We start from the raw sequence: 40,615 nt of genomic DNA, 5'->3' as shown, positions 1-40,615 counted from the left end.
AGGACCCGGTCCGTCTGGACCGGGTCCTGTGCTTTGCAGGGCCCGATCCACCTGGACGTGACATGCGTCACACCGCACTACCTGAAGACTCGGCCGATCGCATCGACACCAAGCGGTTTGGACCGATTCCACCAGTGCGGCGCCGGATGGTGACCCGAGATGTGGGCGCCCTCCGGACGCCCGGGCGGGGCCCGGCGGCCGATACGCCACCGGCAATACCCGCCCGTAGCTCACGATCAGGTCGATAGGTTACTCACTGCCCTTTTTGCGGCCAGTGAGGCAGGAGGGATCCTCCTGCGGCAGAACAAGGAGTCTCATTGAACACCCGAGTCACGCGCATCGTGCTCCCCCTCGGTGGCGCCATCGCCGCCAGTGGCATGATCGCCGCGTCCCTCACCACCTCCGCCACCGCCGCGGCGCCGGCCGCCGACGGCATGGCGACCTCCAAGGCGGCCGCGCAGAGCACCGTCAAGTACTGGGCCGCGTCGAACGGCAAGGCGCTGAAGGCCGCCACCCGGTACGGCGAGGACGCCGCCACCCGCAGCAAGATCAAGCTGGGCGGTGGCGACGCTGAGCCGGACGGCAAGTCCGGCCAGGTCGCGCCGATCGGCCAGGAGAAGATCACCCCGACCCGGGCGCGGAACGTCAACCTGCCGCGCACCCTCGGCAAGGTGTTCTTCCGGCTGGGCGGCAAGCACTACTTCTGCTCGGCGTCGTCGATCCAGTCGAAGTACCGCAACCTGGTCGCCACTGCGGGCCACTGCGTCTACGACACCGACTCCAACCGGGACACCCTGGACCGGTGGGTCTTCATCCCCTCCTACTACCAGGGCAAGACGCCGTACGGCATCTACGTCGGCAAGACCGCGTACACGCACTTCGACTTCGCCAACTTCGAGGACTTCGACCGCGACTACGCGTTCGTCACCGTATACGACGGCATCATGCCGGGCAGCTGGAAGGACACCGGCCGGCTCGGCGACAACGTCGGCGGCCAGGGCTTCGCCTGGAACCAGCGCATCGGCCAGTCGGTCCACGCGTTCGGCTACCCGGCGGCGCCGCACCCCGACGGCGACAAGCCCTTCACCGGCCAGACGCCGAAGCTCTGCTACGGCAAGACCTACGCGGCGGCCGCGGTCGCCGACTTCAAGGCCGAAGAGCAGATCGCGATCAAGTGCAGCATGACCCCGGGCGCCTCCGGCGGCCCGTGGATCGCGCAGTACAGCAGCAGCAAGCGGCTCGGTTACATCAACGGTGTGACCAGCCTGGTGGGCGACCGGGACGGCAACGACCGGTACGACTTCGCCACCTCGCCGTACTTCGACAGCGAGACCTACTCGATCTACAAGCAGGCCGCCAACGCGTGGTCCGGCAAGATCGGCAGGTGATCGCCCCACGCCGCAGGGCGTGACGGCGTGACGGGGGCCCGGCTTCGGCCGGGCCCTTCCCGTTTCCGGACACCCGGGCCGGCCTCGCCGCCCGCCCTGATCAATGCCCTGCTGGCGGCCGCCGGTGCGGACGGGGCCGGATCACTCGGCTGGATCGTCCCTTGCTGGGCCGGTCAGGCGGCCGGGGCCAGCTCGTCGGCCCGGCGGACCAGCGCGGCCACCTCGGCGTGGTCGCGCAGCGGCGCCAGCCGGCGGCGCAGGTCGGCGACGTAGGAGCGGGTGCGCACCGACTGCAGGCCGGCGGCCAGGTCGAGCGCCGCGCCGCCGGCCGTGCAGGCCGGTTCGACCTCCCCGCACAGCACGTGTCCCGAGGCGAGCAGCGACAGGTTGAACATCCGCCCGCGGACGTACCGGCCGTCCATCCGCAGCGACTTGTGCGCGTAGCGGACCGCCCGAGGACCGTCACCGAGGTCGCGGAAGCAGTGCGCGTACTTGGCGGCCAGGTAGGCCTCGTCGAAGTAGCGGATCCACTCCGGCTCCTCCCCCGGCCGGCGCCGGTCGAAGGCGAGATCGGCCTGGTGCAGCGCTGCCGCGCAGGCGGTGCCGTCGCCGAGCGCGGCGTGCGCGTGCGCCTGCAACACGTGCGACTCGGCCAGCAGCGCCGGGACGTCCACCTCGCGGGCCGCGACCTGCACCGCGCGGGCCAGGTCGAGGCCGTGCCGCGGCCGGCCGACGTAGATGGCCTGGTGTGCCAGCCCGGCGAGGATCTCGCCGCCGAGGCCCTGGTCGCCCGCGCCGCGCGCCAGGCTGAGCGCCTGCAGCAGGTAGCGCTGCGCCAGCCCGTGCTGCTCCAGGTCGTAGGCCATCCAGCCGGCCACCCGGGTGGCCTCGGCGGCGGCCGCGGCCAGGTCGCGCCCGGTGGCCTCGTCGTAGTGGCCGTCCTTGAGCAGCGGGGTGACCGTCGAATCGAGGTACTTCACCACCGCCGACCGCACCCGGCCGCCGCCGAAGCGGTTGTCGAGGTCGCCGAACGAGCGGGTGACCTCGCGGATGGCGGTGACGTCGGCGGCGCCGACCCGGCGCGGTCCGGTGGCGCTCGGCGCGGCGGCCGGCGGCGCGGTCAGCCAGCCCAGCGCGCCCGCCGAGCCGGCGCCGACGGCGAAGGTGGAATCGAGCAGGAACCGGCGCCGTTCCATGTCCGCTCTCCATAATGCTGTCACGGTCTCGATGCCCTCCCGCCACGAGTGGCTGAATAGTTGGCCGAGGTCGAGGGGCGTGGCTCCCCCCGCCATGCCGAGGTCCTCCGTGCCGAGCCGCCGGCCGAGCCTGGCGGCGAAGATCTCCGCGAGCAGCGCCGGCACCGGTTCGCGCGGTTGCTGGCCGCCCAGCCAGCGCAGCACCGAGCTGTGGTCGTACCTCAGCCCGGTGAGGCCGCGGGCCGCGCCGAGGTCGTTCAGCCGGCGGGCCAGGCCCTTGTGCGAGAAGCCGGCCTCAGCGAGGAGGAGGCGCAGGTGGTGGTTGGGCTCGCGTCGCATCGCGTTTCCTTCACGAGCAGTAGGTGGATCGTGATCAGGCTCCGGCCGCCGCAAGCCCCCCTCGCACACACACGCCCTTCGTGCACACCCTTGCCCGGCAGGTGACGGAGGGTTTTTGTTATAGCACGTTGCGTTACCAGGGCGCGGGCATTCCCGGACTTGACCTTCAGGGAGCGGCAGGAGATGACCAGGGACCGGTTGTACGACTGGGACGTCTACACGGGGCGGGAGCCGGGCCGGTGGAGCGCGCGCGGCGTGACCGACGACGAGTGCCGGGCGGCCGACCGGATCAGCACGGCGTTCGCGGCGCTGCCGCATGGCACCTGCGCGTGGGCGGAGATCACCCGGGTGCGGCTGGATCCGGCGTGCCTGGCCCCCCGGGAGCGCGTGGCCGGTGAGCGCCGGGCCGCCGTGCGGCTGTGGGACGGCTGCGTCATCTGGTCGCTGCCGCGCCGGCTGTCCCGGACGTCGTCGCGGCATCCGCCGGGCGTCCGGACGCGGCTCGCCCACCGGCACCCGGCCTGAGCCGGGCATGCGGCGGCCGGCGCGCGGCACCGGGTGCGGTGCCGGACGCCGGCCGGGGCGGATGGGGCGGCGGCGGGTGGGTCAGCGGCGGGCGACGCCGTCCTGGCGGGCCTGCTCGGCGACGGCGGCGGTGACCGCGGGGGCGACCCGGGGGTCGAACGGGCTGGGGATCACGTAGTCGGCGGACAGGTCGTCCCCGACCACCGCGGCCAGGGCCTCGGCGGCGGCGACCTTCATGTTCTCGGTGATGGTGGTGGCGCGGACGTCCAGCGCGCCGCGGAAGACGCCGGGGAAGGCCAGCACGTTGTTGATCTGGTTGGGGAAGTCGGAGCGCCCGGTGGCGACCACCCGGGCGTACCGGCGGGCCACGTCGGGGAGGATCTCCGGGGTGGGGTTGGACAGCGCGAACACGATCGAGTCGCGGGCCATGCCGGCCACCGCGCTCTCCGGCAGCGTCGAGCCCGACAGGCCGACGAAGACGTCCGCGCCGGCCAGCGCCTCCTCGGTGGAGCCGGTGAAGCCGGCCCGGTTGGTCCGCCGGGCGAGCGCCTCCTTGTACGGGTTCAGCCCGTCGCGGCCCTGGTAGATGACGCCCTTGGAGTCGGAGACCGCGACGTCGCCGATGCCGGCGTTGATCAGCATGTTGGTGACGGCCACCCCGGAGGCGCCGGCCCCGGCGACCACCGCGCGCAGCTCGCCGAGCGGCCGGCCGGTCAGCCGGGCGGCGTTGGTCAGCGCGGCGGTGACGACGATCGCGGTGCCGTGCTGGTCGTCGTGGAAGACCGGGATGTCGAGCAGGTCGCGCAGGCGGTCCTCGACCTCGAAGCAGCGGGGGGCGCTGATGTCCTCCAGGTTGATGCCGCCGAAGGACGGGGCGAGCCGGGCGACCGTCTCGACCAGGGCGTCGACGTCGGTGCAGTCCAGGCAGATCGGCACCGCGTCGACCTCGGCGAACTGCTTGAACAGCAGGGCCTTGCCCTCCATGACCGGCATGGCGGCCGCCGGGCCGATGTCGCCGAGGCCGAGGACGGCGGTGCCGTCGGAGACCACGGCCACCACGCCGCCGGCCCAGGTGTAGTCGTTGGCGAGGTCCGGCTGCTCGGCGATGGCGGTGCACACCCGGGCGACGCCCGGGGTGTAGGCCAGCGACAGGTCACCGGCGTCGCGCACCGGGACGGTCGAGCGGACCTCGAGCTTTCCCCCGCGGTGCATGGCGAACACCGGATCGAGATCGAGGGATTCGAGAGAAGCGGAGAACGGCGTGACTGCCACAGCGACCCCTGTGTCGTAAGGACGGTTTCCTTCGGTGGACGCCGCAGGCGAACGAAGGCCCAGGCTTCGGTAGCCGCCCGGCGGCCGTCGCCGTCGACGGTCGTCTCTTGAGGGGGTACGGGGGTCACCCGTTGCTCGATTGTGCCACATGTCGAGACGCCGGCCGTTGTCGCTTCTCCCACAGTTGTGTGGGATTTTGTCGAGCACTGGACGCGATCACGTGGACAGATCACGATATTTCCCCCTCTTCATGACATACCCGCGGGCCGTTCGCCGGATACCCCCACTCCTCCCTTACCGGTGTCCCCGGGTACCCGAGAAGCGGACGCCGTCGCGCGGGCACCGCCGGGGGCAGTGGCGCCCGGCGGTGCCCGCCGGCCGGACGCGGCTTTCCGGGCGGCACCACGGTGCCGTGGGATACTCGAGGACCCGTCTGGAACAGGTGGAACCCCACGTGGACCTCGCCTCGTACGCCGAGCTGGCGGTGCTCCTGGTCAACAGCGACGATCCCCTCGACTCGCTGGAGGGCGCCCGGCGCCTGCTGGCCGCGGCCGGCCGCGGCCGGCTCGCCGAGCGGCTCACCCGCGCTGACCTGCGGGCGCTGCGCGAGCTGCGGCAGGAGCTGGCCGCCGTCTTCGCCACCGCCGCCCGGGCCCACGAGCGGGAGGCGGTCGAGCGGCTGAACCTGCTGCTGGCCGCCCACCCGGTGCGCCCGCAGATCTCCGCGCACGACGGGCAGCCCTGGCACCTGCACCTCACCGAGGGCGACCGGCCGGCCGCCGAGTACGCCGCGGCCGCGGTGATGGGGCTCGCCGCGCTGGTCACCGAGCTCGGCGTCGACCGGCTCGGCGAATGCCGGGCGACGCCCTGCGGCCGGGTCTACCTGGACACCTCCTCCAACCGGTCCCGCCGCTACTGCTCCGAGCGGTGCGCGAGCCGGGCGAACGTGGCGGCCTACCGGGCCCGCCGCCGCGAGGTGGGCGGGCGGGCCTGACCCGCGTCAGCGGGGGCGCAGCGGCCGGCGGGCCGGCCAGTAGCGCAGCACCACCCGGCCGATCACCAGCTCGTCCGGCACCGCGCCGAAGTCCCAGCTGTCCCGGCGCCCCGGCGCCCGCTGGTTGTCGCTCTCCAGCCACCAGCCGGGCCCGTCCCGCCAGGCGGCCCGCTTCACGATCATCCGGTGCGGATCGTCCGGCAGCCGGGCCAGCACCAGGTCGCCCGGGCGCACCGCGGCGCCGCGGCGCACGACGAGCCAGTCGCCCGGGCACAGCGCCGGCCGCATCGAGTCACCTTCGACGCGGACCCTCATCGATCACATCCCCCGCTTCGTCCAGGAATCAAGGCGAGTAAGTTGGGAACCGGATAGTGCTGTCCGACAATGACTTCAAGGAAGGACACCGATGTTCGCACGACTGCTGCGGCCCGGCCATGTCGCCTCCGCACACTGCGACCTTCCCTGCGGGATCTACGATCCGGCACAGGCGCGCATCGAGGCGGAGTCCGTCAAGGCCATCATGCAGAAGTACGCCGACAACGACGACCCCGTCTTCCGCACGCGTGCGCTCATCATCAAGGAGCAGCGCGCCGAGCTGGTCAAGCACCACCTCTGGGTGCTGTGGACGGACTACTTCAAGCCGCCGCACCTGGAGCAGTACCCCCAGCTGCACCAGCTGTTCTGGGAGGCCACCAAGCTGGCCGGCGCGGCCGGCGGCAAGGGCACCGTCGACGGGTCCAAGGCCGACGAGCTGCTCGCCAAGATCGAGGAAATTTCCAAGATCTTCTGGGAGACCAAGGCCGCCTGAGGCCGGCGCCCAGGTTCTGGCCCCGTGCCGTCGCGGACGCGCGCGGGGCCAGTGGCTTGCCCGGCGGCCGGGGTTTCACCAGGCGGTCCGGGCTCGGCGGCCCGGGCGGCGACCCGGCCGTCCGGACGCCGCGGCCGGGCCGGCACCGACCGGGAAACCGGCCGCATTCCCGCAAGATCATGACTATCGGCGCGTCCCAGTCCTCCACCAGGGGACACGGGACGGTAAGTTGCTAGACAGCGGCTCTGTGCGAGGAGGAACGTGACCGACGAGACGGCGACGCGTGGCCAGGACATCTCCGGCGGCATCGCGGGCATCCGCGACGCGGTGACCGTGCGGCTGCCCGCCGCGAGCGCCTACCTTTCCGTGCTGCGCACGGCCACCGCCGGCCTGGCGGCACGACTCGACTTCACCCTCGACGACATCGAGGATCTGCGGATCGCGGTCGACGAGGCGTGCGCCATGCTGCTGGGCTTCGCCGTGCCCGGCACCGACCTGATCGCCGAGTTCGAGCTGACCGGCCAGGAGATGATCGTCCGGGTGGAGGTGAGCACGGTGGGCCAGGCCGAGCCCAAGCGCGACGACTTCGCGTGGATGGTGCTGACCGCGCTCGCCGACGACGTTGACGCCGAGACCGGCGTCCCGGACCGGATGGGCATCGTGCTGCGCAAGCGCCGGGGCGCGGCGAGGCTGCCGTGACGGAGAAGACCCGCCCTGTGACCGAGAGCGACAGCCCCGCCGCCGTGCCCGACCGGGTGCGGGCCCGCGGGCTGTTCGGCGAGCTCGCCGGGCTGCCGATCGACGACCCGCGGCGTCAGCGCATCCGCGACGAGCTGGTCGAGCTGCACCTGCCCCTGGTGGAGTACCTGGCCCGGCGCTTCCGCAACCGGGGCGAGTGGCTGGACGACCTCACCCAGGTCGCCACCATCGGGCTGATCAAGTCGATCGACCGCTTCGACCTGGCCCGGGGCGTGGAGTTCTCCACCTACGCCACGCCCACCATCGTGGGCGAGATCAAGCGCCACTTCCGGGACAAGGGCTGGGCGGTCCGGGTGCCGCGCCGGCTGCAGGAGCTGAAACTCTCGCTGACCAAGGCGATCAGCGAGCTGTCCCAGCGGCAGGGCCGGGCGCCCACCGTCGCCGAGCTCGCCGAGCACCTGCAGATGAGCGAGGAAGAGGTCCTGGAGGGCCTGGAGTCGGCGAACGCCTACTCCACGGTGTCCCTGGACGCCCCGGACTCCGGGGACGACGACGCCCCCGCGGTGTCGGACTCGCTCGGCATCGTCGACGAGTCGCTGGAGGGCGTGGAGTACCGCGAGTCGCTGAAGCCGCTGCTGGAGCGGCTGCCGCCCCGCGAGAAGCGCATCCTGCTGCTGCGGTTCTTCGGCAACATGACCCAGTCGCAGATCGCCACCGAGCTCGGCATCTCCCAGATGCACGTCTCCCGGCTGCTCGCGCGGACGCTGACCCAGCTGCGCGAGGGCCTCACCGCCGAAGACTGACCTGAAGGCCGTCCCGCCCGACCGGCGGGTCACTCACCGATCATCGCCCGGGTGCTGGGCGGCGCCAGCAGCGCCACCAGCCCGGCGACCGCCAGCACCGCCAGCGGCACGCCGGCCGCGTGCTGCCCGGACTGCACCAGCGACACCGCCACCGGCAGCGCGAAGATCTGGGTGACCACGCCCGGGGCACGACTCCAGCGCGCCGCGTGCAGCACGCCCCAGGCCACCCACAGCAGCGCGGCCCCGGCGACCAGGCCGAAGGCGGCCACCCCGATGGCGGTGTTCAGGTCCGCCGGCCGGCCGGTGACCGTCTCCACCCCGACGTAGCCGCCGAGCGCCAGCGCGACGGCGCCCTCGGCCGCGAGCACGGCGGCCGCGACGATCAGGGTCACCGGACGGTTCGACATAACCGAAGACCCTACTGGACCGGGGTCGCGGCCCGGCGACCGGCGGCGACCCGCGTCCGGTGGTGCCCGCCCGTGGATACCCTGGCGGAATGCGGGCACTCCTCCTGGTCAACCCCAAGGCCACGACGACGAACCGGCGGACCAGAGAGGTGCTGATCCGCGCGCTCGGCGCCGCCGTCGAGCTGTCGGTGGAGGAGACCGGCTACCGCGGGCACGCCGCCGAGCTGGCCGGGGCCGCGCGGGTGAACGGATTCGACGTGGTGGCCGTCCTCGGCGGCGACGGCACGGTGAACGAGGCGGTGAACGGCCTGGCCGGCGCTCCGCCCGGTCCGGGCGGGAGGCACCCGGCGGGGGACGGCAAGGCTGCGCCGCGTACGGGCGGGCAGGGCACGGCCGCGGTAAGCACGGATGGCGGCGGCGCGAACGGGGACGGCGCGAACAGGGACGGCACGGGCGGGGACGGCACGGGTGGGGACGGCACGGGCGGGAGCGGGGGGGACGGGGACCGGCGGCCGGCGCTGATCGTCATCCCCGGCGGCAGCGCCAATGTGTTCGCCCGGTCGCTCGGCCTGCCGAACGACCCGGTGGAGGCGACCGGCGTGGTGCTGGAGGCCCTGCGCGAGGGGCGGCGCCGCACGATCGGCCTCGGGGTGGCGAGCTGGTCGGACGGCGGTGCCGGGGAGGCGGGCGGCGAGCGCTACTTCACCTTCTGCGCGGGCCTGGGGTACGACGCCGAGGTGGTGCGGGCGGTGGAGGGGCTGCGGGCCGCGGGTTACCGGGCCTCGCCCGCGCGGTACGTCGGCACCGCGGTGCGCCACTTCTTCATCACCGACCGGCGGCATCCGGCGCTGCGGCTGGAGCGGCCGCACCACCCGCCGGTGGACGGCATCTTCCTGGCCATCGTCTGCAACACCGCACCGTGGACGTATGTGGGGAACCGCCCGGTCCATCCGACGCCGCGGGCGGGCTTCGACACCCGGCTGGACCTGCTCGGGCTGCGCCGGATGGGCCTGCCCTGGGTGCTGGACCTGGTGCGGCAGATGATGGCCGCGCGGGAGGGGCCGCCGCGGGGCCGCCACCTGCTGCACACGCACGACGAGGCGGAGTTCACCCTGGCGGCCGGGCGTCCGGTGGCGTTCCAGCTGGACGGCGATTATTTGGGCGAGCGGGAGCGGGTGACATTCCGGTCCGTCCCTTCCGCATTACAAGTTCTGCTCTAAAACCTCACAAGCCGTCACAGTGTGATGCATATGACAGCCAAATCCGGCAAAACGTTCCGTCAAAGGTCTTGCGTGACCTGGGCATGCACTGAAAAGCTCACTACGACGTCGGAACGTAGGACGTTTGCGGAGCGCCACCACGCTCCATACATCGTCCACGGCCACCGCCACACTCCTGGACCCCCACCCGTACGGTCCGGGCGAACTTTGCTCTAGTTAGTGAAAGAGTTCACAAACATCCGTCACCCGGACGGAGCCCGCCGGCTCCACCTACGAAGGAGTGGAACGCATGGACTGGCGCCACCGCGCTGCCTGCCGTGACGTGGACCCCGAGCTGTTCTTCCCGATCGGCAACACCGGCCCCGCGCTCATGCAGATCGAAGAGGCCAAGCAGGTATGCCGCGCCTGCCCGGTCAGCGAACCGTGCCTGAAGTGGGCCCTGGAGTCCGGTCAGGACGCCGGCGTGTGGGGCGGCCTGAACGAGGACGAGCGCCGCGCTCTCAAGCGCCGCGCCGCCCGTACCCGCGCCCGCGCGAGCGTCTGACCCGCCCGGCCCGCATCCCGACGACCGCGTCACCCGGTCCCGCCCTCCCGTGGCGGCACGGGCAACCACGCCCGGCATCGCCCCAGCGCGACGGCCGGGCGTCGTCGTCCCCGGCCCGGCCGCCCGCCGGGGAGCCGATCACATCGGCGCCACCGGGATGGCCAGCGACACCTCGGTGCCGCCGCCCTGCCGCGGCCGCACCGCCAGCCGCCCGGACAGCTCGCCGACCACCAGGGTCCGGACGATCTGCAGGCCCAGGCTCGTGGACGCCTCCAGGTCGAACCCCTCGGGCAACCCCTGCCCGTCGTCGGCCACGATCACGTCCAGCCGTTCCCCGGTGCGCGAGACGATCACCTTGATGGTGCCGCTGCCGTAGGCGAAGCCGTGCTGCAGGGCGTTCTGCAGCAACTCGGTGAGCACCATGGCGACCGGGGTGGCGATCATCGCCGGCAGCATGCCGAAGCTGCCCACCCGGCGCGGCACCACGTCCACCGCCGACACCTCGCCGGTCATCGCGATCACCCGGTCGGCGATGTCGTCGAAGTCGACGATCTCCTCGGGCGTGTGGGACAGGGTCTCGTGCACGATGGCGATCGAACCGACCCGGCGCACCGCCTCCTCCAGCGCCTCCCGGCCCTCGGGCACCTGCAGCCGGCGGGCCTGCAGCCGCAGCAGCGCCGCCACCGTCTGCAGGTTGTTCTTCACCCGGTGGTGGATCTCCCGGATGGTGGCGTCCTTGGTCATCAGCTCGCGCTCGCGGCGGCGCAGCTCGGTGACGTCCCGGATCAGCACCAGGGCGCCGATCCGGCCACCGCCGACGATGAGCGGGATGGCGCGCAGCTGCACGACGTTGGCGCCCGCCTCCACCTCGGTCTCCCGGGGCTTGCGCCCGCTGGCCACCAGGATCAGGTCCTCGTTGATGGGCTCGCCGGAGTAGCACAGCGCCGCGGTGGTCTTGCCCAGGTCGGAGCCCACCAGGTCGGCGTGCAGGCCGAGCCGGCGGTAGGCCGACAGGGCGTTCGGCGAGGCGTAGGTGACCCGGCCGGCCCGGTCCAGCCGCAGCAGGCCGTCGCCCACCCGCGGCGAGCGGACCAGGATCGGGCCGTCCTCGGGGAACGGGAACCGCCCCTCGGCGACCATCTGCGCCAGGTCGGAGGCGCTTTGCAGGTAGGTCAGCTCCAGCCGGGACGGGGTGCGGGCCGAGGACAGGTTGGTGGAGCGCTGGATAACCGCCACGTAGTGGTCGTCGCGCCGCACCGGGATGGTCTCCTCGCGCACCGGCACGCCGCTGGACCAGTCCGGATCGCCCTCGCGGCAGATGCGGTGCTCGCGCCAGGCGGTGTCCAGCAGCGGCCGCTCCCCGGCCGCCACGATGGTGCCCACCACGTCGTCGTGGTAGACCGTAGGCCCGGTGGTCGGGCGCATCTGCGCGACGGCCACCCAGCCCGGCTCCTCGCGCAGCGGGATCCACAGGATCAGGTCGGCGAACGACAGGTCCGCCAGCAGCTGCCAGTCGGAGACCAGCGATTGCATCCACTCCAGATCGGCGGGATCGAGGGTGGTGTGGCGGGTCACCAGGTCGCTAAGAGTCGGCACGAGTGCATAATGCGTTGTCATCCGGCCCGGACGCGAATCGGCGCGGTCGCGGCCGGGAAGATCGGTGATATGGAGACGATGGGGACCGACCCCCTTGCCCGGCTGCGCGACGCCGCGGCCCAGCGGGAGCGCGCCGGGCTGCGCCGCGCCCTGCGCCCCCGCACCCCCGACCACGACGGCCTGATCGACCTGGCCTCCAACGACTACCTCGGCCTGTCCAGGGACGAGCGGCTGGTCGCCGCGGCCGTCCGGGCCACCCGGGAATGGGGCACCGGCTCCACCGGGTCCCGGCTGGTGTCCGGCTCCACCGGGCTGCACGCCGACCTGGAGCGGCGGCTGGCCGCCTTCACCGGGGCCGCGGCCGGGCTGTGCTTCTCCTCCGGCTACCTGGCCAACCTGGCCGCGGTCGCCACCCTCGGCGCCGGCGGGCTGGTGGTGAGCGACGAGGGCAACCACGCCTCGATCATCGACGCCTGCCGGCTGGCGCGGGCCCGGGTCGTGGTCACCCCGCACCGCGACGTCGCGGCGGTGGAGAAGGCGCTGGCCGGCCGGGACGAGGAGCACGCGCTGGTGGTCACCGACGCGGTCTTCTCGGTGGCCGGTGATCTGGCCCCGGTCGGCGAGCTGCACGCCGCGGCCGCCCGGCACCGCGCCCTGCTGGTGGTGGACGAGGCGCACTCGCTGGGCGTGACCGGCGAGGGCGGCCGGGGCGCGGTTCACGCCGCCGGGCTGGCCGCCGCGCCGGACGTGGTGCGCACGGTCACCTTCTCCAAGGCGCTGGGCTCCCAGGGCGGCGCGGTGCTGGGCGCCGCCGAGGTGATCGACGCCCTGGTGGACACCGGACGGCCGTTCATCTTCGACACCGCGCCGGCGCCCGCGCCGATGGCCGCCGCGCTCGCCGCCCTTGATATCGTTGGCCACCATCCTGACCTGCCAGGACAGGCCCGTGACACCGCGATCGCGCTCGCGCGCGCGGTCGCGGCCCGCGGCCTTGCCACCGCGGACCCGGCCGCCGCCGTCGTGCCGGTCGTGCTCGGCCCTCCGGAGGCCGCGCTCCGCGCCGCCGCGGTGTTCGCCGAACACGGGGTGCGCGCCGGGTGCTTCCGCCCGCCGTCGGTGCCCGCGGGCCGGTCTTGTCTGAGGTTGACCGCGCGGGCCAATCTGAGTTCGGATGATCTCGCGGTGATCGGACGCGCGCTCACCGCAGTGGCCGAGATGAAGGTGAACGTGTGACGGAAGATTCTCCCCGGATTCCCAAGTACTACGACGTCAAACGGAACTTGCTGGAACTCACCAAGTCTCTGCCGGCCGGGGCCGCGCTCCCGCCCGAGCGCACGCTCGCCGTGCGCTTCGAGACCTCCCGCACCACGGTGCGGCAGGCGCTCACCGAACTGGTGGTCGAGGGCCGCCTGCTGCGCATCCAGGGAAAGGGCACTTTCGTCGCCCAGCCGAAGGTCGCCCAGGTGCTCCAGCTGACCTCCTACACCGGAGACCTCCGCTCGGTCGGCCTGGAACCGGACACCAAGATCCTTGAGATCAACTACGTCACCGCCGACGAGACGCTGGCCCGGCTGCTCGGCATCAACCCGGGCGGGCGGGTGCTGCGGATCCACCGGCTCCGGCTGGCCAACGGCGAGCCGATGTCGATCGACACCACCCACCTGTCGGCCCGGCGCTTCTCCCGGCTGCGGCGCGAGCTGGAGGTGCACTCCTCGCTGTACGAGACGCTGCACAACGCCTACAACGTGGAGCTGACCGACGCCGAGGAGGTCATCGAGACGGTGCTGGCGACGCCGTACGACGCGCAGGTCCTCGGCGTGGACGTCGGGCTGCCGATGCTGCTGCTCACCCGGCACGCCTTCGACGCCGAGGGCAATCCGGTGGAGTGGGCGCAGTCGCTCTACCGCGGCGACCGGTACAAGTTCGTGACCCGGCTGCGCCGGCCGCCCGAGGGCGGCGCGGGGCCGCCGGCCACCGCGCCGCCGGTCCCGCCGGACGGCGGGGTGCGGCGGCCGGGCGGCCGCGGCTGAGGTGATCCCCGCGCTCGCCCCAGGCGGGCGAGGGCAGGGATGTCCAGCGTCAGCCTGGCCGGCCCGGGTGGCCGGCCGGGCAACGCCGGATGAGCGGCGGCGGAACGGCCGGCGAACGGCTTAGGGTGGCCCGGTGAGCGTTCTCGTGATCACCGGCACCGACACCGGAGTGGGAAAGACCGTGGTCACCGCGGCCGTGGCCGCGCTGGCCCGCGAGCGCGGCGGGCCGGTCGCGGTGGTCAAGCCCGCCCAGACCGGGGTGGCCCCCGGCGAGCCGGGCGACCTGGACGAGGTGATCCGGCTGTCCGGCGTCACCACGACGTTCGAGCCGGCCCGCTTCCCCGACCCGCTCTCCCCGGCCGCCGCCGCCCGGGCGTCCGGCCTGCCGCCCGTCTCGCTGCCGGCCGTCGCCCGCCGGGTGGGCGAGCTGGCCGAGACCCACCGGCTGGTGCTGGTGGAGGGCGCGGGCGGCCTGCTGGTGCGGTTCGACGAGGACGGCGCCACCCTGGCCGACCTGGCGCGCGCCCTGGACGCCCCGGTGCTGGTGGTCGCCCGGGCCGGTCTCGGCACGCTGAACCACACCGCGCTGACCCTGGAGGCCCTGGCCGGCCGGGGCATCGACCTGGCCGGGGTGGTGATCGGCTCGTGGCCGGATGAGCCGGGTCTGGCCGAGCGCGCCAACGTCACCGACCTGGAGACGCTGGCCGCCCGCCCGCTGGCCGGCGCGATCCCCGAGGGCGCCGGCCGGCTGGACCGGGCGGCGTTCGCCCGCACCGCCCGGGCCGGTCTGGCGTCCCCGCTGGGCGGCGGGTTCCAGGCTTCGCGCTTTAGGGAAACCTTTACCCTGTGACGCAACCGACAAGGGAGCCGCGGATGAGTACGGACATCCTGGAAGTCGCCCGGGTTCAGGTGCTCGAGGAAGGCCGCGGGCTCTCCGCCGCCCAGGCCTTGCGATGTCTGGAACTCCCCGACGAGCGGCTCGGCGAGCTGCTCGCCCTCGCCCACGAGGTCCGGATGGCCTGGTGCGGCCCGGAGGTCGAGGTCGAGGGCATCGTGTCCCTCAAGACCGGCGGCTGCCCGGAGGACTGCCACTTCTGCTCGCAGTCCGGCCAGTTCACCTCGCCGGTCCGCTCGGTCTGGCTGGACATCCCCGCGCTGGTCCAGGCGGCGGTGGAGACCGCGCGGACCGGCGCCACCGAGTTCTGCATCGTCGCCGCCGTGCGCGGCCCGGACCGGCGGCTGATGGACCAGGTGCGCGCGGGCGTGCGGGCCGTCCAGGACGCCGTCGAGATCAACGTCGCCTGCTCGCTCGGCATGCTGACCCAGGAACAGGTCGACGAGCTGGCCGAGATGGGCGTGCACCGCTACAACCACAACCTGGAGACCGCCCGCTCGCACTTCGGCAGCGTCGTCACCACCCACACCTGGGAGGAGCGGTGGCGCACCTGCGAGATGGTGCGCGCGGCCGGCATGGAGCTGTGCTGCGGCGGCATCATCGGCATGGGCGAGACCCGCGAGCAGCGGGCGGAGTTCGCCGGGCAGCTCGGCGAGCTGGCCCCCGACGAGGTGCCGCTCAACTTCCTCAACCCCCGGCCGGGCACCCCGTTCGCGTCCTACCCGCTGGTGGAGGGGCGCGAGGCGCTGAAGACCATCGCCACCTTCCGGCTGGCGCTGCCGCGCACGATCCTGCGCTACGCCGGCGGCCGCGAACTGACGCTCGGCGACCTCGGCACCCGCGAGGGCATGCTCGGCGGCGTCAACGCCATCATCGTCGGCAACTACCTGACCACCCTCGGCCGCTCGCCGGAGGAGGATCTGTCGCTGCTGGCGGATCTCAAGATGCCCATCAAGGCCCTGTCACAGGCGCTGTGAGCCTAGAGTCGCCGGTGAGCTGCGCACATGGCTCTAGCAGGATTGACCTGGGACAGGGAAGGTAAGTTCACGTCATGGAGTCTGCAAAGCACGCCGGCGACGTCGCGGTCGCCGTTTCACGATCATACGGCGCCGAGGTCATGTTCACCCTGTCCGGCGGCCACGTGTTCCCGCTCTACGACGGCGCCGTGCACGAGGGCATGCGCATCGTCGACGTGCGGCACGAGCAGAGCGCGGTGTTCGCCGCCGAGGCCACCGCCCGGCTCACCCGCCGGCCCGGCCTGGCGGTGCTCACCGCCGGGCCGGGCATCACCAACGGCGTCAGCGGGGTGGCCACCGCGCACTTCAACGGCTCCCCGGTGGTGGTCATGGGCGGGCGGGCGCCGAAGTCGCGGTGGGGCTCGGGGGCCCTGCAGGAGATGGACCACCCGCCGCTGTTCGAGTCCATCACCAAGCTCGCCTTCACCGGCGGCGGCGCCGATTCCATCGGGCAGGACGTCGAGATGGCGTTCCGCACCGCGATCGCGCCGCACCGGGGGCCGGTGTTCCTCGACTTCTACATGGACCACCTGTTCTCCCCGGCCCCCGAGCACGAGGCCGAGACCCTCACCCCCTCGCCGCTGGAGCCCGACCCCGACACGCTGGCCGGCATCGCCCGGCTGCTCGCCGGCGCCGAGCGCCCGGTGCTGGTCCTCGGCTCGGACGTGTGGATGGACCGCGCCGAGGACGCGGCCCGCGACTTCGCCGAGTCGCTGGGCCTGCCGGTGGTGCCCAACGGGCAGGGCCGCGGCATCCTGCCCGCCGGGCACCGGCTGCTGGCCACCCGGGCCCGCGGCATGGCGTTCACCCAGGCCGACCTGGTCATCGTGGCCGGCACCCCGCTGGACTTCCGGCTGGCCTACGGCATGTTCGGCGGCCGGGACGGCGCGCCGCAGGCCAAGGTCGTCCACCTGGCCGACGCGCCGTCCCAGCTGGCCACGCACGTGGAGACCGCCGCCGCGGCCGCAGGCGACCTGTCGGTGCTGTTCTGGGGGCTGAGCGCGGCCTGCATCGAGGCCGGCGTGACCCCGCGGTCCTTCGAGTCCTGGACCGACCGGCTGGCCGAGGCGTCGGCCGCCGCCGTCGCCGGCGACGCCGAGCTGCTCGCCTCCGACGCCGACCCGATCCACCCGATGCGCATCTACGGCGAGCTCAACCGGGTGCTGGCCGACGACGCGGTCGTGATCGGCGACGGCGGCGACTTCGTTTCCTACGCCGGCAAGTACATCGAGCAGCGCCGGTCGGGGTGCTGGCTCGACCCCGGCCCGTACGGCTGCCTGGGCACCGGCCTGGGCTACGCGATCGCGGCCCGCATCGCCCGGCCGTCCTCCCAGGTGGTGCTGCTGCTCGGCGACGGCGCGGCCGGCTTCTCGCTGATGGACGTGGACACCATGGTGCGGCACAGGCTGCCGGTCGTGATGGTGTGCGGCAACAACGGCATCTGGGGCCTGGAGAAGCACCCGATGCAGATGCTGTACGGCTACGACGTGGCGGCCGAGCTGCAGCCGCAGTGCCGCTACGACCAGGTGGTGACCGCGCTCGGCGGCGGCGGCGAGCTGGTCACCTCGCCCAAGGAGATCGGCCCGGCGCTGCGCCGCGCGTTCGACTCCGGCGTGCCGTACATGGTGAACATCGCCACCGACCCGCAGGTCGCCTACCCGCGGGCCACCTCCGGCATCTGACCCGGCCCGTCCGCGCCCGGCGTGCCGGGCGCGGACGGCGGTCCGGTGGCGTCAGGAGGCGGTCGGCCGCGGTGTAGGCGTCGGTGACGGCGTCGGATCGCCGCCGGGCTCGTCGCCGCAGGGGATGCCCTGTTCGACGACGATCGTCACGTGCTGGTTCACCGGCCACGAGGCCCCGGCGCCGGGCGTCTGGTCCAGCACCCGGGTGCAGCCCTCCCGGCTCGGCTCGCCGCTGACCTCCACCCGCGCCTTGAAGCCGGCCGCCCGCAGGCGCTCCACCGCGTTCTGCTGGGTCCGGTTGATCACGTGCGGGACGACCTTCTTGGCGGTCTGCTGCTTGGACACCGTCGGGCTCGGCGACGCCCGGCCGGGCGACGACGGGCTCGGCGATGGGTCGGGGGTCGGCTCCTCGCTCTCCTGGGCCGCCTGCCGGGTCTCGTCCACCGTCGGCCGCGTCACCGGGGTGTTCGGCCGGGACACGCCCGGGCGGTGGCCGCGCCGGCTCGGCGTGGCGCTGGCCCCCGGAGTGGGCGATTCGGTGATGGCCGACCCGGCGACATCGGTGGACACCGGTGCCGAGATCCGGTTGTACGCCAGCGCGCCGCCACCGCCGAGCAGCGCGCCGCCCAGCACCACCGTGGTGATCAGCATCGCCCGGCTGCGCTCGCCGGCGCCGCCCCGGCGGCGGCCGCGGCCGCCCCGGCCGTTCTGACCACCCCGGCCGTTCTGACCGCCGCGGCCGGTCGGACCGCCACCGGCCGGCGCCGCCGGTCCCCGGCCGCCCGCGGGCTCGGTGACCGGAGCGGGGACCTGGGCGCCGGTCGCCGGCGCCGCGCCGGTGCGCAGGATGTACGGCGCCTGGGTGGCCGCGGTGACCTCGCCCTCCGCCCGCGCCGGACGGCCCTGGTAGGCCAGGTGCGCCCCGGTGCCCGGCGGCTCGGCGTGCCGCGCGGCCGGTCGCCCGGCGCCGGCCGGCGCCGGAGCGCCGAGCGGCCCGCCCGCCGGACCGTGCATCGCCTGCCGCGCCGCCCTGCTCATCTCCAGCGCGGTCGGCCAGCGGCGGGCCGGATCCTTGGCCAGGGCCCGCTCCACCACCTGACGCACCGAGGCCGGCACGTCGGACGGCAACGGCGGCGGCTCCTCGCGGATGTGCTTCAGCGCGATGGTGACCGGGGTGTCCCCGTCGAACGGCCGGTACCCGGCCAGGCACTCGTAGGCGACCACGCCGAGCGCGTAGATGTCGACCGCCGGGGTCACCGGCTGCCCCTCGGCCTGCTCGGGCGCGCAGTAGGCCGCGGTGCCGAGCACCATGCCCGCGTCGGTCAGCCGGTGCCCGGCGTCCGCCCGGGCGATGCCGAAGTCGGTGAGCACCAGCGTGCCGTCCGAGTGGACGAGCAGGTTGCCGGGCTTGACGTCCCGGTGCACGATCCCGCTGTCATGCACGGCCTGCAGCGCGGAAGCGGCCTGCGCGATGAGCTCCATCGCCGGCTCGGGCGCGACGCGGGTCAGCCGGGACAGCAGCCGGTCCAGCGGCTCGCCGTCCACGAAGCGCATGACGAGGTAGGCGGTCGGCCCGTCGCCGGGCACGTCGCTCACCCCGTAGTCGTACACGTCGACCACACCGGCATGGCTGATCGTCGCCATCGCCCGGGCCTCGCCCTGGAAGCGCGCGGCGAAGCCGGGATCGTCCATCCTGCCGGGTAAAAGCACTTTCACGGCGACGGTGCGGGCCAGGACGGTGTCCTCGCCCCGCCAGACCTCGCCCATGCCGCCAGCGCCGATGCGGACGTCCAGCCGGTACCGTCCCGCCAGCGTGGTTCCTTGGGCCGCCATCTCTCCCCCGCTTACCCTGATCCGTCCAGGCCGACATCACCCCAGGTTCAACCAACCGGATCTGCGTCGCGGCCAGGTCACGCCGGCATCACAAAACCCTGTGGTCACACGGGCACCGCGCGGCCGGTCAGCGGGCCGTCACGCCGTGCTCGGCGCAGCGGGCCCGCCATCCACGCGGCGTCACCTGCACCACCAGCCGGCGACGGCACGCCGGACAGTAGCGGGGTGGTTCCATGAGCCGAGCGGTGCGACACGCGGTGTGATCGGTCGCCTCGTCGAGACCGCCGCAGTGATCGCAGTAGTGGCTCACGCGAGAAAGCGTATTCCATCGTCCCCCATCAAGGCCGCCAACCGGCGAACCCCGGACAAGACCGTGTCAAAATGACCGGTCGCCCGCACTCTCCGACTCCGCCCGCCACCGGACGTGCAGGTGGCCGTCCAGCGGGAACGGCGGGGAGGCGGGCACCACCTCCACCAGCGGAAAGCCGCACTTGCCCGCCACCCGGCAGGACGCCGGATTGTCCACCTGGTGCCGCAGATCCAGCCGGCGCAGGCCGAGGCCGCCGAACGCCCACCGGCACAGCGCGTCCAGCGCGCGCGGCGCGACACCGCGCCCGCGGGCCTCGGCCGCCGTCCAGTAGCCGACCTCGGCCGACCCGCCGCCCGGATCCACGTTCTTCAGCACGACGTTGGCCACCAGCCGGTCCCCCTCCCAGGTGGCGAAGCTCCGCCGGTGCCCGCCGGCCCACCCCTCGTGCTGCGCCGCGATCCACCGCCGCGCCTCCGCCTCGCCGGTGACCGGCACCCGGGTGAACCGGCGCAGCACCGGATCACGGTAGACCTCGATCAGCGCGGCGACGTCGGCCCCCGTCCACGGTCGCAGCACCAGGGCCGGCGCATCCGGCCCCGCCTCGGTCCGCAGCGTCACCGTCATCCCGTCTCCTTCGGCAGTGGATCGCACGGTCCGGCAGCCTATGCTGTGCGCCATGACGATCGCTGCGGGGCTGCGGGCCGAGATGCTGGTCTTGGTCGAGCGAGAGGACACCGCGGCCCGGGTGGGCAGCGGCGACGTGCCGGTGCTGGCCACCCCGCGGCTGCTGGCCATCGCCGAGGCGGCCACCGTGCGGGCCCTGTCCGGCCACCTGGCGCCGGATCAGACCTCGGTGGGCACCAAGGTGACCCTCTCGCATCTGGCGGCCAGCCCGGTGGGCTCGCACGTGGCGGTGGTCGCCGAGCTGACCGAGGTGGACGGCCGCCGGCTGGTGTTCGAGGTCACCGCCCGCGAGCTGCGGCGCACCGTCGCCACCGCCACCATCGAACGCGTCGTGGTGGATCGCGAGCGGTTCCTCGCCGCCCTCATCTGACCCCACCGGCCGGGCGATCAGTCGATGACGGCGATCAGGTCGCCCTCCTGGATGACGTCGCCCTCGGCCACCTTGACGGCGGTCACCACTCCGGGATCCTCGGCGATCACCGGGATCTCCATCTTCATCGACTCCAGGATCACCAGCGTGTCGCCCTCGGCGACGTCGTCCCCCTCGGCCACGACGATCTTCCAGACGTTCGCCACCATCTCAGCGCGTACTTCGGCCACCGGCACTCCTTCGTTGGTCCGTTCTTCCGGACAGTGTGCTCCTGCTCGTCTCATCGTCAGTACCCGCGCCCGCGCCCGGCCAGGCCGGTGCCCGGTTCAGCGGCGGGCCGGGGACGGGGCGCGCTCGATGACCAGGGTCAGCGCGCCGAGCACCGCCGGGTCGTACTCCTGACCGGCACCGCGCCGCAGGCGGTCCAGCGCGGCGGCCGCGCGGTCGCGGTCGCTGGACCCGCCGACCAGGTCGTCGTAGGCGTTGGCCGCCTTGATGATGCGTGCGGCCAGCGGTGGTGTCTCCGGTCCGGCGTAGGCGTCGGTCTGGCGGCGGACGATGTCGGCGACCCGGTCCAGCACCCCGGTCTTGCTGATGATCTCGGCGCCCAGCTCCGCGATGCGCCGCGCCTGCTCGGGCTCGGTGAGCACGGTGGCACCGCCCGGGATCGGGTCGCGCAGCGACAGCTGGCCGATGTCGTGCATGAGCGCGGCATACTCCAGCTCCAGCAGCTCGGGCTCGGCCATGCCCAGCTCGCGGCCGGTGGCCAGCGACAGGCGGCTGACCCGGCGGGAGTGGCCGGACTCGACGTACCCGCCCACCTCGGTCACCCGGGCGAGCGCGCGGACGGTCTGCAGGTAGGTGGCCCGGATGCCGGCGTACTTGCGGAACGCCACCTGGGTGACCAGCAGCGGCGCGGCGAACACCGCCAGCGCCGCCAGGCTCATGCTGTGCGAGGCCAGCGCGAGCAGGATGCCGGAGGCGGCGACCGAGGCGCCGAGCGGCGCCGCCATCCGCAGCTCGTCGCGGACGGCCACCCGGAAGGCGGTGCGGACCTGCTCGGCGCGCAGCGCGGCCGCCATGACCACGTCGACGGCCAGCATGGCGGTGACCAGCACCGCCATCACGCCGAGCGCCGCCCACCAGGCGCCGGTGCCGCCGCCGGTGCCGGCGAACAGCGCGGGGGCGAGCGGCCGGTAGGCGAACGCCAGCAGCGCGCCGGCGACCAGCCGGCGGGCGATGGCGTCCAGCCGCGGCGGCCGGCCGACCGCCAGGTGCGGCAGCGCGCCCACCGTCATGCCGGCCGCCATCACCGCGACCACCTGGGTCGCCGGGTGGACGGCCGGGGTGCCGCCCACGTCGAGCAGCAGCGTGTAGCCGAGCGCCGCGGCCGAGCCGATCGGCGCGACCTCGCGGTTGCCGGGCATGGTGAGCCTGGCCAGCTCGCCCGCCGCGACCAGCGCGCCGAAGGCGACCGCGGCCTGCGCGTCGGCCAGGCCGGCCGCCGCGGTGCAGGCGGCGCCGGCGACGGCCAGCACGCCGGCCGCGCCGACGAGCAGCAGCCGGCCGGAGCGCCGCCCGGCCGGTGGCGGGCGCCGGGTGGCCTGGGTCACCGCTCGGCCACCACTTCGATGGGGGTGGTCGGGTCGTCGTGGTCCTTGGCCATGGTCTCCACCATCTCGTCCGCGGGCGGGGCCGGCACCTTGCCGGGGTGCCAGCCGTGCCGGCCGACGGCCCGGACGAAGGCGGTGACCATGACCGGGTCGAACTGGCTGCCGGAGTTCTTGCGCAGCTCGGCGACCGCCTCCTCGATGGACTTGGCCTTGCGGTAGGAGCGGTCGGAGGTCATCGAGTCGAAGGCGTCGGCCACCGCGATGATGCGGGCGAACTCCGGGATCTCCGCGCCGGCCAGCCCCATGGGGTAGCCCCGGCCGTCCTGCCGCTCGTGGTGGTGCATGATGCCGGCGAACGCCTCGTCCAGGAAGTCGATGCCCCGGACGATCTCCAGCCCGCGCATGGGGTGCAGCTGGATGGCCGCGTACTCCTCCTCGGTCAGGCGGCCCTCCTTCTGCAGCACCTTGGTGGGCACGCCGAGCTTGCCGACATCGTGCAGCATGCCGGCGTAGCCGATGGCCCGCATCCGCTCGGGGCCCATCCCGATCTCCTGGGCGATCATGGTGGACGCGCTGGACACCCGGGTGCAGTGGCCGCGGGTGTAGTAGTCCTTGGTCTCCACCGCCTGGCACAGCGCCGCGATGGTGGCGTCGTAGGAGCGCTGCTGGGCGAGGTACTGCCCGAAGGCCCAGCGCGCGATGAACAGCGGCAGCAGCACCAGCACCGCGGAGATCGACTGCACGGTGGCCCAGAGCCCGGCGATGAGCAGGCCGAAGGTGGCGTAGCCGAGATAGGAGACGAAGAACTGGACCAGGCCGCGCAGCGGGACCTGCTCGGCCCGCAGCCGGCCGGCCAGCCACAGCATCAGCGCGAACAGCACGAGGTTCAGCGGGACGAACACCGCTGCCGCCCCCATGAAGGGGCCGAGGAGATCGGTGAACCGGCCGACGTCGGGCACCGACTGCCGGCCGCCGAGCCGGTGGAACACCCACCCCGCGACGTATCCGCAGATGGCGAACTGCGCGCCGTTGAACAGCCGCTTGTGCGGCGGCAGGCCCGGCCGCACGCTCAGCACCGCGGTCGCGCCGACCAGCGCCGCGCCCACGTCACCGACCAGCACCACCGCGGCGAGCGCCGCGGAGAAGCTGACCGACATCGCCGCCTGCTCCACGTTGAGCAGGGTGGGCACCGACTCGCAGACCAGGAACAGCAGGGCCAGGACGAGCAGTGTCGCCCAGTCGTGCGCGCCGACCCGGTCGGGCATCGCGAGCCCGCGGGCGATCAGGATCGCGGCCGCTCCGACGACCGCGACCAGGTAGATCTTCGCCGGCCACGGTAGATCACGCACTGCCGCCGCCTCCGGCCGTCACCCCGCGCGCTCAGGTCCAGGAGATGCCGGAGGGCACCGGAACCGCGCCCGCCACCACGACCACCATCGCCAGCGCGGCGAGACCCCACCCGAACCGGCCTGCCACCATGGCCGCCACCAGGCGGGTGGCCATTGCCTTCACCATGTGCCGCCTCCCCATTGAGTCCGGCTTCAGGCTACAGAAAGCGAGGTGACGCGCACGGCAAGTCGAAGAATCGCATCCAAAGCGTAATCAAACCACTACCACCCGCTAACGCGCGCGTGCCCACTCCACCGTGAGCTTGAGCCCGGTGGCCAGGTCCGTGCGGGGGCGCCAGCCGAGACCGTCCAGGGCCGGCGCCGGATCCACCGCCATGGCGGGCAGGTCACCGGGGCGGGTGGCGGCGAACCGCGGCTCGTCGGGCGCGCCGGCCGCCGCGGCCACCAGGGAGTGCAGCTCGCGGTCGGTGGTCTGCCGGCCGGTGCCGAGGTTGAACCGGCGGCCGTCGCCGCCGGTGCCGCAGGCGCGGGCGAAGCCGTCCACCACGTCGTCCACGAAGACGTAGTCGCGGGTCTGCGAGCCGTCGCCGTACACCACGGTGGGCTCGCCGCGCAGCAACGCGTCCGTGAAGATCGACACCACCCCGGCCTCACCGTCCGGCGACTGGCGCGGCCCGTACACGTTGGAGAGCACCAGGGTCGTGTACGACAGGCCGTGCAGCGCGCGGAAGGCCGACAGGTAGGTCTCGCCGGTGAGCTTGGACGCCGCGTACGGCGAGCGGGGGTCGGTCGCCGCGCCGTCCGGCACCGGGATGGCGGCGGGGCGGCCGTACACCGCCACCGAGGAGGCGAACACCACCTTGCGGGCACCGGCCCGGCGGGCGGCCTCCAGCACGTTGACGGTACCCTCGACGTTGATCCGGGCGTCGGCCACCGGGTCGGCGACGCTGGCGCGCACGCTGATCTGCGCGGCCAGGTGGCACACCACCTCGGGCCGGAAGGCGGCCGTCACGCCGGCCAGCGCCGGGGCACGCACGTCCATCTCGTGCAGCTCGAAGCCCGGGGCGCGCCCGGCCCCGGCCAGGTTGCGCCGGTCGCCGGACGACAGGTCGTCCACCACGGCCACCTGGTGGCCGTCGGCGAGCAGCCGGTCGACGAGGGTGGAGCCGATGAACCCGGCGCCGCCGGTCACGAGTAGCCGCATCCCCGCATTCTACGGGCCGGCGACCAGCCCGCCGGCCCGCGCCGGAGCGCCGGTGAGGGCCGCGCCGGGGCGCCGGTCAGGGCTCGCGCCGGAGCGCCGGCCAGTCGGCCATCTCGGCGCGGACGGCCTCGATGCGGCGCAGCACCTTGGCGCGCAGGTCGTCGGGGACCGCGTCACAGCCGCAGTGCTTGGCGATCAGCTGCTTGACGGCCTGCTCCAGGCCGTACTCCTGCAGGCAGGGGCTACACTCGTCGAGGTGCTTGCTGATGTCGGTGCGGCCGTGCTCGTCCAGCTCGCCGTCGAGGAAGGTGTAGACCCTCGCCAGCACCTCGCTACAGTCGGTGTCGTGCGGGTCGCCACAGCTCATGCCCGGCACCCCGCATTCGCACCCGGGCCGCCCCGGGCCGCCCCGCCGATGCCTCCGCGCTCCCTCACGACGGCTCCTCCGATCGCACAAGCCCGCGTTCGCGTGCGTAGTCCTCCAGTTGCGCCCGGAGCTGGCGCCGGCCGCGGTGCAGGCGGGACATGACGGTCCCGATGGGAGTGCCCATGATCTCGGCGATCTCCTTGTACGGGAACCCCTCGACGTCGGCCAGGTAGACCGCCATCCGGAAGTCCTCCGGCAGCGCGGCCAGCGCATCCTTGACGTCGCTGTCGGGCAGGTGCTCCAGCGCCTCGACCTCGGCGGACTTCAGGCCGGCGGAGGTGTGCGACTCCGCACGCGCCAGCTGCCAGTCCTCGATCTCCTCGGTGCCGGACTGCCGCGGCTCCCGCTGCTTCTTGCGGTAGCTGTTGATGAAGGTGTTGGTGAGGATGCGGTAGAGCCAGGCCTTGAGGTTCGTGCCCTCCTGGAACTGGTGGAAGGAACCGAAGGCCTTGGCGAAGGTGTCCTGGAGCAGGTCCTCCGCGTCCGCGGGGTTCCTGGTCATCCGGAGCGCGGCGGAGTAGAGCTGGTCGAGGTACGGCATGGCGTCACGCTCGAACCGCTCGCCGCGCTGCTCCAGAGTCTCCTCGGCAGTCCTTGAGACCGGACCCACCTCCTTGAACGAGTGGTACCCGACTGAGAATACCGGCTCGTCCGGGACCGTCCTCGCCCCCCTCTCGGCCAGCAGCATGGGGTGCAACCTCCTCGCGTGTTTACGCCCGTCTGCAACACGCGAGGCATAGCATCTGTTCCCGGTAAGTAGAAGGTGACGAACGACCCGGTACGGGGAAAAAGATACGTACCGGCTGGCGATTCCCCGGAGCCCCGACCGCCCAGGAGCCACACTTGCTGCCCATCCCAGCCAGCGAACTGAACGGCTCAAGCGCCCTCGGGCCGTACTGGACCTTCTACCACGCGGTCGTCGCCGAGCAGTTGCGGCGGTGGCTCCCGGCGCGACCCTGCCTGCTGCTGGACCTGTCGGGCGGCCGGGGCCGCTGGCCGGTCCAGGCGGCGGGCGCCGGGCACCACGTGATCGAGATGGTGGACTTCCGGCGGCCGGGTCCGGGCGGGCCGTACGACGCCTCGGCCAACATCCGCCGGGTGCGCGCCGACGACCTGGACTTCCTGCCGGACGCCTCGGTGGACGCGGTGGTCGCCGAGGAGCGGGCCCTGTCGCTGGAGCTGATGGCCGAGTCCACCATGGAAGAGATCGTGCGGGTGCTCAAGCCGGGCGGGCGGCTGCTGGCCTGCGTCGACTCGCTGGTGCTCGGCATGGCGATCATGGCGGAGCAGAACTACTGGGAGCACCTGTGCCAGACCGGCACCGGCGAGGTGATGCTGGTGCCGTGGCCGGACGGCAGTATCACCAGGTGTTTCAGCAGCGTCCAGCTCCGCGAGCTGCTGGCCGACGCCGGGCTGGAGGTCGAGTGGGTGCGCCCGCGCACGGTGCTGTCGCCCTCGACGGTGGACCACGTGCTGGCCGCCGACACCCGGGCGCTCGGCTGGCTGGTGCGCACCGAACTGGACGCGCACCCCGACGACGACGACACGGTCGGCATCCACCTGGTGGCCAGCGCCCGCCGCCCCGGCTGACGGCCGGGCGCGCGGCGCGGGCGGTACAGGCGGCAGGTCAGCGGCGGCGTTCCCGGCGCGACTGGCACTGCACGCAGCGGGAGGCCTCCGGCCGGGCGGCCAGCCGCCCCTCGGGGACCGGCGCCCCGCAGTCGACGCACCTGCCGTAGACCCCGGCCTCCAGCCGGCCGAGGGCCGCCACCACCGCGGTGCGCTGCCGGTCGGCCGCCTCGATCATGGCCTGGGCGCGGTCGGCCTCGGTGAGCACCGAGCCGGCGTCGGCGGCCGACCGGTCGCCGACGGATACGGGATCACCACGCAGGACCCTGATCGACCGGTCCAGCTCGGCCAGCATGTGCTCCAGTCGTGCCCGAGCGTTCGCGTCGTCCACGAATCCGAACCTCCGGGAAGGGAATTGGATCGGCTCGGGCGGGAACCCCCGGAAACTCCCGCCCGGCCCCGAGAAGCCTGGTCGCGGTGACTCGGATCAGGAGACATCGCTTTCCAGATCGAATGCCCGTTCCGGCGGGTTCTTACACCGCGATGACTCCGGGTTTTACCGATCCCGGCGCCCTTTTCCGTTCGCGCCGGCCGGAACCGGCACCCGGGAGGTTCTAGAACAGCACCTCCTCGGCGCCTTCCGGCTCGATCAGCCGCGGCCCGTTGTTGCGGACGCTGTTGACGTCGGTCGAGACGAGGCGGCCGGCCAGCCCGCGGGGCGGTCCCGCGGCCAGCAGGGCGTGCAGCTCGTCCTTGTCCTTGATCCGGGGATCCAGCCACTCGTCCCAGCGGTCGCGGCCGATGAGCACCGGCATCCGGTCGTGGATGTGCCCGAGCCCGTCCTCGGCGGTGGTGGTTATCACCGTGCAGGTGACGAGCCACTTCAGCGGGTCGTCCTCCGCCCGGCCGGGATCCTTCCAGAATTCGTACAGCCCGGCCATGGCCATGACGTCGCCATTGGCCGGGTGCAGATAATACGGCTGCTTATTCTTTTTGTCGGTCTTGTACCATTCGTAGTAACCGTCCGCCGGCAGCAGGCAGCGGCGCTGCGCGAACGCCCGGCGGAAGGACGGCTTCTCCGCCACCGTCTCCACCCGGGCGTTGATCATGCGGGAGCCGACCGAGGGGTCCTTGGCCCAGCTCGGCACCAGCCCCCACTTCAGCACCCGCAACTGCCGGACCGGCTCGGCCGCCCGCTCGCCGCCCTCGCCCGCCGCCGGCTCGGCCGGGCGGGTGAGCACGGCGTACACCTTCTTGGTGGGCGCGACGTTGTAGTCGGCCGCCAACTCCTCACCGGTGCCGTCCAGCTGTACCGTGAACTCCTCCAGCAACTCCTGGCGCTTGCGCGCCGACACGTATCTCCCGCACATGCCCTCCAGCCTGCCGCACCGGCGCCGCCGGCGGGAGGCCGGGCGGCGGAAAGCCCGGCCCAGGCGCCGCCGCCGCGCCTGCCGGTCGCGAGGGCTCCCGGTATCCTCGGGGCATGCCCGCTTCCCTGTGGCCCGCGCCCGTCGCCACCGATCCGGTCCGCGCCACCGTTGCGCTGCCCGGCTCGAAGTCCATGACGAACCGCGCCCTGCTGCTCGCCGCGCTCGCCGACGGGCCGAACACCGTCCGCCGGGCGCTGCGCAGCCGGGACGCCGACCTGATGGCCGCCGCGCTGCGATCCCTCGGTGCCGGGCTGACCTCCTCCGGCGAGGACGCCTCCGGCGCCGACTGGCACGTCGTCCCCGGGCCGGTCCGCGGCGGGGTGTCCATCGACTGCGGGCTGGCCGGCACCGTGATGCGGTTCGTCCCGCCGATGGCTGCGTTGGCCGCCGAGGAGGTCGCCTTCGACGGCGACCCGCAGGCCCGCGTCCGGCCGATGGGCGTGCTGCTCGGCGCGCTGCGCTCTCTCGGCGCCGAGGTCACCGGCGACGCCCTGCCGTTCACCGTCGGCGGCCCGCTGGCCGGCGGCGAGGTCACGGTGGACGCCTCGGGCTCCTCCCAGGTGGTCTCCGGCCTGCTGCTGTCGGCCGCCCGGTTCGACAAGGGCCTGACCCTGCGGCACAGCGGCCCGCCGGTGCCGTCGATGCCGCACATCGAAATGACCGTCACGATGCTGCGCGCCGCCGGGGTGGCCGTGGACGACACCGAGCCCGACGTGTGGCGGATCGAGCCCGGGCCGATCACCGCCCACGACGTGACCGTAGAGCCGGACCTGTCCAACGCCGCGCCGTTCCTGGCCGCCGCGATGGTCACCGGCGGCACGGTCACCATTCCGGGCTGGCCCGAGGTCACCACCCAGCCCGGCGACCGGCTGCGCGAGCTGCTGGCCCGGATGGGCGCCACCGTCGACCGCACCCCGCGGGGCCTGACCGTCTCCGGCGGTGCCGGCGTGCGCGGCATCGACGCCGACCTGCGCGACGTGGGCGAGTTGACCCCGACGATCGCCGCGCTGGCCGCGCTGGCCGACTCGCCGAGCACGCTGCGCGGCATCGCCCACCTGCGCGGGCACGAGACCGACCGCCTCGCCGCGCTGGTCACCGAGATCAGCCGGCTCGGCGGGGACGCCCGCGAGACCGAGGACGGCCTGACGGTCCGGCCGCGGCCGCTGCGGGCCGGCGTCTTCCACAGCTACGCCGACCACCGCATGGCCACCGCCGGCGCGGTGATCGGGCTGGCCGTGCCGGGCGTGCAGGTGGAGGACATCGCCACCACCGCCAAGACGCTGCCGGAGTTCGCCCGGATGTGGGCGCGGATGCTGGGGGACGGCCGCTGAAACGGCGCGACTACGACGAGGAGGACGTGCGGGTCCGGCCCGGGAAGGGGTCGCGGCCGCGGACCAGGCGCCGTCCCACCCACGAGGACGCGGTGGAGGCGTTCGTCGTGGCGGTCGACCGCGGCCGCTACACCTGCCTGGTCGGGGCCGAGATCGCCGGACCGCCGGCCCGCCGCCGCGGCCCGGCTCCGGTCGAGGTCACCGCGATGAAGGCCCGCGAGCTCGGCCGCAAGGGCATCGTGGTGGGTGACCGGGTCGGCCTGGTCGGCGACCACTCCGGCCGGCCGGACACCCTGGCGCGCATCGTGCGGGTGGAGCCGCGCACCTCGATGCTGCGGCGCAGCGCCGACGACAACGACGAGGTGGAGCGGCCGATCGTGGCCAACGCCGACCAGCTGGTGATCGTCACCGCGCTGGCCGACCCGCCACCCCGGCCCCGGATGATCGAACGCCTGCTGGTGGCCGCCTTCGACGCCGACATCGAGCCGCTGCTGTGCCTGACCAAGGCCGATCTGGCCGCGCCGGACGAGCTGGTGGCCCGGTACGCGCCGCTCGGCGTGCCGCATGTCGTGGTGCGCAGGAACGGCGACCTGACCGGGGTGCGCGACCGGCTGGCCGGCCGGCTGAGCGTGCTGGTCGGCCACTCGGGGGTGGGCAAGTCGACCATGGTCAACGCCCTGGTGCCCGATGCCGGGCGGGCGGTGTCGCACGTCAACGCGGTGACCGGGCGGGGGCGCCACACCTCCAGCTCGGCGGTGGCGCTGGAGCTGCCCGGCGGCGGCTGGATCATCGACACGCCCGGGGTGCGCAGCTTCGGCCTCGGGCACGTCGTGACCGACAACGTGCTGGCCGCCTTCCCCGACCTGGCCGAGGGGGCGGTGCGCTGCCCCAAGGGGTGCACCCACCGCGGGCCGGACTGCTCGCTGGACGCCTGGGTGGCCGAAGGTCACGCCGACCCGCTGCGGCTGGCCACCCTGCGCCGGCTGCTCGCCAGCCGCGACGGCGCCGCCGACGACGACTGAACCGCCGGAGCCGGGGCGGACCCGGCGCCGGCCCGGCGCCGGCCGTTCGCCGCGCGCGAGCCGGGCCTGCTGTCGAGCACCGGGACGCGGTACCGTGCTTACCTGTGACCGGCTATAGCGATGATCTGCGCCTGGCGCACATGCTGGCGGACAGCGCCGACGATCTCACCATGCGCAGGTTCCGCGCCGTAGACCTGCGCGTCGACACCAAGCCGGATCTCACTCCGGTGAGCGACGCCGACCGGGCGGTCGAGGAGGCCATCCGCGGCACGCTGCGCCGCGCCCGGCCCCGGGACGCCGTGCTCGGCGAGGAGATGGGCCGTACGTCCGGCCACGGCGCCCGCTGCTGGGTGATCGATCCCATCGACGGCACCAAGAACTACGTACGCGGGGTGCCGGTCTGGGCGACCCTCATCGCGCTCATCGAGCACGGCCGGGTGGTGGTCGGCGTGGTGTCGGCGCCCGCGCTCGCCCGCCGCTGGTGGGCCGCTCGCGACGGCGGCGCGTGGACCGGGCGCAGCCTCACGAAGGCCGCACGCTGCCGGGTCTCCTCGGTCGCCTCGCTGCAGGACGCGTCGTTCTCCTACTCCAGCCTGGGCGGCTGGGAGGAGCGGGGGCGGCTGTCGGACTTCGTGGAGCTGTCCCGCTCGGTCTGGCGCACCCGCGCGTACGGGGACTTCTGGTCGCACGCGATGGTCGCCGAGGGCGCGGTGGACATCTCGGCCGAGCCGGAGCTGTCCGCCTGGGACATGGCCGCGCTCACCGTGATCATCGAGGAGGCCGGCGGCGTCTGGTCCGACCTGTCCGGCAATCCGGACATCGACGGCGGCAGTCTGGTGTGCGGGAACCCGCAGCTGCACGGCGAGGTGCTCAAGCTGCTCGGCGACGAGCGGGCCCGGGCGTCGCTGCGCGCGGTGCCACCGCTGCGCCCGGGCATCTCCGGCGCGGTACGGCCGCCACGAGGCTGAGCGGCATCGCCGGCACGGCCCGGCCGCCGCGGGGATGAGCGGCAGGGCCGGCCCGGTCAGCGCTCCGCGGGCGGCCGGGAGATCACCCGGTCGTCGAGGTAGCAACTGCAGTTTCCGCATCCTGGAAGCATGACGCCCTCCTCGCCTGGGGTGCTCCCGACGCTACGGCAGTTCACCGCCGGGGGGACTGGCCGCCGAGGGCACAGTCACGTGTTCCCGAGGGTCTCTCGTGACCATTCCGTGACCGCAATCCGCCGAACGTAACGAGCCGGTATAGGCATTTGCCCCGATCAGGGGGTTTATGACCGGACTCGTTCATTCGGCGTTCACCTCCGATTGGGGGTTCCGGCCATCTCGGCTGCCTACCGTCCTCCTTGTTACGAGAACAACGTGGGAGGACGAGGACCGTGAAGTATGCAGGCCGGCTCGCCGCAGCCGCCGTCGCCGGCGTGCTTTCGCTCGCCGCTTGTGGCACCGACAACAACACCGGTGGGGACGCCGCGGCGGCCCCGACCGGAGGTGGTGCCGCCGGTGGCGGTGGTGTGACCGGGACGATCAACGCGGCGGGTTCGTCGGCCCAGGCCAACGCGATCGCCGAGTGGACCAAGCAGTTCCAGGCGAAGAACCCGGACGTCAGCATCAACTACCAGCCGAGCGGGTCCGGCGCCGGCGTCCAGTCGTTCATCCAGGGCACCGTGCCCTTCGCCGGTTCCGACTCGGCGCTCAAGGAGGACAAGGGCGAGCCCGCCCAGGCGGACGCCCGCTGCAAGACCGGCAAGGCGATCAACCTGCCCATGGTCACCGGCCCGGTCGCGGTCGTCTACAACCTGCCGGGTGTGGACGCGCTGCAGCTGTCGCCCAAGACCCTGGTCGGCATATTCAACAGCCAGATCACCAAGTGGGACGACGCGGCGATCAAGAAGGACAACCCGGACGCCAAGCTGCCGGCCACCCCGATCCAGGCGTTCCACCGCTCCGACGAGTCGGGCACCAGCGACAACTTCACCAAGTTCCTCAAGGCCTACGACTGGCCGTACGAGCCGGCCAAGGCCTTCCCGGCCGAGGCCAAGGGCCAGGGCGCCAAGGGTTCGGACGGCATCGCCCAGGCGGTGAAGTCCACCGAGGGCGCGATCAGTTACGTGGAACTGTCGTTCGCGGAGAACTCCAGCCTGAGCAAGGCCAAGGTCGCCAACGGCTCCGGCGAGTTCGTCGAGCTCACCCCGGAGAGCGCCGCCAAGACCGTCGAGGCCGCCAAGGTCTCGGGGACCGGCAACGACCTGAAGCTGGACATCGACTACGGCACCAGCGCCGCCGGCGCCTACCCGATCGTCCTGGTCACCTATGAGATCACCTGCGAGAAGGGCCTGTCCGCCGAGGAGGTCAAGCTGGTGAAGCCGTTCCTGCAGTACATGGCGAGCGACGAGGGGCAGAACGCACTCTCCGGGCTCGGCTACGCGCCGCTGCCGGCCGACCTGGTGGCGAAGGTGCGCACGGCCGTCGACGCGATCTCCTAGCGCGATGGCCACATCCCTGCGAACCCGCGAAGGCGGGCCGGCCACCGGCCGGTCCGCCTCGCGGCACGACCGCGGTGAGGGTCCCTTCCGGTTCCTGACGACCGGCGCCGGCATCCTCCTGCTGGCGATCATGGCGGCGATCGCCGTGTTCCTGGTGGTCAAGGCGATCCCGGCCCTCCAGCAGAACACCTCGAACTTCTTCACCGAGAAGCTCTGGACGCCCAACGGCGCCGAGCCGAGATTCGGCATCGCGGCGCTGGCGTTCGGCACGCTGATCAGCTCGCTGCTCGCCCTCCTCATGGCACTGCCGGTGGCGGTGGGGGTGGCCCTGTTCATCTCGCACTACGCGCCGCGCCGGCTGGCCGGCGTGCTCGGCTACCTGGTCGACCTGCTCGCCGCCGTCCCCAGCGTCGTCTACGGCCTGTGGGGCGTGATCTTCCTGGTGCCGTTCATGAGCGGGCCGGCCACCTTCCTCAACACCTACTTCGGGTGGATCCCGCTGTTCGCCGGGGACGCCGTATACGGCCGGTCGATCCTCACCGCCTCGGTGGTCCTGGCGATCATGATCCTGCCGATCATCGCCGCGATCTCCCGCGAGGTGTTCCTCCAGGCGCCAGGCTCGCTGGAGGAGGCTTCGCTGGCGCTCGGCGCCACCCGCTGGGAGATGATCCGGATGTCGGTGCTGCCGTTCGGCCGGGCCGGCGTGGTCAGCGCGGCGATGCTCGGCCTCGGCCGCGCCATGGGCGAGACCATCGCGGTCGCGCTCATCTTCCCCGCGACGTTCGAGATCACCCTTCGGGTGCTGTCGGCCAACGGCAACAGCATCGCCGCCAACATCGCCAACGGGTTCGGCGAGGCGACGGTGACCGGGCGCGGCGCCCTCATCGCGTCCGGCCTGGTGCTTTTCGTGATCACCCTGGCGGTGAACATGGCGGCCCGGCTGATCGTCGCCCGCCGCTCCTTCGGAGGTGCCGCATGACCGCGACCGCCCGCGTGCTGCCGGCGATCTCCACCGGCCGCCGGGTGAAGAACACCTTCGTCCAGGGCCTGGTGTGGCTCGCCTTCGGGCTCGCGATCATCCCGCTCATCTCGGTGCTGTGGCTGGTGGTGAAGAACGGCCTCGCCCGGTTCGACCTCACCTTCCTGACGCACTCGATGCGCGGCATCGCCCCCCGCGACGCCGGGGGCGGCGCCTACCACGCCATCCTCGGCACGCTGGAGCAGGTGGCCATCGCCACGGTGATCTCGGTGCCGATCGGCCTGCTCACCGCGATCTACCTGGTGGAGTACGGCCAGGGACGCCGGCTGGCCCGGACGATCAGCTTCTTCGTCGACGTGATGACCGGCATCCCGTCGGTCGTCGCCGGCCTGTTCATCCTGGCGTTCTGGATCCTGATCCTCGGTTTCGGCTTCTCCGGGTTCGCCGGCGCGCTCGCCCTGTCGATCCTGATGATGCCGACCGTGGTCCGCTCGGCCGAGGAGATGCTGCGCCTGGTGCCGACCGAGCTGCGCGAGGCCTCCTACGCGCTCGGCGTGCCGAAGTGGCGGACGATCGTCCGGGTCGTGCTGCCCACCGCCTTCACCGGCATCGTCACCGGCGTCATGCTGGCGATCGCCCGGGTCGCCGGCGAGACCGCCCCGCTGCTGCTCACCGTGTTCATCACCAACTCCATCAACGAGGACCCCTTCAACGGCCCGCAGATGGGGCTCCCGCTGTACATCTTCGACCAGATGGGCCGCCCCAACGACACCGCGATCGACCGCGCGTGGGCCGGGGCGCTCACTCTCATCCTGATCGTCATGCTGCTCAACCTGGTGGCCCGCGTCATCGCCTGGTGGCGCTCGCCCGCCAAGGCCCGGTAAGGGGTGTTCACAATGGCCAAGCAGATCGAGGTCGCCGACCTCGACGCCTACTACGGATCGCACAAGGCGATCGAAGGCATCTCCATGACGATCGAGCCGCGCTCGGTCACCGCTTTCATCGGTCCGTCCGGCTGCGGGAAATCCACCTTCCTGCGCACGCTGAACCGTATGCACGAGGTCATCCCGGGCGCCCGGGTCACCGGCAAGATCCGGCTGGAGGACCAGGACCTCTACGGCGCCGGGGTCGACCCGGTGTCGGTGCGCCGCACCGTCGGCATGGTCTTCCAGCGGCCGAACCCGTTCCCGACGATGTCCATCTTCGACAACGTCGCCGCCGGCCTGCGGCTGAACGGCCGGGTGCGCCGGTCCGAGTTGGAAGGCGTCGTGGAGAAGTCCCTGCGCGGCGCCAACCTGTGGAACGAGGTCAAGGACCGGCTGTCCAAGCCCGGCGCCGGCCTGTCCGGCGGCCAGCAGCAGCGGCTGTGCATCGCCCGCGCGATCGCCGTCAGCCCGGCCGTCCTGCTGATGGACGAGCCCTGCTCGGCGCTGGACCCCATCTCGACGCTCGCCATCGAGGACCTGATCGCCCAGCTGAAGAACGACTTCACGATCGTCATCGTGACGCACAACATGCAGCAGGCCGCCCGGGTCAGCGACCGGACCGCGTTCTTCAACCTGGCCGGCCCCGGCAAGCCCGGCAAGCTCGTCGAGATGGACGACACCTCGAAGATCTTCACCACTCCTTCCGAGAAGGCGACCGAGGACTACATCACCGGGCGCTTCGGATGACCCGCTGTTAAGGAGACCGCGTGAGGCACCCGCAGGCGGCACCTGACCTGGACGGGGACGACCGGCCGGCGCCGGTGCTGCTGGTGGCCGACCCGGACGCCGAACTGGTCGAGGGCCTGGCCGCCGCGATGGAACGGGAGAGCGTCCGGGTGGCCGGCGTGGCGGACGGGGCCCAGGCCCTGCTCCAGGCCGGCGCGCTCCGGCCGGACGTGGTGCTGGTCAGCGCCACGCTGCCGGTCATCGGTCCGGTGGAGTTCATCCGCGCGCTGCGGCCGGCCCGGGCGGTGCCGGTCCTGCTCGGCGTCGGAGAGGGGCACGCCGAGCAGGCCGTCCAGGCGCTGGCGGCCGGCGCCACCGCGTGCGTGGCCCGGCCGTACCGGGTGCCCGAACTGCTGCCGCTGGTCCGCTCCGCCTTCACCGGCGGCACCGGCCCGCGGGGCGTCCTTTCCGCGGGCGGTGTCGAACTGGACGCCGGGGCCTACCAGGTGCGGGTCGGCGGGCGGCCGGTGCACCTGCCACTGCGCGAGTTCGAGCTGCTGCACTACCTGATGCGCAACGCCGACCGGACGGTGACCCGCGAGCAGATCATGCGCCAGGTCTGGCACGCACCCGCCTCGATGTCCACCAACACCATCGCGGTGCACGTCAAGCGGCTGCGCGCCCGGCTCGGCGACCACGATGACCGGCTGATCCAGACCGTCCGGGGCGTCGGTTACCGCCTGGTCACCCGCGCGGAGCACGGCGCCGGCTGATCGCCGGGTGGTCAGCTCCCGACGCGCGCGGGCACCGCGCCGGCGGTCAACCTGAAGACGGCCTCGTCATCGCAGGTCGCCCAGAAGCCGCCCACCACGTCCTCCAGGTGGGACAACGACGCGGCCCGGAACAGCACGTCCTGATATTTGGTGATGTCGTAGGTCGTGGTGCCCATGACGGCCAGGTCCAGCGGCAGGATGTCCATGCCGCGGAACTCCTCGACCTCCCCGTAGGAGGACAGGATCCCGGCCCCGTACGCGCGGTCCTCGCCGCCCTCGGCCAGCACGCCGAACTCCATGGTGAACCAGAAGACCTTGGAGATGAACTCCAGCGCCTCCTCGGTCTCCACCCGGCGCGCCGCGGCGCCGGCCAGCCGGTACAGGGCGGCGAAGCGGTCGGAGGCCAGCGCGTTGGCGTGGCCGATCACCTCGTGGACCACATCCGGCTCGGGCGTGTAGAACGGCACCGAATGGTGGCGGATGTACTGGGTCGAGTGGAAGTAGCCGTCCGCCAGCACGCCGTAGAAGTCGCGCAGCGGCACCAGGCCCGCGGCCGGCAGGTATCGGAAGCCGGTCAGCGGCGCCAGCAGGTCGCCCACCTCCTGCAACTGCGGGATGCGGTCCGCGGGCAGCCCCAGCCGCTCGCAGCCGTGCAGGTACTCCGCGGCGGCGTACCGGCGGTGCTTTCCGGCAAGCTCGCGGGAGACCAGGGCCCATACCGCGTGCTCCTGCTCGGTGTACGTGGCCGCCGGCACCGGCTCACCCGGCGTGTGCCGCAGGGCGATCTCCGCGATCGCGTTGCGGCGCGCCCGGTAGACCGGGTCTGAGACCCCAGGATGGTTCGCCGCCAGCTCGACGACCACCGAACCGTCGTCGCCGGTCGCCACCGGTGCGAAGTACTGCGCTTCCTCGAACATACGAAGATGACAGCAATGTCCGCTTCCCCTGGCAAGAGTGCCCGGTTCTGCTGGGCGGAACGCGCAATTTCCCCGAGCCCACCCGGCCATGGACTGGTCGATCCGCACAGCCCGCGCCGCAGGTCCGCCGAGCGGCCGGTCACCGACCCGATGCCGATGCCGCTCCCGGCCCGTCCGGCGTCGTAGTCTCGGGCCATGGTCCCGGCTCACGGACGCGTCGACGCGCTGGACAGCAGGCTGCTCGCCACCATGCGGGCCCACCCGCGCATCGGCCTCACCGAACTGGCCCGCCTGCTCGGCGTCGCCCGCGGCACCGTGCAGGCACGGGTGGACAAGCTCATCGCCCGCGGCGTGATCGCCGACTTCGGGCCGACGATCGTGCCCGCCGGGCTGGGCTACCCCATCCTGGCCTTCGTGTCTCTGCAGATCGCCCAGGGCCGGCTGGCCGAGGCGGTCGACGCGATCGGCGCCGTCCCGGAGGTGTTGGAGGTGTACGGCACCAGCGGCCAGGCCGACCTGCTGTGCCGGGTGGTGGCCCGGGACACCGGCCACCTGCAGGAGATCATCGCCTCGATCCTGGCCTCGCCCGCCGTGCAGCGCACCGACACCACCATCGCGCTGTCCACCCAGGTCCCCTACCGCGTCGAGCCCTTGCTGCGCGCGGCCGCCCGGCCCGGCGCCTGACCGCACGACCGCCGGCTCAGCCGTCCCAGGCGCCGCACCGTTCCCGGTCCACGCACACCCGGCCCGCCAACACTTCGAAGAAGACCTGCCGGGCCTGGTCGAACGTGTGCGCCATCATGGCCGCCCCCTTGGTGGCCTCGGCGATCCGGCGCAGCGCCTTGGCGTCCACGCGGTCACCGTAGCCGATCAGCGTGATCGGTACCGGCCGGTCGCCGGAGGACTCGCGGCGCAACGCCTCCAGCAGCGCGGTGAGCGAGATGCCCTTCCCGTCGTCCTTGCCGGCGGTGAACAGCACGATGGAGCCGGGCCGCTCCCGCACATTGTCCCGGGCGACCGAACGGATCGCCGCCAGCAGCGTGTCGTACAGGCTCCGGCCGCCGTCCGGCCGGGCGGGCAGATCGCGCAGCGCCGCCTGGACGGCCGGGCCGTTCTCCACCACCGGACCGAGCCGTACCACCTCCCGGTGCCGGCCGTCGTCCCCCGAGCCCGCCCCGAACGTCCACAGACCCACGTCATCGCGGGGCGACATCCTGCCGATCCCGGTCGCGAAGAACCGCGCCGTCTCCTTCATCAGGGAATCCGTGCCACCGGGCACCGTCTTGGCCATGGCGTCGCCCGACTCCAGCAGCAGCAGGACGCGCCGGTCGGCCAGCAGATCCTGCATCGACAGCAGCAGCCGGAGCCTGGTACCCGGGTCCGATCCCGGCAATTCGGTGTAGCGGCCGCCCTGCACCCCCCGTGCCGCCGCGATCGCCGTCCCGGCCCGCCCGTCCGGGTCGCGGAAACCGGCCGCCCGCAGCGACGTCCTGGCGTCGTCCGCGGCGAACGCGGCGAGGAAGTCCGCGGCGGCCTCCCGCGGCACCGATCCGGTGCCGAGCACGACGTAGGGATAGTCCAGGCTGGTCGTCCCCTCCCGGGGGTAAACGGCGACCGCCCGGGTGCGCGGGGCGCCACCGTTGTACCGCCACACCGCCTGCTCGCTGGTCGCGATCAGCGGGTCACCGGCCGGTCGATCGAGCCGTCCGAACAGGTCCTCCTCGGAGTCGACGACCGCCCGGCGCACGTTCGTGGTGATTCCCTGCACCATGCGCAGCGTCCCCGGGTGCTGGTCGCTGGCCCCGTGCAGCGCGTGCAGCGCCAGCAGGCCCGCGGCGAACCGGTCCGGCGCCGGTAGCCGGACGTACCCCTCTGGCAGCCGCTTCTTGACCCGGGCCGACGGCACCAGCAACGACCAGGACAGATCGCGCGGCTCCGCCCGCAGCACCGATACCGTCCGCTCGCGGGCCGCCAGCACCACCGGTGACCGGGCGATGGACTCGCCGCCGGTCAGCACGGCCCGATCGCCGCCCCGCACCCGGGCCAGGTCGATCCAGACCGAGGAGTCCGGAATCCAGACCTCCGCCAGATCGCGACGGTCGCCCAGCCGGACGGCCGCCGCCGCCGGGTCCTCAGCCCGCACGCTCACCTGCGCGCAGCCGCCGTCGGCGGTGTAGCGCCGGGCGATCTCGGCGACCGCGGGCGCGATCTCGGGCGCCGCCGCGACCCGCAGGCGCGGATGCTCCGTGCACACCGACTGCCTGATCAGCGAGTACGCGCCCGCCGAAAGGCCTCCCAGCAGCAGCCCGCCGGCGACCACGGCCGAGATGGCCCGCCGGCGGGCCCGGGTGCGGCGGTCACCCGACAAGGCCGGTTCGACCAACCGGCGGATCCGGGCCTGCCACTCCTGCCACAGGCTCGGACCGTCCTCCCAGTCGTCGTAGCGGCGGGAGCCATCGTCAGGTTGTCTGGCGGCCACGACATCACACCTTTAGCGCTGATCAGCCACGACTGGCGAAGACACCGGGCATCGCGAAAGCGGTCAGCCACCTCGCCGGCCGGCCGGTTCGATCAAGAGTCACAATAACCAACTCGGCTTGCCGAACAGTCTCTTCTGCAACACAATTCACAAACTCCCCGTCAACCCCACAGTGCGCGACTCCGGAGCGACGCTCGGTACGGCCGCGCCGGCCCCTCACCGAGGCGATGGCCGACCCGGCGAAACAGTCCGGCGCGACGGAACAGCCCGGCGCGGCGCCGGCCGAAGTCCGTCGCCCGTCGGCACCTGCGCCGAGCCGCCTGGGGCCGACATGCCCTGCCGGAGCGGGCGGGGCCTGGCGGCACCCGCGCCCGTCACATCAAGTGATCGCCGGGCAGCATCGGCCGCATGAAGGAGCGTTCATAGCGCAGCACGCAGCCGCTCTCGTCCCGGATGCGATCCGCCGCGACGAAGTCCGGGTGGACACCGAACAGGCCCCGGTACACCTCGTAGGCGGCGAGGCTGGGGAAACTGAAGAGCGCGAGCGCCTTGTCACTCGCGCCCTCCCCAGGCAGGAAGTAGCCGTGATGGGTGCCGCCGTGCCGGTCGACCAGCTCCATCCAGCGCCGGCCGAAGCGTTCGAACGCCTCGATCTTGCCGGGATCGATCACATACTCGACGACACAAGTGATCACAGAAGCATGCCTTCCCAGCAGCGCGCCGGCGAGCGGCCCCATCCGAGCAGCGCGCCGGCAGGCCACCCATCGATGCCCGTAT

Annotated in this window: 44 protein-coding genes; 24 read left to right on the top strand and 20 right to left on the bottom strand. The window is 73.0% G+C overall.

Annotated features, from left to right (window positions below; genetic code table 11):
* The first annotated feature begins 317 nt into the window (after positions 1–317).
* On the top strand, positions 318–1,388 hold the full coding sequence (locus Sru01_RS32975) for a trypsin-like serine peptidase (protein ID WP_239137968.1): 1,071 nt from the start codon (positions 318–320) through the stop codon (positions 1,386–1,388).
* A gap of 173 nt (positions 1,389–1,561) precedes the next feature.
* Here the strand turns inward: Sru01_RS32975 and Sru01_RS32970 are convergent, their stop codons facing one another.
* Positions 1,562–2,923, bottom strand: coding sequence for an NsdA family TPR-like regulatory protein (locus tag Sru01_RS32970; protein WP_203994119.1), 1,362 nt, complete (start codon positions 2,921–2,923; stop codon positions 1,562–1,564).
* Positions 2,924–3,106: 183 nt separating this feature from the next.
* Between Sru01_RS32970 and Sru01_RS32965 the strand changes: the two genes are divergently transcribed.
* The gene (locus Sru01_RS32965; protein ID WP_203994118.1) at positions 3,107–3,448 is read left to right on the top strand and encodes a hypothetical protein; all 342 of its coding nucleotides are present in this window, start codon (positions 3,107–3,109) and stop codon (positions 3,446–3,448) included.
* Between the two features lie 81 nt (positions 3,449–3,529).
* On the opposite strand, the gene Sru01_RS32960 is transcribed toward Sru01_RS32965, so the two are convergent.
* On the bottom strand, positions 3,530–4,660 hold the full coding sequence (locus Sru01_RS32960; RefSeq protein WP_203994145.1) for an NAD(P)-dependent malic enzyme: 1,131 nt from the start codon (positions 4,658–4,660) through the stop codon (positions 3,530–3,532).
* 514 nt (positions 4,661–5,174) lie between these two features.
* Between Sru01_RS32960 and Sru01_RS32955 the strand changes: the two genes are divergently transcribed.
* Positions 5,175–5,714, top strand: a complete 540-nt coding sequence (locus tag Sru01_RS32955; protein ID WP_239137966.1) for a CGNR zinc finger domain-containing protein — start codon at positions 5,175–5,177, stop codon at positions 5,712–5,714.
* Between the two features lie 6 nt (positions 5,715–5,720).
* Here the strand turns inward: Sru01_RS32955 and Sru01_RS32950 are convergent, their stop codons facing one another.
* Positions 5,721–6,029: a S24 family peptidase gene (locus Sru01_RS32950; RefSeq protein ID WP_203994116.1), complete on the bottom strand. Its 309-nt coding sequence runs from the start codon at positions 6,027–6,029 to the stop codon at positions 5,721–5,723.
* A 91-nt stretch (positions 6,030–6,120) separates the two neighbouring features.
* On the opposite strand from Sru01_RS32950, the gene sodN reads away from it, so the two are divergent.
* From sodN to Sru01_RS32935, 3 genes are all read left to right on the top strand, one after another.
* Positions 6,121–6,522, top strand: a complete 402-nt coding sequence (sodN, locus tag Sru01_RS32945) for a superoxide dismutase, Ni (protein WP_203994115.1) — start codon at positions 6,121–6,123, stop codon at positions 6,520–6,522.
* 261 nt (positions 6,523–6,783) lie between these two features.
* Complete coding sequence (locus Sru01_RS32940) at positions 6,784–7,221, top strand: ATP-binding protein (RefSeq protein ID WP_203994113.1); 438 nt, start codon at positions 6,784–6,786, stop codon at positions 7,219–7,221.
* 44 nt (positions 7,222–7,265) lie between these two features.
* A complete protein-coding gene (locus Sru01_RS32935) occupies positions 7,266–8,024 on the top strand; it encodes an RNA polymerase sigma factor SigF (RefSeq protein ID WP_203994142.1) in 759 nt (252 codons plus the stop codon).
* Positions 8,025–8,053: 29 nt separating this feature from the next.
* Here the strand turns inward: Sru01_RS32935 and Sru01_RS32930 are convergent, their stop codons facing one another.
* Entirely contained in the window at positions 8,054–8,431 is a 378-nt protein-coding gene (locus Sru01_RS32930) for a hypothetical protein (RefSeq protein WP_203994111.1), read from the bottom strand.
* Positions 8,432–8,520: 89 nt separating this feature from the next.
* On the opposite strand from Sru01_RS32930, the gene Sru01_RS32920 reads away from it, so the two are divergent.
* Positions 8,521–9,651 (top strand): diacylglycerol/lipid kinase family protein, encoded by a 1,131-nt coding sequence (locus Sru01_RS32920; RefSeq protein ID WP_239137964.1) that lies wholly within the window; start codon positions 8,521–8,523, stop codon positions 9,649–9,651.
* 289 nt (positions 9,652–9,940) lie between these two features.
* Positions 9,941–10,195: a WhiB family transcriptional regulator gene (locus Sru01_RS32915; RefSeq protein ID WP_203994108.1), complete on the top strand. Its 255-nt coding sequence runs from the start codon at positions 9,941–9,943 to the stop codon at positions 10,193–10,195.
* Positions 10,196–10,333: 138 nt separating this feature from the next.
* On the opposite strand, the gene Sru01_RS32910 is transcribed toward Sru01_RS32915, so the two are convergent.
* Positions 10,334–11,791, bottom strand: coding sequence for a PAS domain-containing sensor histidine kinase (locus Sru01_RS32910; protein ID WP_203994105.1), 1,458 nt, complete (start codon positions 11,789–11,791; stop codon positions 10,334–10,336).
* A 69-nt stretch (positions 11,792–11,860) separates the two neighbouring features.
* Between Sru01_RS32910 and Sru01_RS32905 the strand changes: the two genes are divergently transcribed.
* The 5 genes from Sru01_RS32905 (at position 11,861) to Sru01_RS32885 (ending at position 17,414) form a co-directional block, all read left to right on the top strand.
* A complete protein-coding gene (locus tag Sru01_RS32905; RefSeq protein ID WP_239137962.1) occupies positions 11,861–13,024 on the top strand; it encodes an 8-amino-7-oxononanoate synthase in 1,164 nt (387 codons plus the stop codon).
* Positions 13,021–13,821, top strand: coding sequence for a GntR family transcriptional regulator (locus tag Sru01_RS32900; RefSeq protein WP_239137960.1), 801 nt, complete (start codon positions 13,021–13,023; stop codon positions 13,819–13,821). The genes Sru01_RS32905 and Sru01_RS32900 overlap by 4 nt, the downstream gene beginning before the upstream one ends.
* Positions 13,822–13,954: 133 nt before the next feature.
* Positions 13,955–14,671, top strand: coding sequence for a dethiobiotin synthase (gene bioD, locus Sru01_RS32895; RefSeq protein ID WP_203994102.1), 717 nt, complete (start codon positions 13,955–13,957; stop codon positions 14,669–14,671).
* 23 nt (positions 14,672–14,694) lie between these two features.
* Positions 14,695–15,693 (top strand): biotin synthase BioB, encoded by a 999-nt coding sequence (gene bioB / locus Sru01_RS32890; protein ID WP_203994099.1) that lies wholly within the window; start codon positions 14,695–14,697, stop codon positions 15,691–15,693.
* 74 nt (positions 15,694–15,767) lie between these two features.
* Positions 15,768–17,414, top strand: a complete 1,647-nt coding sequence (locus Sru01_RS32885; RefSeq protein ID WP_203994096.1) for an acetolactate synthase — start codon at positions 15,768–15,770, stop codon at positions 17,412–17,414.
* Between the two features lie 51 nt (positions 17,415–17,465).
* Here the strand turns inward: Sru01_RS32885 and Sru01_RS32880 are convergent, their stop codons facing one another.
* From Sru01_RS32880 to Sru01_RS32875, 3 genes are all read right to left on the bottom strand, one after another.
* Complete coding sequence (locus Sru01_RS32880; protein WP_203994092.1) at positions 17,466–19,247, bottom strand: serine/threonine protein kinase; 1,782 nt, start codon at positions 19,245–19,247, stop codon at positions 17,466–17,468.
* A gap of 127 nt (positions 19,248–19,374) precedes the next feature.
* Positions 19,375–19,557 carry a biotin synthase auxiliary protein BsaP gene (bsaP, locus tag Sru01_RS36685; RefSeq protein WP_445009387.1) on the bottom strand — a complete coding sequence of 61 codons (183 nt, stop codon included), beginning with the start codon at positions 19,555–19,557 and terminating at the stop codon, positions 19,375–19,377.
* A 66-nt stretch (positions 19,558–19,623) separates the two neighbouring features.
* On the bottom strand, positions 19,624–20,181 hold the full coding sequence (locus Sru01_RS32875) for a GNAT family N-acetyltransferase (RefSeq protein WP_203994089.1): 558 nt from the start codon (positions 20,179–20,181) through the stop codon (positions 19,624–19,626).
* Between the two features lie 52 nt (positions 20,182–20,233).
* Between Sru01_RS32875 and Sru01_RS32870 the strand changes: the two genes are divergently transcribed.
* The gene (locus tag Sru01_RS32870; protein ID WP_239137958.1) at positions 20,234–20,611 is read left to right on the top strand and encodes a thioesterase family protein; all 378 of its coding nucleotides are present in this window, start codon (positions 20,234–20,236) and stop codon (positions 20,609–20,611) included.
* 17 nt (positions 20,612–20,628) lie between these two features.
* Here the strand turns inward: Sru01_RS32870 and Sru01_RS32865 are convergent, their stop codons facing one another.
* From Sru01_RS32865 to Sru01_RS32840, 7 genes are all read right to left on the bottom strand, one after another.
* Positions 20,629–20,841 (bottom strand): biotin/lipoyl-binding carrier protein, encoded by a 213-nt coding sequence (locus tag Sru01_RS32865; RefSeq protein ID WP_203994086.1) that lies wholly within the window; start codon positions 20,839–20,841, stop codon positions 20,629–20,631.
* A gap of 96 nt (positions 20,842–20,937) precedes the next feature.
* The gene (locus tag Sru01_RS32860; protein WP_239137956.1) at positions 20,938–22,224 is read right to left on the bottom strand and encodes an HD-GYP domain-containing protein; all 1,287 of its coding nucleotides are present in this window, start codon (positions 22,222–22,224) and stop codon (positions 20,938–20,940) included.
* Positions 22,221–23,573, bottom strand: coding sequence for an HD-GYP domain-containing protein (locus Sru01_RS32855; RefSeq protein ID WP_239137955.1), 1,353 nt, complete (start codon positions 23,571–23,573; stop codon positions 22,221–22,223). The genes Sru01_RS32860 and Sru01_RS32855 overlap by 4 nt, the downstream gene beginning before the upstream one ends.
* Positions 23,574–23,604: 31 nt before the next feature.
* The gene (locus tag Sru01_RS36410) at positions 23,605–23,739 is read right to left on the bottom strand and encodes a hypothetical protein (RefSeq protein WP_275412234.1); all 135 of its coding nucleotides are present in this window, start codon (positions 23,737–23,739) and stop codon (positions 23,605–23,607) included.
* 105 nt (positions 23,740–23,844) lie between these two features.
* Positions 23,845–24,777 carry an NAD-dependent epimerase/dehydratase family protein gene (locus tag Sru01_RS32850; RefSeq protein WP_203994083.1) on the bottom strand — a complete coding sequence of 311 codons (933 nt, stop codon included), beginning with the start codon at positions 24,775–24,777 and terminating at the stop codon, positions 23,845–23,847.
* Between the two features lie 76 nt (positions 24,778–24,853).
* On the bottom strand, positions 24,854–25,144 hold the full coding sequence (rsrA, locus tag Sru01_RS32845; protein ID WP_203994080.1) for a mycothiol system anti-sigma-R factor: 291 nt from the start codon (positions 25,142–25,144) through the stop codon (positions 24,854–24,856).
* Between the two features lie 64 nt (positions 25,145–25,208).
* Positions 25,209–25,814, bottom strand: a complete 606-nt coding sequence (locus Sru01_RS32840) for a sigma-70 family RNA polymerase sigma factor (protein ID WP_203994077.1) — start codon at positions 25,812–25,814, stop codon at positions 25,209–25,211.
* Between the two features lie 233 nt (positions 25,815–26,047).
* On the opposite strand from Sru01_RS32840, the gene Sru01_RS32835 reads away from it, so the two are divergent.
* Positions 26,048–26,794, top strand: a complete 747-nt coding sequence (locus tag Sru01_RS32835) for a class I SAM-dependent methyltransferase (protein ID WP_203994074.1) — start codon at positions 26,048–26,050, stop codon at positions 26,792–26,794.
* 37 nt (positions 26,795–26,831) lie between these two features.
* Here Sru01_RS32835 and Sru01_RS32830 read toward each other — a convergent pair whose 3' ends face one another.
* Positions 26,832–27,164, bottom strand: coding sequence for a TraR/DksA family transcriptional regulator (locus Sru01_RS32830; RefSeq protein WP_203994071.1), 333 nt, complete (start codon positions 27,162–27,164; stop codon positions 26,832–26,834).
* Between the two features lie 223 nt (positions 27,165–27,387).
* Entirely contained in the window at positions 27,388–28,143 is a 756-nt protein-coding gene (locus tag Sru01_RS32825; RefSeq protein WP_203994069.1) for an SOS response-associated peptidase, read from the bottom strand.
* 113 nt (positions 28,144–28,256) lie between these two features.
* On the opposite strand from Sru01_RS32825, the gene aroA reads away from it, so the two are divergent.
* The 8 genes from aroA to Sru01_RS32785 all read left to right on the top strand — a co-directional run bounded on the left by aroA (position 28,257) and on the right by Sru01_RS32785 (position 36,442).
* Entirely contained in the window at positions 28,257–29,534 is a 1,278-nt protein-coding gene (aroA, locus tag Sru01_RS32820; RefSeq protein ID WP_203994068.1) for a 3-phosphoshikimate 1-carboxyvinyltransferase, read from the top strand.
* On the top strand, positions 29,504–30,556 hold the full coding sequence (rsgA, locus tag Sru01_RS32815) for a ribosome small subunit-dependent GTPase A (RefSeq protein WP_239137953.1): 1,053 nt from the start codon (positions 29,504–29,506) through the stop codon (positions 30,554–30,556). The genes aroA and rsgA overlap by 31 nt, the downstream gene beginning before the upstream one ends.
* Before the next feature lie 104 nt (positions 30,557–30,660).
* Complete coding sequence (gene hisN / locus Sru01_RS32810) at positions 30,661–31,524, top strand: histidinol-phosphatase (RefSeq protein ID WP_203994067.1); 864 nt, start codon at positions 30,661–30,663, stop codon at positions 31,522–31,524.
* A gap of 407 nt (positions 31,525–31,931) precedes the next feature.
* Complete coding sequence (gene pstS / locus Sru01_RS32805; RefSeq protein ID WP_203994066.1) at positions 31,932–33,038, top strand: phosphate ABC transporter substrate-binding protein PstS; 1,107 nt, start codon at positions 31,932–31,934, stop codon at positions 33,036–33,038.
* A 4-nt stretch (positions 33,039–33,042) separates the two neighbouring features.
* A complete protein-coding gene (gene pstC / locus Sru01_RS32800; RefSeq protein WP_203994064.1) occupies positions 33,043–34,017 on the top strand; it encodes a phosphate ABC transporter permease subunit PstC in 975 nt (324 codons plus the stop codon).
* Positions 34,014–34,901 carry a phosphate ABC transporter permease PstA gene (gene pstA, locus Sru01_RS32795; protein WP_203994061.1) on the top strand — a complete coding sequence of 296 codons (888 nt, stop codon included), beginning with the start codon at positions 34,014–34,016 and terminating at the stop codon, positions 34,899–34,901. The genes pstC and pstA overlap by 4 nt, the downstream gene beginning before the upstream one ends.
* A 12-nt stretch (positions 34,902–34,913) precedes the next feature.
* Positions 34,914–35,690: a phosphate ABC transporter ATP-binding protein PstB gene (gene pstB / locus Sru01_RS32790; RefSeq protein ID WP_203994058.1), complete on the top strand. Its 777-nt coding sequence runs from the start codon at positions 34,914–34,916 to the stop codon at positions 35,688–35,690.
* Positions 35,691–35,710: 20 nt separating this feature from the next.
* The gene (locus tag Sru01_RS32785) at positions 35,711–36,442 is read left to right on the top strand and encodes a response regulator transcription factor (protein ID WP_203994055.1); all 732 of its coding nucleotides are present in this window, start codon (positions 35,711–35,713) and stop codon (positions 36,440–36,442) included.
* A gap of 11 nt (positions 36,443–36,453) precedes the next feature.
* On the opposite strand, the gene Sru01_RS32780 is transcribed toward Sru01_RS32785, so the two are convergent.
* A complete protein-coding gene (locus Sru01_RS32780; RefSeq protein ID WP_203994052.1) occupies positions 36,454–37,359 on the bottom strand; it encodes a phenylalanine 4-monooxygenase in 906 nt (301 codons plus the stop codon).
* A 195-nt stretch (positions 37,360–37,554) separates the two neighbouring features.
* Between Sru01_RS32780 and Sru01_RS32775 the strand changes: the two genes are divergently transcribed.
* Positions 37,555–38,043: an Lrp/AsnC family transcriptional regulator gene (locus tag Sru01_RS32775; protein WP_203994049.1), complete on the top strand. Its 489-nt coding sequence runs from the start codon at positions 37,555–37,557 to the stop codon at positions 38,041–38,043.
* 16 nt (positions 38,044–38,059) lie between these two features.
* Here the strand turns inward: Sru01_RS32775 and Sru01_RS32770 are convergent, their stop codons facing one another.
* Both Sru01_RS32770 and Sru01_RS32765 read right to left on the bottom strand, forming a co-directional pair.
* Positions 38,060–39,838 carry a substrate-binding domain-containing protein gene (locus Sru01_RS32770; protein ID WP_203994046.1) on the bottom strand — a complete coding sequence of 593 codons (1,779 nt, stop codon included), beginning with the start codon at positions 39,836–39,838 and terminating at the stop codon, positions 38,060–38,062.
* A 374-nt stretch (positions 39,839–40,212) separates the two neighbouring features.
* Positions 40,213–40,615: NIPSNAP family protein (locus Sru01_RS32765; RefSeq protein ID WP_239137946.1), on the bottom strand; the 403-nt coding region annotated here is incomplete at its 5' end.

It is taken from the genome of Sphaerisporangium rufum (genome assembly GCF_016863395.1).
In the GTDB taxonomy this organism is placed as follows: domain Bacteria; phylum Actinomycetota; class Actinomycetes; order Streptosporangiales; family Streptosporangiaceae; genus Sphaerisporangium; species Sphaerisporangium rufum.
The sequence above is the reverse complement of the archived record's forward strand: the minus strand, read 5'-3'. Positions and strand labels throughout refer to the sequence as shown.

Coding starts and splice junctions, on each gene's coding strand:
- Sru01_RS32905 (WP_239137962.1), top strand. CDS start 11,861: ATGGAGACGATGGGGACCGACCCCCTTGCCCGGCTGCGCGACGCCGCG.
- Sru01_RS36410 (WP_275412234.1), bottom strand. CDS start 23,739: ATGGTGAAGGCAATGGCCACCCGCCTGGTGGCGGCCATGGTGGCAGGC.
- Sru01_RS32850 (WP_203994083.1), bottom strand. CDS start 24,777: ATGCGGCTACTCGTGACCGGCGGCGCCGGGTTCATCGGCTCCACCCTC.
- Sru01_RS32970 (WP_203994119.1), bottom strand. CDS start 2,923: ATGCGACGCGAGCCCAACCACCACCTGCGCCTCCTCCTCGCTGAGGCC.
- Sru01_RS32930 (WP_203994111.1), bottom strand. CDS start 8,431: ATGTCGAACCGTCCGGTGACCCTGATCGTCGCGGCCGCCGTGCTCGCG.
- Sru01_RS32775 (WP_203994049.1), top strand. CDS start 37,555: ATGGTCCCGGCTCACGGACGCGTCGACGCGCTGGACAGCAGGCTGCTC.
- pstB (WP_203994058.1), top strand. CDS start 34,914: ATGGCCAAGCAGATCGAGGTCGCCGACCTCGACGCCTACTACGGATCG.
- pstA (WP_203994061.1), top strand. CDS start 34,014: ATGACCGCGACCGCCCGCGTGCTGCCGGCGATCTCCACCGGCCGCCGG.
- Sru01_RS32965 (WP_203994118.1), top strand. CDS start 3,107: ATGACCAGGGACCGGTTGTACGACTGGGACGTCTACACGGGGCGGGAG.
- rsrA (WP_203994080.1), bottom strand. CDS start 25,144: ATGAGCTGTGGCGACCCGCACGACACCGACTGTAGCGAGGTGCTGGCG.
- Sru01_RS32880 (WP_203994092.1), bottom strand. CDS start 19,247: ATGGCGGCCCAAGGAACCACGCTGGCGGGACGGTACCGGCTGGACGTC.
- aroA (WP_203994068.1), top strand. CDS start 28,257: ATGCCCGCTTCCCTGTGGCCCGCGCCCGTCGCCACCGATCCGGTCCGC.
- Sru01_RS32780 (WP_203994052.1), bottom strand. CDS start 37,359: ATGTTCGAGGAAGCGCAGTACTTCGCACCGGTGGCGACCGGCGACGAC.
- Sru01_RS32825 (WP_203994069.1), bottom strand. CDS start 28,143: ATGTGCGGGAGATACGTGTCGGCGCGCAAGCGCCAGGAGTTGCTGGAG.
- Sru01_RS32870 (WP_239137958.1), top strand. CDS start 20,234: ATGACGATCGCTGCGGGGCTGCGGGCCGAGATGCTGGTCTTGGTCGAG.
- Sru01_RS32960 (WP_203994145.1), bottom strand. CDS start 4,660: ATGCACCGCGGGGGAAAGCTCGAGGTCCGCTCGACCGTCCCGGTGCGC.
- Sru01_RS32875 (WP_203994089.1), bottom strand. CDS start 20,181: ATGACGGTGACGCTGCGGACCGAGGCGGGGCCGGATGCGCCGGCCCTG.
- bioB (WP_203994099.1), top strand. CDS start 14,695: ATGAGTACGGACATCCTGGAAGTCGCCCGGGTTCAGGTGCTCGAGGAA.
- sodN (WP_203994115.1), top strand. CDS start 6,121: ATGTTCGCACGACTGCTGCGGCCCGGCCATGTCGCCTCCGCACACTGC.
- Sru01_RS32920 (WP_239137964.1), top strand. CDS start 8,521: ATGCGGGCACTCCTCCTGGTCAACCCCAAGGCCACGACGACGAACCGG.
- Sru01_RS32915 (WP_203994108.1), top strand. CDS start 9,941: ATGGACTGGCGCCACCGCGCTGCCTGCCGTGACGTGGACCCCGAGCTG.
- Sru01_RS32950 (WP_203994116.1), bottom strand. CDS start 6,029: ATGAGGGTCCGCGTCGAAGGTGACTCGATGCGGCCGGCGCTGTGCCCG.
- Sru01_RS32885 (WP_203994096.1), top strand. CDS start 15,768: ATGGAGTCTGCAAAGCACGCCGGCGACGTCGCGGTCGCCGTTTCACGA.
- pstC (WP_203994064.1), top strand. CDS start 33,043: ATGGCCACATCCCTGCGAACCCGCGAAGGCGGGCCGGCCACCGGCCGG.